This is a genomic window from Pseudomonas sp. PSPC3-2, assembly GCF_049897085.1.
Lineage (GTDB): Bacteria > Pseudomonadota > Gammaproteobacteria > Pseudomonadales > Pseudomonadaceae > Aquipseudomonas > Aquipseudomonas paraveronii.
Window position 1 is genome coordinate 56356 of the sequence record NZ_JAFCVO010000015.1, and the last position, 57671, is coordinate 114026.

50 protein-coding genes and 1 pseudogene (1 of these 51 running past the window's edge) are annotated in these 57671 nt (G+C 61.1%); 35 read left to right on the forward strand and 16 right to left on the reverse strand.

The window, feature by feature from the left end:
* Positions 1–66: 66 nt before the first annotated feature.
* Positions 67–456, reverse strand: coding sequence for a DUF2946 domain-containing protein (locus ACP7CJ_RS22320; RefSeq protein WP_426102030.1), 390 nt, complete (start codon positions 454–456; stop codon positions 67–69).
* Positions 457–549: 93 nt separating this feature from the next.
* On the opposite strand from ACP7CJ_RS22320, the gene ACP7CJ_RS22325 reads away from it, so the two are divergent.
* Positions 550–987 carry a DUF3995 domain-containing protein gene (locus ACP7CJ_RS22325; protein WP_276197794.1) on the forward strand — a complete coding sequence of 146 codons (438 nt, stop codon included), beginning with the start codon at positions 550–552 and terminating at the stop codon, positions 985–987.
* Positions 988–1059: 72 nt separating this feature from the next.
* On the opposite strand, the pseudogene ACP7CJ_RS22330 reads toward ACP7CJ_RS22325, so the two are convergent.
* Positions 1060–3988: pseudogene (locus ACP7CJ_RS22330) on the reverse strand (RHS repeat-associated core domain-containing protein); the annotation flags it as partial.
* A 407-nt stretch (positions 3989–4395) separates the two neighbouring features.
* Between ACP7CJ_RS22330 and ACP7CJ_RS22335 the strand changes: the two are divergent.
* The 3 genes from ACP7CJ_RS22335 to ACP7CJ_RS22345 all read left to right on the forward strand — a co-directional run bounded on the left by ACP7CJ_RS22335 (position 4396) and on the right by ACP7CJ_RS22345 (position 5554).
* Positions 4396–4725 (forward strand): hypothetical protein, encoded by a 330-nt coding sequence (locus tag ACP7CJ_RS22335; protein ID WP_124362714.1) that lies wholly within the window; start codon positions 4396–4398, stop codon positions 4723–4725.
* Between the two features lie 96 nt (positions 4726–4821).
* Complete coding sequence (locus ACP7CJ_RS22340; RefSeq protein WP_276197795.1) at positions 4822–5268, forward strand: GNAT family N-acetyltransferase; 447 nt, start codon at positions 4822–4824, stop codon at positions 5266–5268.
* Position 5269: 1 nt separating this feature from the next.
* On the forward strand, positions 5270–5554 hold the full coding sequence (locus ACP7CJ_RS22345) for a hypothetical protein (protein WP_426102032.1): 285 nt from the start codon (positions 5270–5272) through the stop codon (positions 5552–5554).
* Between the two features lie 555 nt (positions 5555–6109).
* On the opposite strand, the gene ACP7CJ_RS22350 is transcribed toward ACP7CJ_RS22345, so the two are convergent.
* Positions 6110–6472: an NUDIX hydrolase gene (locus tag ACP7CJ_RS22350; protein WP_426102034.1), complete on the reverse strand. Its 363-nt coding sequence runs from the start codon at positions 6470–6472 to the stop codon at positions 6110–6112.
* Between the two features lie 127 nt (positions 6473–6599).
* On the opposite strand from ACP7CJ_RS22350, the gene ACP7CJ_RS22355 reads away from it, so the two are divergent.
* The 3 genes from ACP7CJ_RS22355 to glsB all read left to right on the forward strand — a co-directional run bounded on the left by ACP7CJ_RS22355 (position 6600) and on the right by glsB (position 9372).
* Positions 6600–7580 (forward strand): Gfo/Idh/MocA family protein, encoded by a 981-nt coding sequence (locus tag ACP7CJ_RS22355; protein ID WP_426102036.1) that lies wholly within the window; start codon positions 6600–6602, stop codon positions 7578–7580.
* Between the two features lie 90 nt (positions 7581–7670).
* Positions 7671–8312: a ribonuclease T2 gene (locus ACP7CJ_RS22360; protein WP_276197799.1), complete on the forward strand. Its 642-nt coding sequence runs from the start codon at positions 7671–7673 to the stop codon at positions 8310–8312.
* 151 nt (positions 8313–8463) lie between these two features.
* Positions 8464–9372 (forward strand): glutaminase B, encoded by a 909-nt coding sequence (glsB, locus tag ACP7CJ_RS22365; RefSeq protein ID WP_276197800.1) that lies wholly within the window; start codon positions 8464–8466, stop codon positions 9370–9372.
* A gap of 272 nt (positions 9373–9644) precedes the next feature.
* On the opposite strand, the gene ACP7CJ_RS22370 is transcribed toward glsB, so the two are convergent.
* A complete protein-coding gene (locus ACP7CJ_RS22370) occupies positions 9645–10889 on the reverse strand; it encodes a saccharopine dehydrogenase family protein (protein WP_247402344.1) in 1245 nt (414 codons plus the stop codon).
* Between the two features lie 28 nt (positions 10890–10917).
* Entirely contained in the window at positions 10918–12015 is a 1098-nt protein-coding gene (locus ACP7CJ_RS22375) for a carboxynorspermidine decarboxylase (RefSeq protein ID WP_276197801.1), read from the reverse strand.
* Between the two features lie 356 nt (positions 12016–12371).
* Here ACP7CJ_RS22375 and ACP7CJ_RS22380 point away from each other — a divergent pair, with 356 nt between their 5' ends.
* The 9 genes from ACP7CJ_RS22380 (at position 12372) to yfcF (ending at position 22575) form a co-directional block, all read left to right on the forward strand.
* A complete protein-coding gene (locus ACP7CJ_RS22380) occupies positions 12372–13391 on the forward strand; it encodes a LacI family DNA-binding transcriptional regulator (protein ID WP_247402349.1) in 1020 nt (339 codons plus the stop codon).
* The gene (locus tag ACP7CJ_RS22385; RefSeq protein ID WP_276197803.1) at positions 13375–14379 is read left to right on the forward strand and encodes an ABC transporter substrate-binding protein; all 1005 of its coding nucleotides are present in this window, start codon (positions 13375–13377) and stop codon (positions 14377–14379) included. Before ACP7CJ_RS22380 ends, ACP7CJ_RS22385 begins: the two co-directional genes overlap by 17 nt.
* Complete coding sequence (locus tag ACP7CJ_RS22390) at positions 14380–15198, forward strand: ABC transporter permease (protein WP_276197804.1); 819 nt, start codon at positions 14380–14382, stop codon at positions 15196–15198.
* On the forward strand, positions 15195–15989 hold the full coding sequence (locus ACP7CJ_RS22395; RefSeq protein WP_276197805.1) for an ABC transporter permease: 795 nt from the start codon (positions 15195–15197) through the stop codon (positions 15987–15989). The genes ACP7CJ_RS22390 and ACP7CJ_RS22395 overlap by 4 nt, the downstream gene beginning before the upstream one ends.
* Positions 15986–17017: an ABC transporter ATP-binding protein gene (locus ACP7CJ_RS22400; protein WP_276197806.1), complete on the forward strand. Its 1032-nt coding sequence runs from the start codon at positions 15986–15988 to the stop codon at positions 17015–17017. The genes ACP7CJ_RS22395 and ACP7CJ_RS22400 overlap by 4 nt, the downstream gene beginning before the upstream one ends.
* A gap of 10 nt (positions 17018–17027) precedes the next feature.
* On the forward strand, positions 17028–17861 hold the full coding sequence (locus ACP7CJ_RS22405; protein WP_276197807.1) for a phosphodiesterase: 834 nt from the start codon (positions 17028–17030) through the stop codon (positions 17859–17861).
* A 141-nt stretch (positions 17862–18002) separates the two neighbouring features.
* Entirely contained in the window at positions 18003–19322 is a 1320-nt protein-coding gene (locus ACP7CJ_RS22410) for an OprD family porin (protein ID WP_276197808.1), read from the forward strand.
* Between the two features lie 200 nt (positions 19323–19522).
* On the forward strand, positions 19523–21811 hold the full coding sequence (gene metE, locus ACP7CJ_RS22415; RefSeq protein ID WP_426102038.1) for a 5-methyltetrahydropteroyltriglutamate--homocysteine S-methyltransferase: 2289 nt from the start codon (positions 19523–19525) through the stop codon (positions 21809–21811).
* 131 nt (positions 21812–21942) lie between these two features.
* Complete coding sequence (gene yfcF, locus ACP7CJ_RS22420; RefSeq protein WP_276197810.1) at positions 21943–22575, forward strand: glutathione transferase; 633 nt, start codon at positions 21943–21945, stop codon at positions 22573–22575.
* On the opposite strand, the gene ACP7CJ_RS22425 is transcribed toward yfcF, so the two are convergent.
* The gene (locus ACP7CJ_RS22425) at positions 22550–22816 is read right to left on the reverse strand and encodes a hypothetical protein (RefSeq protein WP_426102040.1); all 267 of its coding nucleotides are present in this window, start codon (positions 22814–22816) and stop codon (positions 22550–22552) included. The two genes, yfcF and ACP7CJ_RS22425, sit on opposite strands and share 26 nt — an antisense overlap.
* Before the next feature lie 132 nt (positions 22817–22948).
* On the opposite strand from ACP7CJ_RS22425, the gene ACP7CJ_RS22430 reads away from it, so the two are divergent.
* Together ACP7CJ_RS22430 and ACP7CJ_RS22435 are read left to right on the forward strand one after the other, a co-directional pair.
* On the forward strand, positions 22949–23593 hold the full coding sequence (locus ACP7CJ_RS22430) for an ATPase (RefSeq protein ID WP_276197811.1): 645 nt from the start codon (positions 22949–22951) through the stop codon (positions 23591–23593).
* A gap of 34 nt (positions 23594–23627) precedes the next feature.
* Positions 23628–23969 (forward strand): hypothetical protein, encoded by a 342-nt coding sequence (locus ACP7CJ_RS22435; protein WP_276197812.1) that lies wholly within the window; start codon positions 23628–23630, stop codon positions 23967–23969.
* Positions 23970–24008: 39 nt separating this feature from the next.
* Here the strand turns inward: ACP7CJ_RS22435 and ACP7CJ_RS22440 are convergent, their stop codons facing one another.
* Entirely contained in the window at positions 24009–24755 is a 747-nt protein-coding gene (locus ACP7CJ_RS22440; RefSeq protein ID WP_426102042.1) for a creatininase family protein, read from the reverse strand.
* A gap of 30 nt (positions 24756–24785) precedes the next feature.
* The gene (locus ACP7CJ_RS22445) at positions 24786–25499 is read right to left on the reverse strand and encodes a murein L,D-transpeptidase catalytic domain family protein (RefSeq protein ID WP_276197814.1); all 714 of its coding nucleotides are present in this window, start codon (positions 25497–25499) and stop codon (positions 24786–24788) included.
* A gap of 39 nt (positions 25500–25538) precedes the next feature.
* Between ACP7CJ_RS22445 and ACP7CJ_RS22450 the strand changes: the two genes are divergently transcribed.
* The 3 genes from ACP7CJ_RS22450 to ACP7CJ_RS22460 all read left to right on the forward strand — a co-directional run bounded on the left by ACP7CJ_RS22450 (position 25539) and on the right by ACP7CJ_RS22460 (position 28661).
* Complete coding sequence (locus tag ACP7CJ_RS22450) at positions 25539–27125, forward strand: L,D-transpeptidase family protein (protein ID WP_426102044.1); 1587 nt, start codon at positions 25539–25541, stop codon at positions 27123–27125.
* A 25-nt stretch (positions 27126–27150) separates the two neighbouring features.
* Positions 27151–27954, forward strand: coding sequence for a diaminopimelate epimerase (dapF, locus tag ACP7CJ_RS22455; protein WP_276197816.1), 804 nt, complete (start codon positions 27151–27153; stop codon positions 27952–27954).
* Positions 27955–28157: 203 nt separating this feature from the next.
* Positions 28158–28661 carry an AAA family ATPase gene (locus ACP7CJ_RS22460; protein ID WP_426102046.1) on the forward strand — a complete coding sequence of 168 codons (504 nt, stop codon included), beginning with the start codon at positions 28158–28160 and terminating at the stop codon, positions 28659–28661.
* A gap of 44 nt (positions 28662–28705) precedes the next feature.
* Here ACP7CJ_RS22460 and ACP7CJ_RS22465 read toward each other — a convergent pair whose 3' ends face one another.
* Positions 28706–29200 carry a DUF1543 domain-containing protein gene (locus ACP7CJ_RS22465; protein WP_276197818.1) on the reverse strand — a complete coding sequence of 165 codons (495 nt, stop codon included), beginning with the start codon at positions 29198–29200 and terminating at the stop codon, positions 28706–28708.
* Between the two features lie 106 nt (positions 29201–29306).
* Here ACP7CJ_RS22465 and ACP7CJ_RS22470 point away from each other — a divergent pair, with 106 nt between their 5' ends.
* Complete coding sequence (locus tag ACP7CJ_RS22470; RefSeq protein ID WP_426102048.1) at positions 29307–30128, forward strand: aldo/keto reductase; 822 nt, start codon at positions 29307–29309, stop codon at positions 30126–30128.
* 44 nt (positions 30129–30172) lie between these two features.
* Here ACP7CJ_RS22470 and ACP7CJ_RS22475 read toward each other — a convergent pair whose 3' ends face one another.
* From ACP7CJ_RS22475 to ACP7CJ_RS22495, 5 genes are all read right to left on the reverse strand, one after another.
* Positions 30173–30502, reverse strand: a complete 330-nt coding sequence (locus ACP7CJ_RS22475) for a DUF6388 family protein (protein WP_276197820.1) — start codon at positions 30500–30502, stop codon at positions 30173–30175.
* Positions 30503–30523: 21 nt separating this feature from the next.
* Positions 30524–30790 carry a hypothetical protein gene (locus tag ACP7CJ_RS22480; RefSeq protein ID WP_276197821.1) on the reverse strand — a complete coding sequence of 89 codons (267 nt, stop codon included), beginning with the start codon at positions 30788–30790 and terminating at the stop codon, positions 30524–30526.
* Between the two features lie 333 nt (positions 30791–31123).
* Entirely contained in the window at positions 31124–31978 is an 855-nt protein-coding gene (locus ACP7CJ_RS22485) for a metal-dependent hydrolase (RefSeq protein WP_276197822.1), read from the reverse strand.
* 14 nt (positions 31979–31992) lie between these two features.
* Positions 31993–32883: an SDR family NAD(P)-dependent oxidoreductase gene (locus ACP7CJ_RS22490; RefSeq protein ID WP_426102050.1), complete on the reverse strand. Its 891-nt coding sequence runs from the start codon at positions 32881–32883 to the stop codon at positions 31993–31995.
* Positions 32880–34418, reverse strand: a complete 1539-nt coding sequence (locus tag ACP7CJ_RS22495) for a flavin-containing monooxygenase (RefSeq protein WP_426102052.1) — start codon at positions 34416–34418, stop codon at positions 32880–32882. Before ACP7CJ_RS22495 ends, ACP7CJ_RS22490 begins: the two co-directional genes overlap by 4 nt.
* A gap of 266 nt (positions 34419–34684) precedes the next feature.
* On the opposite strand from ACP7CJ_RS22495, the gene ACP7CJ_RS22500 reads away from it, so the two are divergent.
* From ACP7CJ_RS22500 to ACP7CJ_RS22550, 11 genes are all read left to right on the forward strand, one after another.
* Positions 34685–35683 (forward strand): alpha/beta fold hydrolase, encoded by a 999-nt coding sequence (locus ACP7CJ_RS22500; protein WP_426102054.1) that lies wholly within the window; start codon positions 34685–34687, stop codon positions 35681–35683.
* Between the two features lie 294 nt (positions 35684–35977).
* On the forward strand, positions 35978–37258 hold the full coding sequence (locus ACP7CJ_RS22505) for an alkane 1-monooxygenase (RefSeq protein WP_276197826.1): 1281 nt from the start codon (positions 35978–35980) through the stop codon (positions 37256–37258).
* A gap of 134 nt (positions 37259–37392) precedes the next feature.
* Positions 37393–37887, forward strand: coding sequence for an alkane oxidation protein activator PraA (gene praA / locus ACP7CJ_RS22510; protein WP_426102056.1), 495 nt, complete (start codon positions 37393–37395; stop codon positions 37885–37887).
* 134 nt (positions 37888–38021) lie between these two features.
* Positions 38022–38516: an alkane oxidation protein activator PraB gene (gene praB / locus ACP7CJ_RS22515; RefSeq protein WP_276197828.1), complete on the forward strand. Its 495-nt coding sequence runs from the start codon at positions 38022–38024 to the stop codon at positions 38514–38516.
* Between the two features lie 130 nt (positions 38517–38646).
* Entirely contained in the window at positions 38647–39153 is a 507-nt protein-coding gene (locus tag ACP7CJ_RS22520; protein WP_276197829.1) for a protein activator, read from the forward strand.
* A gap of 69 nt (positions 39154–39222) precedes the next feature.
* On the forward strand, positions 39223–40677 hold the full coding sequence (locus tag ACP7CJ_RS22525; protein ID WP_276197830.1) for an outer membrane protein transport protein: 1455 nt from the start codon (positions 39223–39225) through the stop codon (positions 40675–40677).
* Between the two features lie 280 nt (positions 40678–40957).
* Positions 40958–43483, forward strand: coding sequence for an acyl-CoA dehydrogenase (locus ACP7CJ_RS22530; protein ID WP_426102058.1), 2526 nt, complete (start codon positions 40958–40960; stop codon positions 43481–43483).
* Between the two features lie 71 nt (positions 43484–43554).
* A complete protein-coding gene (locus tag ACP7CJ_RS22535) occupies positions 43555–44898 on the forward strand; it encodes a 3-oxoacyl-ACP reductase (RefSeq protein ID WP_276197832.1) in 1344 nt (447 codons plus the stop codon).
* Positions 44899–44901: 3 nt separating this feature from the next.
* Entirely contained in the window at positions 44902–45792 is an 891-nt protein-coding gene (locus tag ACP7CJ_RS22540) for a MaoC/PaaZ C-terminal domain-containing protein (RefSeq protein ID WP_276197833.1), read from the forward strand.
* Positions 45789–47087, forward strand: coding sequence for an acetyl-CoA C-acetyltransferase (locus ACP7CJ_RS22545; RefSeq protein ID WP_276197834.1), 1299 nt, complete (start codon positions 45789–45791; stop codon positions 47085–47087). The genes ACP7CJ_RS22540 and ACP7CJ_RS22545 overlap by 4 nt, the downstream gene beginning before the upstream one ends.
* Positions 47088–47118: 31 nt before the next feature.
* Entirely contained in the window at positions 47119–48822 is a 1704-nt protein-coding gene (locus ACP7CJ_RS22550; RefSeq protein WP_276197835.1) for an AMP-binding protein, read from the forward strand.
* A gap of 54 nt (positions 48823–48876) precedes the next feature.
* On the opposite strand, the gene ACP7CJ_RS22555 is transcribed toward ACP7CJ_RS22550, so the two are convergent.
* The gene (locus ACP7CJ_RS22555; protein ID WP_276197836.1) at positions 48877–49992 is read right to left on the reverse strand and encodes a Gfo/Idh/MocA family protein; all 1116 of its coding nucleotides are present in this window, start codon (positions 49990–49992) and stop codon (positions 48877–48879) included.
* Between the two features lie 310 nt (positions 49993–50302).
* Between ACP7CJ_RS22555 and ACP7CJ_RS22560 the strand changes: the two genes are divergently transcribed.
* Positions 50303–51343, forward strand: coding sequence for a WD40/YVTN/BNR-like repeat-containing protein (locus tag ACP7CJ_RS22560; protein ID WP_276197935.1), 1041 nt, complete (start codon positions 50303–50305; stop codon positions 51341–51343).
* Between the two features lie 15 nt (positions 51344–51358).
* The gene (locus tag ACP7CJ_RS22565; RefSeq protein ID WP_276197837.1) at positions 51359–53734 is read left to right on the forward strand and encodes an efflux RND transporter permease subunit; all 2376 of its coding nucleotides are present in this window, start codon (positions 51359–51361) and stop codon (positions 53732–53734) included.
* Between the two features lie 49 nt (positions 53735–53783).
* Here the strand turns inward: ACP7CJ_RS22565 and ACP7CJ_RS22570 are convergent, their stop codons facing one another.
* Positions 53784–57671: the 3' portion of a hypothetical protein gene (locus tag ACP7CJ_RS22570; RefSeq protein ID WP_426102060.1), read on the reverse strand. 1020 nt of this gene lie beyond the right edge of the window; the window shows 3888 of its 4908 coding nt (coding positions 1021–4908); its start codon lies off the right edge, out of view; the stop codon is at positions 53784–53786.

Sequence of the window (57671 nt, forward strand, 5' to 3'; positions counted from 1 at the left end):
AACAACGCACAGTCGCCCGTATTTCCTTACGGAAACGGCGTCAGTGCAGATCAGAAAACGCGAGGATCAGGCGAGGGCGGGCGGTGCCCGTGGGTGGGCCGTGGGCCAGGTGAAGCGAGCAGGGATATCGGCGGCCAGTACGATAGCCGGCGGCGGTGCATGGGGTTGCGGCAACACCGCGACGTTGAGGCTGGAGCTCAGCGCCGGGCCCATGCCGCCGGTGGAGCAAAGGGGGCAACCAAACGCCTTGGACAGCGTCGGCAGGTTTTCATCGGTGGAGTTGGACGGTTTGGGCGCCTGGGTGCGCGGGTCGACGGTACAGAACTGCCCACCGATGCCGTTGAGCTGCATGCCCACCATCTGCCCATGACCGATGCTGCACGCGAACACATTGAACAGGACACAGCAGTAGAGCATCCAGGCAATGAGCGAACGGTCGGCACGGGCGATTTTCATGGGGCGGGACTTTACCATCAGCCGCCGGCGAAATGCCTGCAAAAAATCTCAGGGGGACTATCCTAGATCGCACAAATTCTGGGAGAAGCCGCCATGAGCTTTATCGTCGCACGATGGATCGTCGGTATTTTCACCTTTGTCAGCATGGTGCATTTGTATTGGGCCGCCGGCGGCAAACTCGGCAGCCTCGCCGCCATCCCCCAACTCCCCGGCGAATTCGCCAGCGGACCCCGCCCGGCGTTCAAGCCCTCGGCGTTGGGCACCTTTCTGGTGGCGCTGGGCCTGGTGGCAATTGCCTTGCTCGTTTGCCTGCGAGCCGGGCTGTATTTTTCGGCGGTGTCCCATGGCGCATTGCAATGGGGCATCAGCGCGATTGCCGTGATCATGTTTGCCCGGGCGATCGGCGATTCGGAGCTGGTGGGCTTTTTCAAAAAGGTAGGTGGTTCGCGGTTTGCGCGGTGGGATACGTATTTTTATTCGCCGTTGTGCATGGTACTGGGGGCAGGGTTGTTGGTGGTGGCATGGAGTTGATCGGCTGATCACGCAGCGAGCCGTCACACCCGTTTTGTAGTTTGTTTGCGCTTTGCGCCCCTTCACTTGCGTGGCAGGCGCTCAGCCCCGACGGACCCCACCCTGTGGGGTTGGGCGCATAGCGATAGCCGTTGAGCCCGACCACCCCTTTCAGCGGATCGGGCGTCAGGTAGCGACCACTCTGCGGATTGTAGTAGCGGTGGCGGTGGTAGTGCAGCCCGCTTTCCGGGTCAAAGTATTGACCTTGGAAACGCAGCGGGTTTTCGATTTTTTCGATGTCGAATCGGGTGATCTGGCCGTAGGCGCGGTAGTGCGCGGACCACACGATTTCGCCGTCGGGCGCGGTCAGCTCCTGCGCGGCGCCTAGATGATCCAGTTGGTAGTGGAAAGGCTTGGTGTGGTGTGGGCCGAAGCCTTCCAGCAGGGCCAGTGGGCGGAAACTGTCGGGTTCGTAGACGTAGCTGCGATGCAGTTGTGCGTGGTGTTCGGCGATCAGTTTGTCGCCTTGCCAGAAAAACTCGCGGGTCGTGCCGGCAACGGTTTTGCTGATGCGCCGACCAAACGGGTCGTAGCGGTAGTGGGCGGTTTGGCCGTTGGGTCGGGTGAGGCCGATCAGGCGGTGCTGACAGTCGTAGCGGTATTCGGTGATCAGTGGGTGGTCCTTGCCGTGCCGTTCGCGGACGAGGTTGCCAAAGGTGTCGTAGTCGTAGTTGTGGTCATCCTGGAGCGTCAGACGGTCGCCAGCCGGAGTGTAGGCGAAGCGTTCCTGCGCGGCCTGGGAGTGATCGGCGCGGGCCAGGCGGTTTAGCGTGTCGTAGTGGTAGCGATGTTCGCCTTTGCGCGTGTCGAGCAAACGGCTGAGGTTGCCGGCTTGGTCGTAACCGTATTGGCGGCGGTAGCGAGTGCCTTGGACATCGCAGATGCCATGGTTGAACAGGCGTTCATGGTCATCGTACTGGTAGCTGCTGAGCAGTTTGCCTTGGGCGCGCTGGTGCTCTCGGCCGGCGTCGAACAGGTGTGAAGTCAGCAGCGCGCCATTGAGTTCGACGGTCGCCAGGTGGCCGCCCTTGTCATGGTTGAACACTAACTGGTTGTTGTCCGGTAAGCACAGGTGTTTAAGCCGGCCGCAAGCGTCGTAGCCATAGCGGAGTGTGCCCCAGCCCTGATGTTCGGCGATCAGGCGGTTTTGCTGGTCGTAGGCGAAAGTGAGGGGCCGGTGGTCGTCATTGACGCTGAGAAGGTTGCCTTGGCGGTCGTAGGTATATTCAACGATGCTGCCGTCGGGCAGGATTTTCCTTATCAACCGACCGGCGTGGTCTCGCCGGTAACGGGTGACCAGCAGACTGCCGTCGGCGCCATGTTCGGTTTTTTCCAGCAGGTGACCGTTGAGGTCGTAGGCGTAGGCGGTGCGTCGGCCGTCAAAGCCGATTTCCTGCTGGAGTAGGCCGTTGGGGTGGTAGTCGAACCGATAGACGTCGCCGATTTCGTTCTCGATTTCGGTGAGCAGCAATCGAACGTGGTCATAGCGGTAGTTGACCTGGGTGCCGTCCGCATTCAAGCGGCGGCTGATCAGGGGCAGACCGTCGATGTAGTCGTAGCGAGTGACGTGCCCCAGTTCATCGCGTTCGGCGGTGATTTTTCCGTAGGGGTTGTAGCTGTATTCCCGCGTGCCACCGTCGGGCATGATCACACACGCTAACCGTCCGACACTGTCCCACTGGTACTGGGTCAGCGCCCCATGCTTGTCCTCTTGCGCCACCCGCCGACCGAGATCGTCATAGCGATAGCGCTTCCCGCCGCCGTCCGGCCACTGCTCCTCAAGCAGTTGCCCACGCTCATTCCACGCCCGCCGCAGGCAACTGTGGTCAGGAAACCAAACCCCGATCAACTGCCCACATTTGTTGTAGCTATAGTCGGTCACGTTGCCATCGGGGTCGGTCTTACGAATGACATTGCCTTGGTCATTATGCTCGTAGTTCCAAACGGCCTGGCCACGGCGTACTACGCGTAAAAATCCATTGGCATACTCGTAGGACGTTGGCTCATCCTCCCCTGGAAAAAACGCCACCAAGCGTCCGGCGTTGTCGTATTGATACGCCGTCACCGCGCCGAGTGGGTCTTGCTCGACCGTCAGCCGACCCATGTCGTCGTAGGATTTGAAATGCTTGGCGCCATCCGCATCAACACGCTGCACCAGTTGTGCCTGTGGGGCATGAACATACATTTCCTGGCGCCCATCGGCGTTGTGAAGGGTAACGCTGCCGTCGTCGCCCCAGACATACCGCGTGTCCATCTGCAAAAAACCGGCCCAATGCCGGACACATCGCGCGGCCTTGCCAGCCCCTTCCCACGCCCAAAAGAAACGCGCGCCGCCGGCCAACTGGCATTCAAGAATGACGTGCTGCTCGTCGTATCGATAAACCTCGCTTTCCCCGGCCGCATTGGTTGCTGAAGTCAGTCGTCCAATGTCGTCATAGGTGTAGGAAACCACGGTCTGCTCGGTCACCCAGACGCCGTCCGCACGCCCCTTGGCCCGCTCAACCTGGTAATCGACCGCCACCATGCGGCCGTGCTCATAACGCCAAAACAGCGAGCGACCGACACCGGTATCCAATCGCTCAATGCGCCCCAACGCATCGCGGAAAACACGCAGCCGGTTGTCGTAGGCGTCGCTGATTGCGGTCAGCACACCGTCGTAGAAGTGGTAGAAACGTGATGCCTGGGACAGCACCAGCTCATCGGGCCAAGCCCCCAGGTAGAGCGAAGCGTCGGCCAGGCGATTGCTGATTGTCGGTCGCGCCTCAGTCGGCAAGGGCAGGACAGTCGATCGGTTCTCATGGTCAATCCATACTGCAGAATCGTCCGTCAGCGTCAGCCGATGTGCCAGCGAGTGACCCCAGCCAAACCCCAATCCACAGTCTACGTCCACCGCACGGGTGTGGTACCACCGCGTCCACTCAAACGGCAAAATCCCGTCCAGTGCAGCATCGGACAGTCTCAGGGAGTCGAGTGCGTGGGCATACCTGGCGTTAACCTGCTGGGGGGACTCGGCCGGGCGTTGATCGATGCTGTTCAGCTCAGGGTTGATAAAGGCAATGTGGGAGGCGTTAGTCATCCGTGACGTCTCGGCAAAGGGAAAGGCGTCGGAGTTTGCTGCGGAAAAAAGGCGCTGGACGAACGGCTGGAAAAATCAGAACGGGCTGACACGGCCTGGGGAAAAAACGTATGAAACGACTTGAAAGGGCACTCCAAAAAGTCGATCCGACCGATTGTGATATCGATATAGCAACCGCCATTTCCGACGAAGGCACCCACTCATGCAGTGCGATAAGGCAATTTAGTGGCCCCTTTGTAACAAAATCCTCGCCAGAATCGCTTTTATTTTCAGGTGGTTAGGTGAGGACGCAAATGCGCACTGTTGGAATCATGCTGATCGCCTGTTCCCTGGCCGGCGGCGCAGCTGCCGCGCAGGCACGGGAGCTGCGCGAGGGTGACAAGTACATGTGCAGTTGGGGCGCGGGCACGGCTGCCAGGGCTCAGGAACTCAAGCTCTCGGGCGTCTCACTGTATGCCGCGCGGCAGAAGATCCAGACCATCAAGTTCAATAAATCATGGATGCGCATGATGGCCATGGGCATCACCGAACAGACCTATGACAGCCGTTCACGGCTCAAGCCCGAGGCAATTCGCCAGAGTTTTTATCAGGATTGCGTGCGCTACAAAGTGGCGCGTAAATAAGGAGCTTCTTGCTGTTCGGCTGCGCGCTTTACAAATCCACGACAATCTCTGTGTTTCAATTTGCATACAATTGCGCCCTGCATTTAGGAGGCAGGTATGCAAATACATATTCGCGTCGCGACGCAGGATGATGTCGATACGCTTTTCGCCATTCGCACTTTGGTGGTGCAGAACTACCTCAGCCGAGAACAGATGGCCGATCTCGGCATCACACCTCAGGTGTTGGCCGACCGCATCCAAGAAGCGGATTGCGCATGGATCGCCCAAGTGGGCGGCCAGCCCGTTGCCTTTTCCATGGTTGACCTGGCCGAGGGCGAAGTGTTTGCGATGTTCGTGTTGCAGACACACGAGAACCTCGGCCTTGGGCGAAAATTGATGGCAGTCGCTGAGGCTGCGCTCTTTGAACTGCACGACACGCTGTTCCTGATCACCGACGGGCGCGATGAAGTCCGGGCCAATGGGTTTTACCGACGTTTGGGCTGGTCGGTGGTGGCCACTGCGGAAGGTGACGACGTTCGCTACGAAAAGAGTAGGAAACGCTAAGGTGACGAACCCTTCAGAGCCCCGGTCGCCCGACAGCTTGCGCTACTTCGCGGTTGCGGTGCTGTGTATTGCGGTGTTGTTGGGGAGCTATTTCGTGCACTTCAATACCGAAGTCGACCGCCAGCGTGAAGAGGCCACCGAGCACCTGGCCCTCTGCAGGCAAGTGGAACGCGTGGCCAGTGCGGAGTCGTCAAACAGGATTGAACTTGGCGAGACGTGCAACCAGTTGAGAGGACAGTCGATGAAAAATCTTATACAGCGATCGATTGATAACCCTTCTTTATAAAGGGAGATAGTGCTCGCAAGTCACTCCGGTAGTTGCACCAAAAAGTGGCGTTTATATACCCGTCCACCTTAATAAATGTGTGGTTATTGAATGACTTACAGCGACTTCAGTCCGACGAAAGGATTAAAACCATCTTGTTACAGGTTTAGGCAATCGGTATTATAGCGGCGCGTTCACCTCCCACGGTTTATGCATTTTTAAATCCCAAGTTTCCATCAGCTACTTGGGATTTTTTTTGCCTGGGATTTCTCGTCGGCATCAAACTTTAATCTCGGCAAACTCCGCGCGAATCCGTCTATTGTGTTTGGCCTGGTACCGGAATTGGTCGCAGCCCCTTCATGGAGTCGAATGTTTCAAAATGCCACGAAGACAGTGCTCAAAGAAGCCCAATATCCTGTTGGGTAGAGTTAAAGGTAAATGTGAGCCGTTGGCCAATCATCAACGCGCATGTTCACGGGGCGAGCGGTGGCGCACAGCCGCTGGCACGTTCGTCAAATCCTTTGTCGAACGGCAGTCAGCGAATGGTCTGGTCAAGCGAGCGGGCAGAGTGCGGAACTACAGGCGCCGCAGAAAGGATTTGACGATGTGCCGCGTGGTGTCGGTGGTGTCCAGCTCGTCCAGGGCACCGTAGGCGTGCCACCGGCAAGCGGTGATCTCGTTGCATGGCCGCGCTTGCGCGATGTTCACGACCGACGCCTCGAACACATGGTGCAGCGTGTCGCGCGCCTTCAATTCCTGCAGGTACAGCAGCCCGTCGACGTTCAACCCGGTTTCTTCTTCCAACTCCCTCTCGGCGGCGCCCACCGGGCGCTCGTCGCGTTCGACCTTGCCGCCCGGCAGCGCCCATTTCGATCTGGCCTTGCGCACGAAGAGGATGTGCCCCTCGTGTTCGCAAATCACCGTTGCGCGTATTTTCATCGTCTGTGCCCCCGCAGAGAGATATTTGTCATAAAAGTGTAATGCAAATGTCATGCTGGGTGGTGGTAGCGCACCTGCGTGATGATGTGGATACTGGTCGATTGACGACAACGCACGAGGCAAACAGATGAAAACCGTACGTTGGGGCATGATCGGTTGTGGCAGTGTCACTGAGTTAAAGAGTGGACCTGCTTTCTACAAAGCGCCAGGTTCGGCTCTGGTGGCAGTGATGGGGCGCCGCGAAGAGGTAGTGCGCGATTATGCGGCACGCCACGGCATTGCCCGTTTCTATACCGACGCTCAGGCACTGATTAACGACCCTGAAGTGGACGCGGTGTACATCGCCACACCGCCCGACAGCCACCTTGAATACAGCCTGATGGTGGCCGCTGCCGGCAAGCACTGTTGCGTCGAGAAACCCATGGCACTGAATGCCGAGCAGGGCGCATTGATGCAGCGCACCTTCGAACGTGCTGGTTTGCACTTGTTTGTGTCCTACTACCGCCGCTCGCTGCCGCGTTTCCAGCAAGTGCGCGACTGGCTGCGCGACGGGCGTATCGGCCAACTGCGGCACCTGACCTGGTCCCTGTGCAAGCCGCCGGCCGACGACGACACCAGCGCCGCCAATTGGCGCACCGACCCGGCCATTGCCGGTGGCGGCTATTTTGCCGACCTGGCCAGCCACGGTTTTGATCTGTTCCAGTACCTGGCCGGGGACATTGTCGAGGTTGCCGGGTTTACCGCGCGACAGGCCGGGCAGTATACGGCGGAAGACGCGGTGACCGCCTGCTGGACCTTCAGCTCCGGCGCGCTGGGCATGGGTTGCTGGAACTTTGTCGCGGACCGCCGTGAAGATCGCGTCGAGCTGATCGGCACGCAGGGTCGTATCACGTTTGCGGTGTTCGACGACCAACCCTTGCGGCTTGAAGGGAAAGTCGACGAAGTGCTGGAGGTGCCTTGCCACACGCATATCCAGTGGCACCATGTGTTGGGCATGAATGCGCATATTCGCGGCGACGCCGAGCATCCTGCGCTGGCGATCGAGGCGTTGAAGACCGATCGGATTCTGGACAAGGTGCTGCAACGCAATCCCTACCATCCTGAGTAGTTTTCTTTGGCGACGTGTTGCATTCACGACTTTCGCCGGGCGTTGGCCTGCGCTAACAATGCGGGCTTATTTTTTTCAAGGAACAGACGGATGAAATACAAGGCAGCCTGGCTGGCCGTGGGGTGGGTACTGGCAAGTGTGGCGACGCAGGCGGCGCCACGGGAGCAGCGGCCGACGGGGGACTTTGATTTTTATGTGCTGTCGCTGTCCTGGTCGCCGACGTTCTGCCTGGCGCACCCGAACAACGAGCAATGCAGCGGCAAAGGCTACGGGTTTGTATTGCATGGGCTATGGCCGCAATACGCGCAGGGTGGCTGGCCCGCGTCGTGCGATGCGCAGTCGCGGCTGTCGGCAGATGAGCTGGCCAAAGGCGCGTTGGTGTTCCCGACGCAGGCATTGCTCAAGCATGAATGGTCCAAACATGGCACCTGTAGCGGTCTGGGCGCCTCGCGCTACCTGGAAGCCACTGATGCGGCCTTGGCCACGGTGCAGATCCCGCAGCAATTGCAGCCGTTCAACGTGCCAGGCTACCTGGAGGCGCGGGAGATTGAGGCGCTGTTTCGCGAGAGTAACCCGGCCATGGGCAACCATGGCGTGGCGGTGATCTGCAAGGGCAAGGTGTTGTCCGAAGTGCGGGTGTGCCTGAGCAAGGAACTGCATTTTGCCGGCTGCCCCAAGAGTGTGAAAACCCAGTGCCGGGGCGGGGATATCCGGATTCCGGTTCAGCGCTGATCAAGCGGTTGCAGCGAGTGCAATGCAATGTCCGCAGTGGCAGCGGTTGACGCCGCCCCCCGTCATCGCCGCCAGTGGGACTACCGCGCACATTGAAGTATCCTGCGCGCCCCGCTTACCACTGATTCAAAGAACGATGACAGGACAAGACATGCAGGCGCTGTTGGAGTCGATTCTCGACGAAGTTCGTCCACTGATCGGTCTCGGCAACGTTGCCGACTACATCCCCGCGCTGGCCGACGTACCCGCTGATCAACTGGGGATCGCTGTGTACGGCAATGACGGCACGGCCTACTGCGCCGGGGATGCCGATACCCTGTTCTCGGTGCAGAGCATTTCCAAGGTATTCAGCCTGGTGCAAGCCATCGATCACGGCGGCGAAACCATCTGGGAGCGCCTGGGCCACGAGCCCTCGGGCCAGCCGTTCAACTCGCTGGTGCAGCTAGAGTTCGAGCGTGGCCGCCCACGCAACCCCTTTATCAATGCCGGCGCGCTGGTGATCTGCGATATCAACCAGTCACGCTTTGCCGTGCCGATTCTGTCGATGCGCGACTTTGTGCGGCGCCTGTCGGGCAACCCGCAGATCCTGGTCAACAGCGTCGTCGCCGAGTCGGAAGCGCAACACGGCGCACGCAATGCGGCCATGGCCTACCTGATGAAGTCGTTCGGCAACTTCCATAACGACGTCGACGCGGTGCTGCACAGTTACTTCAATTACTGTGCGCTACAAATGAGTTGCCTGGATTTGTCCAAGGCGTTCAGCTTCCTGGCCAACGAGGGGGTAAGTGCCCACAGCGGCGAGCAGATACTGACCGCGCGCCAGACCAAACAGGTCAACTCGATCATGGCCACTAGCGGGCTGTATGACGAAGCGGGAAATTTCGCCTATCGCGTGGGCTTGCCGGGCAAGAGCGGGGTCGGCGGCGGCATTGTCGCGGTGGTGCCGGGGCAGTTCACGGTGTGCGTGTGGTCGCCGGAGTTGAACGCGGCGGGGAACTCGCTGGCGGGGATCAAGGCGTTGGAGTTGTTGAGTGAGCGGATTGGCTGGTCGGTGTTTTGAGATCGTTCCCGTGTATGCAGGAACGATTTTAAGACGCATCACGCGGCTGGGAGCGACACCCTGAAACCGTCGTGGAGCATCACGGACCCAAATGTGGGAGGGGGCTTGCTCCCGATTGCAGTGTGTCAGCCAGCCTATTCGGTACTGACATAGCGCAATCGGGAACAAGCTCCCTCCCACATTTGGATCTGCAGTGGTTTGGAGAGTCCCATACAGCTAAACAAAAAATGCGCCCCTGAGGGCGCATTTTTTTGTTCAGTCAGCCATCGCCGTCAGGCAATCGCATCCCAAGCCCGATCACCGTGCTCGTCTTTGATCCGAGTCGGCAAGCCCATCACGTCCAGCGCCTTGAGGAACGGCTCAGCCGGCAGCTCCTCAACGTTGGCCATGTGTTTCACATCCCACTCGCCACGTGCAACCAGCAGCGCAGCGGCGACGGGTGGCACGCCTGCGGTGTAGGAAATGCCCTGGCTTTCAGTTTCCGCAAAGGCTGCTTCATGGCACGCCACGTTGTAGATGAACATCTCGCGTGGCTGGCCATCCTTGGTGCCTTTGACCAGGTCGCCGATGCAGGTCTTGCCGGTGTAGCCGGGGGCGAGCGAAGACGGGTCGGGCAGCACGGCCTTGACCACTTTCAACGGCACCACTTGCAGGCCTTCGGCGGTGGTGACCGGCTTTTCGGAGAGCAGGCCGAGGCTGTTCAGCACGGTGAACACGTTGATGTAGTGTTCGCCGAAGCTCATCCAGAAGCGCACGTTGGGCACGTCGAGGTTTTTCGACAGCGAGTGGACTTCATCGTGGCCGGTCAGGTACAGGTTCTGCGAACCGACCACCGGCAAGTCGTCGGTGCGTTTGACTTCGAACATGGTGTTGCTGGTCCACTGGCTGTTCTGCCAGCTCCACACCTGTCCGGTGAATTCGCGGAAGTTGATTTCCGGGTCGAAATTGGTGGCGAAGTATTTGCCATGGGAGCCGGCATTGACGTCGAGAATGTCGATCGAATCAATGCGGTCGAAATGCTCTTGCTGCGCCAGCGCGGCATACGCGTTGACGACACCCGGGTCGAAGCCCACGCCAAGAATGGCGGTGATGTTCTTCTGTTTGCACTCTTCCAGGTGGTTCCATTCGTAGTTGCCGTACCACGGCGGGGTCTCGCAGACCTTGCCCGGCTCTTCGTGGATGGCGGTGTCGAGGTAAGCCACGCCGGTATCGATGCAGGCACGCAGCACCGACATGTTGAGGAACGCGGAGCCAACGTTGATGACGATCTGCGATTGTGTCTCGCGGATCAGGGCCTTGGTCGCTTCCACGTCCAGGGCGTTCAGCGCAAAGGCTTGGATGTCGGCGGGTACTTTGAGGCTACCCTTGGCCTTGACGCTGTCGATGATGGCCTGGCATTTGGAGATGTTGCGCGACGCGATAGCAATACGACCGAGTTCGTCGTTGTGCTGCGCGCACTTGTGGGCCACCACCTTGGCGACACCTCCTGCACCAATGATAAGAACGTTCTTTTTCAATTGCTTTATCTCTCCTTTATCCGCCAGCTTACGAAAGGCTGGACAGGTAGTCGTCGTAACCAAATTCACGAACCACTTCGACTGTACCGTCGAGTTGTTTCACTACGATGGACGGCATTTTCAGGCCGTTGAACCAGTTTTTCTTGACCATGGTGTAGCCCGCGGTGTCGATGAACGACAGCCGATCGCCGATGGCCAACGGACGATCAAATTGATACTCGCCGAAAATGTCCCCGGCCAGGCAGGATTTGCCGCATACCATGTAGGTGTGTTCACCCGCGCTCGGCGCCAGCTTGGCGTTGAGGCGGTAGATCAGCAGGTCCAGCAGGTGGGCTTCGATGGAACTGTCGACCACGGCCAGGTGTTTGCCGTTGTAGAGGGTGTCGAGCACGGTGACTTCCAGCGAGGCGCTGTTGGTGATCGCGGCTTCGCCGGGTTCCAGGTACACCTGCACGTCGTACTTCTGCGAGAAGGCTTTCAAGCGTGCGCAGAACGCGTCCAGCGCATAGCCTTCGCCGGTGAAGTGGATGCCGCCGCCGAGGCTGACCCAATTGACCTTGTGCAGCAGCGCACCGAAGCGCTCTTCGATGGTACACAGCATCTCGTCGAACAGGCTGAAGTCGTCGTTTTCGCAGTTGTTGTGGAACATGAAGCCGGAGATCTGCTCGATCACGCCTTCGATTTTCACCGGGTCCCATTCGCCCAGACGGCTGAACGGGCGCGCCGGGTCGGCCAGCAGGTAGTCGGAGCTGCTCACCTGCGGGTTGACGCGCAGGCCGCGGGTCTTGCCCTCGGAACGCTCGGCAAAGCGCTGCAGTTGGCTGATGGAGTTGAAGATGATCTTGTCGCAGTTATCCAGCATCTCTTCGATTTCGTCGTCGGCCCAGGCCACGCTGTAGGCGTGCGCCTCGCCTTCGAATTTCTGGCGACCGAGCTTCAATTCATACAGCGACGACGACGTGGTGCCGTCCATGTATTGCTGCATCAAGTCAAACACCGACCAGGTGGCAAAGCACTTGAGCGCCAGCAACGCCTTGGCGCCGGACTGTTCGCGCACGTAGGCAATCTTCTGCATGTTGACCAGAAGTTTCTGTTTATCGATGAGGTAGTACGGCGTTTTGATCATTTTTGAGAGCCTACGGCGGTGCCTGCCAAAAAAGGACACGCATTGTGCCCGCACTTGGCGCAGATCGGAAGGTTAGCGGGCGGATTTTGCGCGTCGGGTTTCCAAGCATAGTCCCGGAATATGACTATTCCAACGGCATACACCGGCCCAATGTGGGTGGGGGCTTGCTCCCGATGGCGGTGGATCAGCTGGCCTATCGGGTGTCTGACACAACGCTATCGGGGGCAAGCCCCCTCCCACATTGGGATCGCGGTGTATCCAGGGTACTGACACCAAACCGTCATCTGCCCACCACGTTCCTGCCACATTGCGCCGTTACTGTCGTCGCCAATGAGATCGATCTCAAGCGAGTGACAATGACTGATTTGAAAGACGTTGCACGGCTGGCCGGGGTATCCCGCGCGACCGCTGCCCGCACCTTTGCCTCTCCCGACCAGGTGCGCCCGGCGACACGTGAACAGGTGTTCGCCGCTGCCCGCGAGCTGGGTTTTCGGCCTAACTTGCTCGGCCGCCAGTTGCGGCTGCAAACCACCAACCTGATCGGCGTGGTGGTGCCCAATTTGCTCAACCCCGTCTTCGCCGAGCAATTGCAGGCCATGGAGCGTGCGGCCCGTTTGCGCGGCTACAGCCTGTTGCTGGCAACCACCGACTACAGCAGCGAGCGCGAAAGCATTGTGGTGGAAGAGTTGCTGCGCCAGCGCGTCGACGGCCTGGTGCTGACGGTAACGGATGCCGAAAGCAACAGCGTGTTGCACAGCCTGTCCAGCGAGCAGACGCCGTTTGTGCTGGCCTACCACCAACCCAGCAACCCCGACTACAGCGCCGTGTCTGTCGACAACCGCGCCGGTATGGCCCTGGCTACGCGCTATTTGCTGGAAGCGGGGCACCGGCGCATCAGCATGGTCGCCGGCCCCGCGTTGCAGTCCGACCGCGCACGTCTGCGTTACGCCGGTTATTGCGATGGGATGAAAGAACATGGCCTCCAAGCTCGCCCGGTGATCGAAATGCCGGCCCACACGCAGGCTGAATTCGCCGCCATCGCACCGTTTCTCAAAGGCCCGGATGCGCCGACCGCGCTGGTGTGCTCCAACGACTTCCTGGCGATCAGCCTGATCGCCGAGCTGCGCCGCAACGCCTGGAACGTACCCGAGCAACTGTCAGTGATGGGCTTCGATGGCATCGCCCTCGGCACCCAGATGCACCCGACGTTGTGCAGCGTGGTGCAGCCCATCGCGTTGCTCGCCAGCACCGTGATTGACCAGTTGCTGGCGCAGATCGCCGGCAACGTCCCGATTTCCCATTGCCTGCCTTGCCATATCCGGCCGGGTGAAAGCACTCAACCCCATGAGGAGACCCTCGATGCGCGTATTCAGTAAAACCCTGGCAGCCGTGCTGCTGTGCGGTATGGCCAGCCTAGCCCAGGCCGCCGACACGGCGATTTGCTACAACTGCCCGCCGGACTGGGCCGATTGGGGCACCCAGCTCAAGGCCATCGCTTCCAGCACCGGCGTGCAGGTGCCGCTGGACAACAAGAACTCCGGCCAGTCCCTGGCGCAGTTGGTGGCGGAGAAAGCCGCTCCGGTAGCCGACGTGGTGTATTACGGCGTGACCTTCGGCCTGCAGGCGCAAAAGGCCGGCGTGGTCGATGGCTACAAACCCAAGGGTTGGGAGCAGATTCCCGTCGGTTTGAAAGACCCGTCCGGCCAATGGTTCGCCATCCACTCCGGCACCCTGGGCATTATGGTCAATGTCGATGCCCTGGGTGGCTTGCCGGTGCCGCAAAGCTGGGCCGACCTGCTCAAGCCTGAATACAAAGGCATGGTCGGCTACCTGGACCCGTCCAGCGCGTTTGTCGGCTACGTGTCGGCGGTGGCGATCAACCGCGCCCTGGGCGGCGACCTGGACAACTTTGCCCCGGCCATCAACTACTTCCAGGCACTGGCGAAAAACGCCCCGATCGTGCCCAAGCAAACCGCCTATGCACGGGTGTTGTCCGGTGAGTTGCCAATCCTGGTGGACTACGACTTCAACGCCTACCGCGCACGCTACAAAGACAACGCCAACGTCGCGTTCGTGATTCCCAAGGAAGGCAGCATCAGCGTGCCCTACGTGATGAGCCTGGTGGCCAACGCGCCGCACCGCGCCAATGGCGAAAAAGTCCTCGATTTCGTCCTGTCCGATGCAGGCCAGGCGCTATGGGCGAAGGCATACCTGCGCCCGATACGCCCGGTGCAGATGCCGGCCGAGGTCGCCGCGCAGTTCCTGCCCGACAGCGATTACGCCCGCGCCGGTGTGGTGGACTACCAGAAAATGGCCGCCGTGCAGGAAGCCTTTGCCGCTCGTTACCTGAACGAGGTCAAGTAAGTGGCCGCATCGGCAAGACACGCCGCCTGGGCCCTGGCCCCGGCCTTTGCGGTGCTGCTCGCGTTCTGGCTGTTGCCGCTGGCGCACTTGATGGTGCTCGGCGCCGAGAGCCGCGACAGCAACGGCAGCGGTTACTGGCAGGTACTCAGCAGCGCGCAGTATCTAGGCAGCCTGGCGCAAACCTGTGCGCTGGCGATGTTCGTCACGCTTGTGGCGTTACTGATCGGCGGCATCAGCGCTGTATTCCTGGCGCGCCAGCATTTCTTCGGGCGCTCGGCGCTGGTTGCGTTGCTGACGTTTCCGTTGGCATTCCCGGGTGTTGTGGTGGGCTTTCTGGTGATCCTGTTGGCCGGGCGCCAGGGCTTGCTGGCGTCCCTGGGCCTGCAGTTGGTCGGTGAGCGCTGGATCTTCGCTTACTCGCTGGCCGGGTTGTTTGTCGGCTATCTGTACTTCTCGATCCCACGGGTGATCCTCACGGTGATGGCCGCGTGCGAAAGCCTTGACCGCAGCCTGGAAGAAGCCGCGCACTCGCTGGGAGCAGGGCATTGGCGCGTGGTGTGCGATGTGATCGTGCCGGGCCTGGCACCGGCGTTGGCGTCCTGCGGGGCGATTTGCTTTGCCACGTCCATGGGCGCCTTCGGTACGGCGTTCACCTTGGGCACGCGGCTGAACGTGACCCCGGTGGCCATCTACAACGTGTTCACCAACTACGCCAACTTTGCCGTCGCCGCGGCGCTCTCTGTGGTGTTGGGCGCGCTGACCTGGGTGGTGTTGCTGCTCACCCGGCGCTGGGTGAAAAACGCGGGGACCGTCCTGTGAAGCGCTCATCGCTGTTCGTGATGCAACTGCTGTTTACCCTGTTGGTGTGCGCCTTCATGTTGGTGCCGGTGTTGATGTCGTTGCTGGCCGGGCTCACGCGCAATTTCTTTGTGGGCCTGTCCAGTGGCTTGACCTTCGATTGGTTGATCCAGGTCTGGCAGGCCTATTCGCCGACGGTGTGGTTGTCGCTGCAACTGGCCCTGGCCTGCGCGGTGTGCGTCTGCGTGATCGGCGTGCCGGCGGCCTACGCGCTGGTGTGCATGAACAATCGCTTCAGTCGCGCTTTCGAGGAACTGATGGTGCTGCCGGTGGCGATGCCGGGGCTGGCCAGCGCGCTGGCCTTACTGTTGACCTACGGCCAGTTCGGCGCGTTTCGCAGCAGTTGGCTGTTCATTTTGGTCGGCCATGTGCTGTTCACCTTGCCGTTTTTGGTGCGCCCGGTGATGGCGGTGATGCAGCGCCAGCACTTGCCGGTATTGGAGGAAGCGGCGGCCAGCCTGGGCGCAGGTCCCATCAAGCGCTTTTTCAGCGTGGTGGTGCCCAATTGCCGGGCGGGCATTCTCGCGGGTGTGCTGATGGTGGTCACCTTGTCGCTGGGTGAATTCAACCTGACCTGGATGCTGCATACGCCCATGACCAAGACCCTGCCCGTGGGCCTGGCCGACAGCTACGCCTCGGCGCGCCTGGAAATCGCCAGCGCCTACACCCTTATCTTTTTGCTGATGATCGTGCCGCTGCTGATTGCGTTGCAGGCCATCAGTGCTCGTTTGTCCCGTGGAGAGCGTCGATGACCGCTATCACTATCCGCCTGCAAGGTTGCCGCAAGGCGTTCGCCGACGGCACCGTGGCCGTGCATGACTTGGACCTGACCGTCGAAGGCGGCGAAACCCTCGCCATTCTCGGCCCGTCCGGTTGCGGCAAAACCACCACGTTACGCCTGATCGCCGGCCTGGAACGCCCGGATGTGGGCCAGGTGTTCTTCGGCGACCAGGCTGTCACGCGTCTGCCCATCGAGCGCCGTGATGTGGGCATGGTGTTCCAGAACTATGCGCTGTTTCCCAACCTGGATGTGGCCGGGAATATCGTCTATGGCCTGAAGATTCGCGGCATGTCGCCAGCGGAGCGCAACAAGCGCTGTGAGGAACTGCTGGAGCTGGTGGGTTTGCAACACCATGGCAAGCGCAGCATCCACGAGCTCTCGGGTGGCCAACGCCAGCGCGTGGCCTTGGCCCGTGCGCTGGCGCCGCGCCCCAAGGTGCTGTTGCTGGACGAACCCCTGGCCGCCCTCGATGCGCAATTGCGTGAGCGCCTGCGCAGTGAGTTGAATCAACTGCTGCGCGGCCTCGGTATCACCTCGGTGTTTGTCACCCACGACCAGGGTGAAGCCATGGCCCTGGGTGATCGCATCCTGGTGATGGAGCACGGCCGCGTCGCGCAACTGGCCAGCCCACGGGACATCTACCAGAAACCCGCCAACGCCTTCGTCGCAGGCTTTGTCGGCAACCTGAATGCCTTCCACGTCATTGAGCCGTCACCCCATGGTTTGAAAGTCTGCGGCGGCGAGTTGCCGTGGCATACAGCGCAGTTGCCCGGCACCGTGTACTGCCGCCCCGAACACTTGCGGGTGATGGAGCACGAAGGGCATCTGCACGGCCATCTGCTGGCGCAGTTTTTCCAAGGTGCGCAAAGCCGCCTGCTGGTGGATGTGGGCGGCCCGCAACCGTTGTTGGTCGACAGCAACGACCACCAGCTATACGCCGTCGGCGCGCCGATTGCCTTGGCCATTGCGCCGCACATGTTGTTCACCCTGAATGCGTGAGAGTTGCCTTTTGAACCGTCCGTTTCTTGTTGCGCAGATCAGCGATCTGCACCTTAAAGCTGGTCAGCGCCTGACTTATGGCGTGGTCGACACGTTGGGTGCGCTGCGCCGCGCCGTCGACCATCTGAACGCCAGGCACCCACGGCCCGATATCGTGGTGATCAGCGGCGACCTGGTCGACTTCGGCCGTGCCGATGAATACGCCGTGCTGCACCCTGAACTGGCGCGCCTGCACATGCCTTGCTACCTGGTGCCCGGCAACCATGACGCGCGCGGGCCGTTGCTGGACGCGTTCGGCGATCACACCTACTTGCCGAGTTCGCCGGCGGGCCCGTTGGATTGGGTCGTCGACGCACACCCGCTGCGCTTGATCGGCCTCGACTCCACCATCCCCGGTGGTCATGGCGGCCAACTGCTGGGCAGCCAGTTGCAGTGGCTCGACGACCAGTTGGCACTCCGTCCGCAAGCGCCGACCGTGCTGATCCTGCATCACCCGCCGTTTATCAGCGGCATCGGCCATATGGACCGCGAACGCTTTATCAATGCCGCCGCCCTGGAAACCGTCGTGGCGCGCCACCCGCAAGTGGAACGGCTGCTGTGCGGGCATTTGCACCGGTCGATGCAGCGGCGTTTCGGCGGCAGTTTGAGCTGTGTATGCCCTGGCACGTCCCATCAGATCGTGCTGGATCTGCAAGACGCCGCGCCAGCGCATTTCAACCTGGAACCGGCGGGTTACTTGTTGCATCGCTGGGATGCGCAACAGGGGTTGGTCAGCCACAACGGCGTGTTCGGGGACTACCCGGGGCCGTATCCGTTTTATGACGCTCATGGATTGATTGACTGAGGTTTTACGGAGGTTCACTTCACCCAACCAAGTAACTGAACGTTAGTTAACGCAACGGCCAACTCCAGTGTGGCCGCGTGCTTCCTGCTGTCTATTTTTTTTAGCGCCCGGAACTTGGATTCCGCGCCGGAGTTCGTCCTGATGAAAGCTACTTTGAATGTATTAAGCCTATTGACCGGCAGCCTGGGCATCGCCCTGAGCCCCCTGGCTTCGGCCGACTTTTTGAGCGACAGCAAAGCCAACTTGAGTATGCGCAACTTCTACTTCAACAACGACAACCGCGACGGCACCGCCGCGCCGTCGAAGACTGAAGAGTGGGGCCAGGCGTTCATGCTCAATTACCAGTCGGGCTTTACCGACGGCACCGTCGGCTTTGGCCTGGACGCAGTCGGCATGCTCGGCATGACCCTCGACAGCGGTGCCGGCCGCCATGTCGGCAGTTCGATGATCCCCAGCGATGACGGCAAAGCCGTCGACAATTGGGCCCGTGGCGGCGCCACGGCCAAGGCGCGTTTCGCCAAGACCGAAGCGCGCTACGGCTACCTGCGCCCGAACCTGCCGATCCTGGTGAGCAACGATGGCCGCCTGTTGCCGCAATCGTTCGAAGGCGGGCAGCTCACCAGCAAAGACATCGACAACCTGACCCTGATCGGCGGCCAGCTTCAACACACCACCGGGCGCGGCTCCAGCGACCGCAGCGGCCTGGCAGCGGCGGGCGGCACCCAGGAAAGCAATAAATTCACCTACGCCGGTGCCGACTACCAGCTGACCAAGGACCTGATGGTCCAGTACTACTACGCCAACCTCGAAGACTATTACCAACAACACTTTGCCGGCTTGATTCATGTATTGCCGCTGGGCGACTACGGTTCGTTGAAAACCGACCTGCGTTACTTCAAGACCACCTCCGACGGTAAAAACAGCAGCGCCGCCGGACGCGCCGAAGGCTACAAGTTCAGCGGCTATACCAAAAATAGCAGCGGTGAAATCGACAACAACACCTGGAGTGCGGCCTTCATCTACTCCCTGGGGCCCCACGCGATTACCGCCGGTTACCAGCAAGTGTCCGATGACAGCAACTTTGCCCAGCTCAACCAGGGCGGCCTGGTGAACAAAGGGGAGGGGGGCTCCAGCCTGTACCTCTACACCGACCGGACGGTGCAAACCTTTATCCAGGCCGGCGAGCGCACGGCTTTTGCGCAGTACGCCTATGACTTCGCGGCGTTGGGCGTGCCGGGCTTGAAGGCGTCGATGATGTATTTGAAAGGCGACCATATCCTCACCGCCAGCGGGAATAACGCCAGCGAGTGGGAACGGGATATCTCGTTGGATTATGTGGTACAGAGCGGCACCTTCAAGGACGTCGGGTTTGGCTGGCGTAACGGTGTGTCGCGCAGTGAGGTGGCGCGGGACCAGGACCAGAATCGGGTGTTTGTGAGTTATTCGATTCCGTTGATGTAACAAGCCGAACGGATCGAATTCCTCCTGTAGAAGCGAGCGTGCTCGCTCCTACAGGGGTCAGGTGTTCAGGCGCCGCGAGCGCGTCATGCCTCTATTAACATGAGTGAATCTTGTGATCATCAGGAATAAAATGAGTTTGTCTCACTATGCGAGTCTGCCGACAATGGCCGCCATCACTATCGGTATTGGAGTTGTAAGTCATGGCAGTCGCTCATTCCCTCGGATTTCCACGCATTGGACGCGATCGTGAACTGAAAAAAGCGCAGGAAGCGTTTTGGAAGGGCGAACTCGACGAAGCCGGCCTGCACGCCGTTGGCCGTGACTTGCGCAAGGCGCATTGGGCGCTGCAAAAACAGGCCGGCATCGACCTGTTGCCCGTCGGTGATTTTGCCTGGTACGACCAGGTACTCACCCATTCGCTGATGTTCGGGGTGATCCCTGAGCGCTTCCGCCCGGCTGATGGCAAAGCTACCTTGCAGACCTTGTTCGGCATGGCGCGGGGCGTCAGTGACCCTTGCTGCGGCGGGGCGCACGCTCAGGAAATGACCAAATGGTTCGACACCAACTACCACTACCTGGTGCCTGAATTCAGCGTCGACCAGCACTTTCACCTCGGTTGGGACCAGCTCTTCGACGAGGTCAAGGAGGCGCGTGACCTGGGCCACACCGTCAAGCCCGTGGTGATCGGCCCGCTGACGTACCTGTGGCTGGGCAAGGCCAAGGGCGGCGATTTCGACAAGCTCGACCTGCTCGAACGCCTGCTGCCGCTGTACGGCCAGATCTTCCAGCGCCTGGCGGACCTGGGCGTGGAGTGGGTGCAGATCGACGAACCGATTCTCGTACTCGACCTGCCGCAGGCGTGGAAAAACGCCTTCGAACGCGCTTACAACCTGATCCAGCGCGACCCGCTGAAAAAGCTGGTCGCGACTTACTTCGGTGGCCTTGAAGAAAACCTCGGCCTGGCCGCCAACCTGCCGGTGGATGGCCTGCACATTGACCTGGTGCGCGCACCGGAGCAGTACCCAATCATTCTTGACCGCCTGCCGGCCTACAAAGTCTTGTCCCTGGGCGTGGTCAACGGCCGTAACGTCTGGCGTTGCGATCTGGAACACGCCCTCGGCACCCTGCAGCACGCCCATGAGAAGCTGGGCGATCGGCTGTGGGTGGCGCCGTCCTGCTCGTTGCTGCACAGCCCGGTCGACCTGGGCCGTGAAGACCAGCTCGATAGCGAGTTGAAAAGCTGGCTGGCGTTCGCGGTCCAGAAGTGCGCCGAAGTGGCCGTGCTGGCCCAGGCCGTCAACCAGCCCGAAGCGCCAAACGTGCTCGCCGCCCTGGCTGAAAGCCGTGCCGTGCAGGCGGCCCGTGCGGCATCGCCACGCATTCACAAACCGGCAGTGCAAGCCCGCGTGGCGGCGATCACCGCCCAGGACAGCCAGCGCCAGTCGCTGTTTGCGCAGCGTATTGAGACACAACGTGCCGGCCTCAAGCTGCCGCCATTCCCGACCACCACCATCGGTTCGTTCCCACAAACCTCGTCGATCCGCCTCGCGCGCCAGTCCTACAAACAAGGCAAGTTGAGTGAAGCCGAATACGTCGAGGCGATGCACAGCGAGATTCGTCACGCCGTTGAAGTGCAGGAAAACCTCGGCCTGGACGTGCTGGTGCATGGTGAAGCCGAGCGCAATGACATGGTCGAATACTTTGCCGAGCAATTGGACGGCTACGCGTTCACCCGCTTTGGCTGGGTGCAGAGCTACGGTTCACGCTGTGTGAAACCAGCGGTGATTTTCGGCGACCTGAGCCGCCCGCAGGCGATGACTGTGGATTGGATACGCTACGCCCAAGGCCTGACCCGCAAGGTGATGAAGGGCATGTTGACCGGCCCGGTGACCATGCTGATGTGGTCCTTCCCGCGTGAAGACGTGAGCCGCGAAATTCAGGCGCGTCAACTCGCCCTGGCAATCCGTGACGAAGTGGTCGACCTGGAAGCCGCCGGCATCCAGATCGTACAGATCGATGAAGCTGCGTTCCGTGAAGGCTTGCCGTTGCGCCAGGCGCAATGGCAGCACTATCTGGACTGGGCCACCGAAGCATTCCGCCTGTGCGCTTGCGGCGTGCGTGACGAAACCCAGATCCATACGCACATGTGCTACAGCGAGTTCAACGATGTGATCGAGTCCATCGCGGCGATGGATGCCGACGTGATCACCCTCGAAACCTCGCGCTCGGACATGGAGTTGCTGGACGCGTTCGAAGCCTTTGCTTACCCGAACGACATCGGCCCGGGCGTCTACGACATCCACTCGCCACGGGTGCCGGACGCGTCGGAAATGGCCAACCTGCTGCGCAAGGCCGCCAAGCGGATTCCGGCAGAGCGTTTGTGGGTGAACCCGGACTGCGGCTTGAAAACGCGTGGCTGGCCGGAGACTGAAGCGGCGTTGATCCATATGGTGACGGCAGCGCGTCAACTGCGCGCGGAGCTGGCCTAACACGGTCTGGACATGTGGAGAGGGGCTTGCTCCCTTCCACTATTCCGTCGAGGAATGCCCGTATAAAAACTGCGCATTGTCTTTATCGCCGCCGATCTCGTAGCGTGGGCTTTCACTCAAGGAGATCCATCATGAACCAAGCCGCGCTGCGCCTTTACGTTGATTCGCTGTTCGCCAGCCCCTATGCGATGTCGGTTTTCGTCACCCTGCGCGAAAAAGGTCTGGCGTTCGATACCGTGGTCCTTGACTTGGACGCCGCGCAACACCAGACGCACGACTTTGCCCAGCTGTCCGTGACCCAGCGTGTGCCGACGTTGGTGGACGGGGACTTCGCCCTGTCAGAGTCCTCGGCGATCAGCGAATACCTGGACGAGGCCTACCCCGAAACGGCGGTGTACCCGGCCGATCCAAAGCAGCGGGCGAGGGCGCGGCAGGTCCAGGCGTGGTTGCGCAGCGATTTGCTGCCGATTCGTCAGGAGCGTTCGACGTTGGTGGTGTTTTATGGGCAGCAGATGCCGCCGTTGTCGCCGCTGGCCGAGGCCGCCGCACACCGCCTGGTCAGTGCGGCGCAGGTGCTGTTGGCGGGTAATCCGGCGTACTTGTTCGGCGAGTGGTCGATTGCCGATTTGGACCTGGCGGTGATGCTTAACCGCCTGATCCTCAACGGCGACAGCGTACCGGCCGAGTTGGTGGACTACGCGCAACGCCAATGGCAGCGGCCATCGGTGCAGGAATGGGTCAATCTGCCAAGGCCCGCGCTTTAGGCCATTCCTGCGCTACGCGCCGGTCCAGCTCTTCCCAATCGGCCATGCCCAGCACGCGAGTGGTGTTCAACCCCCGCAGGTAGCCCAGCAATTGCTGGGCGCTGGCTTGGGCCTCGTCCGAGTCGGCCGTCGGGTCTTGCAAGACACGTTCATAGTCGACCAGGTAATCGGCGACCCGCTCGCGGTACTCCGGCAATACGGCTTCGCGGATGCGGTCGAAGGTTTTCTGGTGGGGTTTCATCGCGTGGTCCTTATAGATTTTATGTAAGCACTATTGGTTCAGATAATAGTCATCATCGAGAATTGCAAGTTCTGTTTTTTCAGGAAAAGCGGAAAATCGCCCTATCGAGACGCAGTTCAAGGAAATCGCGCGATGAGGACGTTTATTCAACTGGCTTTAATGACCCTGATGATGAGCACTGCGGTCATGATCAACCCGGCAATCGCCGATGAACTGCGTACAGGCCATTTGCTGTCACTCGGCGGTAGCGTAGACTCGCTGCGGCACGAGCAGTCAGTGGGGGTGCTGTACAGCGAAAACACGGTCGACAACCTCAGCTACCTTGAACGCTACCACGACACGGCCTTGAATGGCGCCAGGGATGCCCTCGATGGGCGCATCCGCGAGGCGTTCGTCAACAGCTCCGACCCGGAGTTGGCCATCGACTGGTTGATGAGTTCGTTGCAAGGCACGTTTTTGTCGGTGACCGTTTACGACACGCTGGATGCGCTTGTGCAGGCTCACCCCGATGTGGTGGTGATGCTCGACACCCATAACCAACTGTTGACCCCGCGTAACGATCAGGTCGAAGCGCATTTTATCGCGCGCTTCTATGACGCGAACCTGCAGTACATCGCCAAGGCCGAAGGCTCGGTGCATAAGCAAGTGCCATCGGTGTGGGCCCGTGACAAGGCCGCCCCGGAGATTGCCGCGCAGATCGAGCAGCAGCGTGATGTCCAGCTCGATGCCTTGAAACAATTTGATGTGTCGCTCAAGGCGTTAGTCCGAGCGGGTTGATGTGAACTTTTCCTTTTATACAGTCAGGATTTTTATGCGCTCTTTTTTCGCCCCGGCCCTGGCCTTTGCTTCCTTGTTAATGGCCGGTTGTGTGTCTTCTCCGAATGCTCCGACATTGACCCTGCAAACCGCCAAAACCCCCGAAGGTTATGTGCAATGCGTGTTGCCCAAGCTTGAAAAACACAACATCACCTCAACCGTGACGCAGAACTCGCGCCACGCCAAGGTAGTGTTGACCAGCAAGATTGCCGCCGATGATGTGCTGGAGGCCTACAAGTCCCAGGACGGCACCAAGGTGTTCCTGTATGAGCGCAAGCCGCTTGCGTCGACCATCACGCCGTCGCGCCTGGAGTTGACGGCGCAAGAGTGCAAGTAACCGCAGGCTACCGATAAACCCTGTAGGCGGGGCTATGGTTTAAGGTGTTGCTTCGTGACTGAAGCTGTCGACAACCTTGATCAGCCCTTGAGCCGCCAACGCCACCAACTCACCGCCTTTCTCCACGGTCGCCAGGGCCGGGTCCGAGCCCATGCGCCCGTCGGGGAACCGCGCGCGGAAGTCCAGCGCTTCACGGATCGGCCCGGTGTTGGCGATCTGCGGTGAATAATCGGCGGAGTTGATCGACTCCGGATAAGCCCACTGTGTCACGGCGATCTCCGACGGCGTGGCATGGCTGCCGTGGCCGACCGGGAACTGTCGGTGAGCCAGCTCGTTGACGCCTTCCAGGTCCCACCAGTTCACCAGTTTCAGCGCAAACCCGGCCGGTTGGCGGGCGAAGCTGGCTTCGGCGTATAGCTCGGAAAACGCCGCTTCAATCGTAGCGATGTTGCCGCCATGGCCGTTGAGAAACAGGATCTTGTCGAAACCGTGCCCGGCCAGTGAACGGACCCAATCGCCAATTGCAGCAATAAAGGTGGATGGGCGCAGCGAAATGGTGCCGGGAAAGCCCAGGTGGTGCTGGGCCATGCCGATATTGAAGGTAGGGCCGATCAGGATGTCAGCGTGCTGTTGCGCTTCGTGGGCGATGATTTCCGGGCACATCCAGTCGGTGCCCAGCAGGCCGGTGGGGCCATGTTGTTCATTGGAACCGATGGGGATCACCACCGTGCGGCTGCGCTCCAGAAACTGGCCGATCTCGATCCAGGTGGACTTATGTAGAAGCATGCGAGGTTCTCTCTTATCGGTGGGGTCAGGCTAACCGCCACGGATTGTACGACTACTCGCCACCTGTTGGGGTTTGCAGTTGAGGTAGGCCGAAGACTTCAACCAGCGCTGGTCCGGGTACCACGAGAACATGAACTGCCCATCCTTGAGTTTATCCACCACCTGGCGCGCCACCTGCGGGCGTACCGCCGGGCAACCCTGGCTGCGGCCGATACGGCCTTCGCGCTTGCTCCACAACGGGCTGACATAGTCGGCGGCGTGAATCACCAGGGCCCGGTCACGCGCCTGATCATTGAAGCCTGGCTCCAGACCGTCCATGCGCAGTGAGTAGCCATGAGTGCCCAGGTAACTTTCCCGGGTACGGAACAGGCCCAGGCTGGACTGGTGGCTGCCTTCACGATTGGAGAACTGGGTGGCGAAGTTTTCCCCGGACTTGGCCCCGTGGGCCACCAGGTCGCGCAGCACCAGGGTCTTTTTGCGCAAATCGAAAATCCATAGCCGACGAGCGGTCGAAGGCTGAGAATAGTCAATCACGGCCAGGCGCTCGGATCGATCCTCGCCATTATTGACCGCGCATTGCACGGCGTTCAGCGCGCTTTTCAGTACAGCGGGATTGAGTTCTGGAGCCGAGCGCGCCAGGCTGCTATACAAAGAAACAGGGTTGCCGTCGGCGGCGAGCACAACGGTGCTCAGCGTAGCCACGGTCAAGGTCATCAGGCCGAGGCGGCACATAAAAGTCAGCATCTACAGTACATCCCCCCACTGTGGATTGGAGCAAAGCTATTGTTCAAAAAACACGCATGTTACTTGAGCATTTGCTTGCTCGTTGCACCGCTGGTCGCAACAGCCGACGAAGTGCTTATGGACGCGTTGCCAGTGATTCCGGCGAGCCCGGTGCAACAGGCCCTTGCGCAGTTGCCCAGCGTCTGCCCCGGCCTTGCCCCGCGTATCGACGCGGCGACATTGGCGCGCCTGCAGGCGTTCTATCAGCAGCAGGGCGATGTGCCGCTGTGGGCCGCCGCCGAACGCCGCCAGGCACTGCAAGCGCAGTTGCTGATGCTGGCCGACGACGGCCTGGACCCCGCCCACTATAGCCTGCCCATCGCGGATGCCGCGGCCAACGTGCTGTGCAGCGATATCGGCACCAGCGAGCAGTACCTGCACGCCCTGCAGGATTTGCATTACGGGCGCCTGCAGCAATCGCGCTTCGAACCGCTGTGGCATTCCCAGCCGCCCAGCCGCGACCCGGATACCGATCTGCTCGCCTTCGCCAGCACGGGCCTGCATGACATGGCGCAAGCCTTCGACCAGGCCCGCCCCACTGCGGATTTATACCGCAGCCTGCGTAACGTCTACTCCACGCTGCGCCAGCAGCCGTTGCCCCATTGGGACGCGGTCGCCAGCGGGCCGCTGTTGCGCCCCGGCATGGAAGACCCGCGCGTGCCGGAACTGGCGCGGCGTCTCTACCGTGGCGGCTACCTCGCCAGCGAACCCAAGGGCAACGGCAAGCAGTACCGAGACGAGCTGGTGCAGGCGGTCAAGGCCTTCCAGATCAGCCACTCGCTGCAATCCGACGGCGTGATCGGCGCCGGCACCGTGGCCGAACTGAATATCAGCCCGTTGATGCGCCGCGAACAGTTGCGTATCAACCTGGAGCGCTTCCGCTGGCTGAGCCAGGACCTGGAGCCCGAAGGCGTGCTGGTCAACGTCGCCGCCGCGCAACTGAGCGTCTATCAGAGTGGCATCCCGGTGTGGCAAACCCGCCTGCAGGTCGGCCGCGCCGAACGCCAGACGCCGCTGCTCAAATCGCGCATCACCCGGTTGACCCTCAACCCGACCTGGACCATCCCGCCCACCATCATGCGCGAGGACAAGCTCCCGGCTATCCGCCTCAACCCCGAATACCTGCGCCAGCAAAACCTCCAAGTGCTCGACCCCGAGGGCCGCCCGCTGGCCCCCGAACACATCGACTGGGCCCGCCCCGGCAACATCCTGCTGCGCCAGGAAGCCGGTCCGCGCAATCCGCTGGGCAAGATCGTCATGCGGTTCCCCAACCCGTACTCGGTGTACCTGCACGACACCCCCAGCCAGCCGCTGTTCACCAAAGGCCCGCGCGCGTTCAGCTCGGGTTGCGTGCGGGTTGAACAACCCTTGCTGCTGCGCGACCTGCTGGTGACCCCGGCAGAACGCACTCGCACCGATGAATTGCTGGCCACCGGCGTGACCCATGAATTCCGCCTGGCCACGCCGGTGCCGGTGTTGCTCGGCTACTGGACCGTGGAAGTGGATCGCCAGGGTGGGTTGGTGTATGCGCCGGATATTTATGGGCGCGACCTGGTGTTGATGAAGGCGATGGGGAGCGTGCTCTGATTTGTCACAGTCCACAGCACACCCCATGACGCTGTCTTTCGTGAAGATGCACGCGCATGGCGACGATTTCATCATCATCGATCGCCGTGGTCTGGATGATCCGATCACCGCGCAGGTCGCTCGCCGCCTCGGTAATCGTCACACCGGCATCGGCTTCAACCAGTTGGCGGTGGTACTCGATTGTGCAGACGCCGCCGCGCGGATCAAATTCTGGAACCCCAATGGCACGCCGCTGCAAACCTGCGGCAGCGCCACGCGCGGTGTGGCCGACCGGCTGATGCACGAAGCCGGCACCGATTCCATCGTGCTGCGTACTGACCGAGGTTTACTGACGTGTGTGCGTGAGTCGGGGCGGCGGGTGTCGGTGAATATGGGCGCGCCATCGCTGGGCTGGGAAACAGTGCCGCTGGCCGAGTCGATGGACACCCTGTGGTTGCCACTCGAAGGCAACCCGGCGGCGTGCAGCATGGGCAACCCCCATTGCACCGTCTTTGTCGCGGACCTGGCCGCCGTCGACGTGGAAACCCTGGGTCCGGCACTGGAAGCTCACGCGCTGTTTCCCGCCAGGACCAATGTGCATTTTGTCCAGGTTGTTGATCGCGGGCATATTCGCTTGCGTATCTGGGAGCGCGGGGGCGGGGTGCCGCTGGGGTCCGGCTCGTGCTGCTGTGGTGCCGTGGTGAATGGAGTTCGACGCGGCCTGCTTGACGATAGCGTTGAGGTGCAATGTGACGGCGGCACGGTCACCGTGCAGTGGGACGGGCAGGGCGGCGTGGTGTTGACCGGGAGCGTGGAACCGATCATGCACGGCATCGCCATGCGTCTATAGGATAAAGTTGGGCCTTGCGATGAATCCTCAGGTAACCCCTATCATAGGGCGGTTGCGACACTCTGCTGTGTTTGTGCTGGCGGGCGCGGTGGGGCTGTGCCGGGCCCTGTGCATGAGGGGCACTTTATCCTATGGGGGCGCGTCAGTAGGCGTCGGCAGAATACTCTGAACCTGGCCTCTCTGACTTATCGAAGGATCGACCCATGCTTATCGTCTTCAGTGGCCTGCCTGGCTGCGGAAAAACCACGATCGCCAGCGAACTTGCGCGCCAGAGCGGTGGCGTTTACCTGCGAATAGACGTGATTGAGCAGGCACTGCGCGATGCTCGGGCATTCGCGGGCGACGTGGGCGCTAGCGGCTATGGCGTGGCGAATGCGCTGGCGTTGAGTAATGTGCGCTTGGGTCATACGGTGATTGCCGACTGCGTGAACCCGGTCAGACACAGCCGGCAGGCCTGGACGGACGTGGCCGCCCAAGCGGGAGTGGCATTGCTCAACATTCAGGTGATTTGTTCTGATCGGCACAAACACCAATCCCGCGTGGAAGCCCGCGTTGGCGATATCGGCGGGCTGGTTCCGCCTAGCTGGCAATCCGTGTTAGCGCATGAGTTCGAGCCGTGGGATGAGGCGACTTTCACGGTCGACACAGCCTTCCTGAGCCCAGCCCAGGCCGTCGAGATCATTTTGAACAACATCACTGCACTTTAGAGCATGCTCCCCATCCTATGAAATGAGCTATCCAGCCATGGCGCTTACGCCAGCACAATGTAGTCGTTTTGTTGGATCACCGGCCGGTGCTGGCCTTGAACGAGGTGAAGGTAACGGCCGTCCACCAGGTCGATGGGCAGGCAGTCGTCGATATCCAGCACGCCGTCGGTGTGGGCCTGTGACCAGTGGCTCAGCATTTGTTGCTTGCCTTTGCGCGTCGCTTCCTTCTTGTCGCGGGCAACCACTAGCAGGTAGTGGTGCGCTTCGCCAAAGCGGTTGGCTTCATAGCCGCCCAGGTTGATGAAGTACAGGTGGTGCGCGCCGGCCTGGGGCGCCAAGTGGCTGAGCTCGACTTTCCAGCCGTCGATGCCATCGACCGCCATCCACGAATCGATGTGCACGCCCTTGGGGCTGCCAAACCAGGCGTCGCGCAACTGTGGGTAGGTGGCGTCCAGCGTATCCGCCACGGCGAATACCACGTCATGGACTTCGATCCTGGCCCGTGGGTGCTTGCCCCCGAGCATTACGACAAACAGCATTGCAGGCCCTTCCCGGCGATTTGGCAAAGGGTAACCATACTTCGATTGAACCCTTTTGTCCGGTGAATGCCACACTGTTAACCCGCGAACGCATCAGGAGGTTGTCATGCGAACCATCGATCTGGCCGGTGTTCCGGTCCCTGTCATCGGCCAGGGCACCTGGCGCATGGGCGAAGACCCGGACCAGCGCCGCGCCGAAGTCGCGGCGTTGCAGTGTGGCATCGAGGAGGGCATGAGCCTGATCGATACCGCTGAAATGTACGGCGAAGGCGGCGCCGAAAGCGTGGTCGGCGAGGCCATTCGCGGCAAGCGCGAGCAGGTGTTCCTGGTGAGCAAGGTCTACCCCCACAACGCCAGTCGCACGGGCGTGCCCCGTGCGTGCGACGCCAGCCTGCAACGGCTGGGCACCGATTACATCGACCTGTACCTGCTGCACTGGCGCGGTCAGTACCCGCTGGAAGAAACCGTCGAAGCGTTCGAGCGTTTGCGCGAGGCCGGCAAGATCGGCCGCTGGGGTGTATCCAATTTCGACGTGGCAGACCTGCAGGAGCTCGCTTCACCGGCCTGCGCGACCAACCAGGTGCTCTACAACATTCAAGAACGCGGCATAGAGTTCGACTTGCTGCCGTGGTGGCAACAACATCACTTGCCGTTGATGGCTTACTGTCCGATCGCGCAAGGCGGCGAGTTGCTGTCCAGCCCCACCCTCAAGCAGATCGCCCACCGGCATCAGGCGACGGCCGCGCAGGTCGCGCTGGCCTGGGTGTTGCGCCAGGACGGGGTGATTGCCATCCCCAAGGCTGTTACGCCGGAGCATGTGCGGCTTAACGCTGCGGCCGCTCAATTGGTGCTGGACGAGCACGATCTCGACGCCATCGAGCGGGTGTTCGGGGCGCCCAAGCGCAAGCATCCGTTGGCGATGGTGTGACGTGATAAAACCCGCGTGGCACTGCGGGTTCATGGCACGCGGTGTCAGCCGCTTACGCCATGCAACTCGCAGTAGGCGTCCCAGCTCATCCCCGCCATCTGCGCCACTTCCTTATGCACTTCAAGGCGTTGCGCTTCGAATGCCTGGGCGGATTCGGCCGTCAGCTTGAGGGTCAGCTCCCAGGCAAACAGCCCCTGGCGCTCGGCTTCGGCTTCGAACGCTTCATGCAGGCGTTCGGCGCGGTATTGCGCCAGGGTTTCGCCTTTGGCCTGGGCGGCCAGTGGGTTCAGGGTGTCCAGTTGGGTGAGTACATCCGGGTGCTCAAGCAGGAATCTGTCCAGCGCGCGTTGATGGGTATCGCCGGGTTGGGACAAGGGTTTACTCCTAGAAAAATGTCAGGCACCCGTGCCGGTGTCCTGGCGAGCCTGTCTACGCCGAGCGCGTTTGTGCAGGCGGCGGTTTATCCTGGTTCGAATGGGGTCAAGGACGAAGAGCAACAGGTACGCCGTCAGCACCAGCGTCAGGTCCATCCAGGTTTCGCTGATGGGCCCTGAAAACACTTCCACGAGCGCCTTGATCAGATAGAGCAGGGCAATCCCACATAACCACAGTACGGCGTTAAACATCAGTGGGTGAATAGTATTCGACCGCTTGTGTTGCATCTCGAACCTACCTCCTTGCGGCTTGCGACTTCAGCCTGTTCCCTGGTTGGAGCATCAGGGAATTCTGAAAAGTTGCTGATTTTACATCTTGAAGCTGGCTTAGGGATTGATTCTTGTCAGAAAGTTCCATTGCTCAATAGCGAACACGTCAGTGATCGTGCTGAGTAACCTGCAAACGCGGGTGTGCGAGCGCAAAACTGGCCAAGGCGGCCAGACGCTCGGTGAAGTGCAATTTGAACAGTGTTCGCGCCATCTTGAGCACCCTCGGTGATAGGGCGACCGTGGTGCTGCAAGTGGCGCTGCGGGGCGATCAGTTGCCAGGTTTTGTACGCACTAAGCCTCGGCTTGGGCTGACCGGTATTCGCGCTGGGTCTGCTCGATCTCTTCGACCAAGCCATCGATCCTCGCCAGGCGCGCACGGTTGTCGTGGTCCCACGGATGAAAGCCCGGTTTGAAGTAGTGCAGCCACGGCCGAAACATCCGCGGGAACACGCCCTTGGGCCCATACAAAAACTTCAGCATGCGCCAGAACCCTTGGAGGTGCCCGCCGGCCTGGCGGTCGGCAATCAACAGGCGCACGTGGAAATCAAACACCACCAGCCAGAAGAGCAGCGTCGTGGTCAGCATGGTCCCGGTGCGCAGCAGGTAGCGCAGGGGCCCCGGCTTGATCACGCGGTTCCACACATCGAACGCCACCGCCTTGTGCTCGGTTTCTTCGAGGGCGTGCCAGTACCACATCTGCTGGTAGCCCTTGAGCGAATCGCCGAAGCGCGAGGGGTCGCTCAGCAGGATTTCCGCGAGCATCGCGGTGTAATGTTCAAGGGCGATGGTCACCGCCAGGTTGAACGACGGCGGCAGGTGTTTTTTCTGCAGGTCGAGGAAGAATTTCAGGCGCCGATCCAGGCGATGTGCTGGTAGGCCTGCGGCGTGCAGCAAATCGTTGTAGGCCACGTGTTCGCGGCTGTGCATGGCCTCCTGGCCGATAAAACCCTGGATCTCTCGCGTCAGCGCCGGGTCATCGATGCGTTGGCGGTAGTGGCGCACGCTGTCCATGAAAAACAGCTCGCCCTGGGGAAACAGCAGCGACAGTGCATTGAAAAAATGCGTAATGAACGGGCCTTGTTCGTGCCAGTTCTTGATGCGTTCGGCCGGCAAGGCAAAACGGATATCGCGACGGATCGGCAGCATGGGCTTGCTCCTGTTCAGAGACGGGGTTCGTCGTTGGTTTCAAGCACCTGCTTGCGTTGCTTGGGGGCCATACGCTTGCTGGCGAACACCACCAGCGCTTGATAGGCCGCCGGCAGGCAGCGGGCGAGTAGGTCGAGGAAATACGCATCGCGGCCGATGAGTACGCGCCGTTTATTCTTGCGCACGCCCTGCAGGATCACCTTGGCGGCCTGGTCGGCGTCGGTGATGAACAGCTTTTCGAAATCGGCGCGGGCCTGCTGTTCGCTGTGGATCAGAAAGCCCGTCATGTTGGCGTCGATGCGGCTGCTGCGACAGATATCGGTACGGATACCGCCGGGGTGTACGCAGGTGGCCGAGACGCCGCAACGTTGCAGGTCCAATTCCTGGCGCAGGGCTTCGGTAAACCCGCGCACCGCAAACTTGGTGGCGTTGTAGCCGCTCATGCCGGGTTGGGCAAACAGTCCGAACACGCTGGAGGTGTTGATCACATGGCCCGCGCCGCTGGCTTTGAGATACGGCAGGAAGGCCTTGGTCCCATGCACCACGCCCCAGAAGTTGATGCCGACGATCCATTCCAGGTCGCTGTAGTCCACGCCTTCGACCGTGCTCGACAGCGCCACCCCGGCGTTGTTGAAGATCAGGTTGACCTGGCCGTGATCGGCGACGCAGCGCGCGGCCCAGGCCTCCATGGCTTGGCGGTCGGACACATCCAGCACTTGGGTGGTCACGAGCACCGGTGACAGTGTCGACGTCTTGATCAACGCCAAGGTCTGTTCCAGGCCTTGGCTGTTCTTGTCCGCCAGCGCCAGGTGGCAACCTTCGCGCGCCAGGGCCAAGGCCAACGCACGGCCCATGCCGGATGCCGCGCCAGTGATCGCCGCCACGCGGCCGTTGAAGGACTTCATGACAGGCTCCCTTCTGCGGTGGAATGTGGCGCAGCCGTTGCGCGGGGAGCCGCGTCAATCGGCGCCATGCTGGCGACATAATCCTTGAGCGCAAAATGCCGGGTGATTTGTTTGAAGCGCCAGGTCGAGCCCGGCCACAGGGTGGTGTTCTTGCCGGTGCGGGGGTCGAGGTACCAGCTCCGGCAGCCGCCGGTGTTCCAGATGGTGCGCGTGAGTGTGTCCTGCAGTTGGCGGTTGTAGGCCTGTTCCACCGCGGGTTTGACGTCTACCGTGGCGATGCGGTGGCGCTGCATCTGTTGCAGCGCGTCGAGGATGTAAGTGACCTGGGCTTCGATCATCAGGATCATCGAGTTGTGCCCCAGGCCGGTGTTGGGGCCGATGATCAGGAACAGGTTCGGGTAGCCCGGCACCGTGGTGCCTTTGTAGGCGTGGGCGCCGTCGTGCCAGGCGTCCATCAGGTCGACCCCGTGATGCCCGATGATGCAGTCGCGGGGCAGCGGGTCGGTGGCCTGGAAGCCGGTGCCGAAGATCAGGCAATCGGCTGGGTGCTTGAGGCCGTCGGCGGTGATCACGCCATCGGCTTCGATGCGCAGCACGCTGTCGGTCACCACCTGCACATTGCTGCGCGACAACGCCGGGTAATAGTCGTTGGAGATCAGCACGCGCTTGCAGCCGAGTGTGTAGTCCGGCGTCAGCGTCTTGCGCAGGGAAGGGTCGGCGACGTGTTTGTGCAAGTGGCGCAGGGCGACTTTCTGCACCATTTTCATTAGCCGTGGGTGCCGGGCAAAGCCCACCACGCGGCCTTCCAACGCCCAATAAAAGGCGCCGCGCACCAGCCGTTGGGTGAAGGGCAGGTGCTTGAACGCCCAGCGCTCAACACGCGAAATCGGCCGGTCGGGCTTGGGCATGATCCACGGCGGGGTGCGCTGGAATAGGTCGAGATGCGCCACCTGCGGCGCGATCTGCGGCACGAACTGAATGGCGCTGGCGCCGGTGCCGATCACCGCCACACGCTTGCCTTTCAATGAATAGTCGTGGTCCCACTGCTGGGAGTGAAAGCGCGGGCCCTTGAAGCTGTCCAGCCCCGGGATATCCGGCAGCGCCGGGCGCGACAACCCGCCCATCCCCGACACCAGCACCCGCGCACTGACCTGGCGCCCCCCGCTGAAGCTCAGTTGCCAGCGTTGTTGCTGCTCATCAAACACCGCCCGTTGCAGGCCCATGCCGAAACGCAGATACGGCGCCAGCGCGAAACGTCGGGCGCATTGCTCCAGATAGGCGCGGATCTCCGCTTGCGGGGCGAATTGGCGTGTCCAGTCCGGGTTGGGCGCAAACGAAAACGAATAGACATGGGACTGCACATCGCAGGCGCACCCAGGGTAGTGGTTGTCGCGCCAGGTGCCGCCGAGTGTCTCGGCCTGCTCGGCGATAAAGAAGTCAGTAAACCCGGCTTCCTTGAGCTTGATCGCCATGCATAGGCCGGCAAAGCCTGAACCGATGATGGCGATGTCGATGGAATCACTGTGGGCATTCATAGGCTGTCCTGCGTGGGCATCGGATGTGCTCCTGTTTTTGTTTTGTCTTTTAGATAGAACACCATTGCAAAGAAAAATTGAATTACTTATTTTAAAAAAGATTTTAAATAATCTACCTGAAAATTTCGCCTACGCTAGTCCCTGGCTCCTCATGTGCGACGTGTCCGACGGTATGCACGAAGTTTAGGTCCAGGGTGTGGACGATGGCTGAGGCCCTGATCAATCCCGGTCGGGCGGTCGGCAGCAGGGAAGCAGAGGACCGAGCTATGGCTGTTGAATGGGTTATCGCTGCGGGTGTGCTGGTCGCAGCGAGCGTTTTGTTAGGGGGCTTCAGTGCCTGGATGACACGGCGCATTGAAGCGGCCGTTCCAGGCAACGGGCGCTTCGTCGAGGTCGATGGCGAGCGCTTTCATTATTACGACGAGGGCAAAGGCCCGGCGCTGGTGATGATTCACGGGCTGATGGGCAGCAGTCGCAACCTGACCTACGCCTTGTCCGGCCAGTTACGCCAGCATTTTCGCGTCATCAGCGTCGACCGACCGGGGTCGGGCTATTCCACCCGGCATCCGGGTACGGCGGCAGACCTGCCGGCCCAGGCCCGGCAAATCGCTGCCTTTATTCAGACGCTGGGCCTTGAAAAACCGCTGGTGCTGGGGCATTCCCTCGGCGGTGCGATTGCCCTGGCACTGGCCCTTGACCATCCCCACGCGGTCTCGGGGTTGATTTTGGTGGCACCGTTGACCCATCCCCAGCGCCTATTGCCGCTGGTGTTCCTGTCATTGGCGGTGCGCCCGGCGGGGTTGCGTCGCTGGCTGTCCCATACCCTGACCCTGCCTATCGGCCTGTTGACCAAAGGCTCGGTGGTCAAAGGCGTGTTCGCCCCCGATCCCGCTCCAGCGGACTTCGCCACCCGCGGCGGTGGGCTGCTCGGCATGCGCCCGGCCAACTTCTACGCGGCCTCCACCGAGATCAACCAGGTCAACGATCACCTGCCGGGCATGGTCAAGCGCTACCCGCAACTGACCCTGCCCATTGGCCTGATATACGGCGCAAAGGACAAGGTGCTGGACTTTCAAAAGCACGGCCAGGCCCTGGCGAGCCTGGTGCCTGGCGTCAAGCTGCAGTTGGTGGAGGGGCGCGGCCATATGCTGCCGATCACCGCCACGGAGCGCGTGGTGGCGGTGGTGGAACAGGTGGCTAAACGTGCCCGGCCGGTGCAAAACGCCACGGTGTTGCATCCTCCGTTCGCCCTGGCGAGCAAATAGTTGTGCCCTCCGACCTGCGGTTGAACGGCGTCAATGCCTGTCCTAGACACTTGACCCTGCGGCTGAAAAAGAGACTGCTCGGTCACGTCAATAAGGCCTTGAAAAACTAGTTGACGACCTAACGATTCCGCGTTATTTATTTAAAAAAATATTTCAATGTTTGTTTTGAAATGATTTTTGAAATGCCTAAGAGCGAATAACAATGAAAAAAACGTCTTTTATCGCATGGTTGATTTCCCGGAGCCTTGAGCGCTCCTCGAACCTGTTTTGCACCTGCCTTGTCTGGAGGTTGCCATGAGTCGCACCCTGGCAACCCCGCAGGTCTGGGCCGACGGCAAGCGCCACCTGTGGTGGCTCGGCATCCTGCCCCTGGCAACGCCTTTGCTCTCCGGCACGCTGGCGATCACCACCGGTATGCAACACCTGTGGTGGGTCGGCGTATTGGTCATCTTCGGCCTCATCCCACTGATCGATGGCCTGCTGGGCGAAGACGTCAGTAACCCGCCCGAGTCCGCCGTCAGCCACCTCGAATCCCAACGCTACTACCGCTGGATCGTCTACACCGGCGTGCTGTTCGTCATCGCTTCGGTGGTGATCACCGGCTGGCTGGCTGCCGGCGGCATCGACTGGATCATCAACGGCGGTTTGCTCCAGGCCACCGCCGCACTGGAACCTTCGAACTGGCTGGCAAAAACGGCCGCCTACATCACCTCGCGCACCCAGTTGCACGGTCAGATCGGCGCGTTCACGTACCTGGGCATGGCCATGTCGACGGGCGCCGCGACCGGCATCGCGATCAACACCGCCCACGAGCTGGGGCACAAACCCAAGCCGCTGGAAGTGTTCCTGGCCAAAGTCACCCTGGCGCCGACGTTCTATGGGCACTTCTACACCGAACATAACCGCGGCCATCATGTCCGTGTCGCCACCCCGGAAGATCCGGCCAGCTCGCGTCTTGGCGAGAGTTTCTGGGCTTTCCTGCCGCGCTCGGTGTGGTGCAGCGCACGCTCGGCGTGGAACCTGGAGCGCGAACGCCTGAGCAAACTCGGCCTGCCGGCCTGGCATTGGAAAAACGCCGTGCTCAGCGCCTGGATGTACAGCGTGGTGTTGTGGGGCGCGATGATTGCCTGGTTGGGTGCGGCGGTGATTCCGTTCCTGATCATCCAGGGCATCTACGGCTTTTCGTTGCTGGAAGTGGTGAACTACGTCGAACACTACGGCCTTAAACGCCAAAAGTTGCCCAATGGTCGTTATGAGCGTTGCTCACCGCGGCACTCATGGAACAGTAATCGAATTGTCACCAATATCTTTCTGTTCCAGTTGCAACGGCATTCCGATCACCACGCCAACCCGACACGCAGTTATCAATCGTTGCGTCACTTTGATGAATCGCCGCAACTTCCCTACGGTTACGCAAGCATGATTGTCTGGGCTTATGTGCCGTACTTGTGGCGACGACGCATGGACCATCGAGTCCTCAGGCATTATGCCGGGGATATAACCCTGACTAATCTTCAACCCGCAAAACGTTTGCAGTATCTGGCGCAGTACGGCGGTAAAAGCAAAACGTTCTGATATGAATTGAAACGTTAAATAGCACGCTCGGGATCTTCGTGTGGCGCCGTTTTCTATCACCTGGAATTTTTCGATTTCATTGCAAGAAAGTTGTTTGACCCAACAAAAATAAAAGCAAGGGAAGGACGTACACCATGCAAACACCTGCCAAGTTCACCACCCATATCGTATTGGCCGCGTTGAGCCTGATTGTCTATCACCAGGCCCAGGCCGCGCGCATCGAACCTGCCGGCAGTGCGTTTACTGCCCAAGGCCCCATCAGCTTTTCCAAAGGCAAGCTGATCAGTGCCGACTGCACCATCAAAGTCGCCGGCAAGGTGGCGGCCGATGGCTCGTCCGTCAATGTCGACAAGGTCGAATTCGACGGCGGCCTCAAGTGCAGCCGGGTCGAAGCGATCAACCTGCCGTGGATATTAGTGGCCAAAGACACCCAAAGCGGCTCGATGTCGAAGATCAGCGTGGACGTCCACGCCTTCGGCCTGGGCGGCAAGTGTGGCCCGTCCACGGCCGACGGCACCTGGGATAACGCCACCGGCAAGTTGGAAGCCGCCAATGTGCCGATTGGCGAAGACTGCAAGATCAAGGCGGTGTCGATCAAGATGCCGGCCAACTTCAAAGTTGTCGAATAAACACATCCAACTGTTGTAGCGGGAATTGAATTGAAATTTGGCTGGAAAGGGAAGTTCTGCAGTTTCTCCGTGACCTCTCGATCATGGCCATTACCCCTGGCGAAATGATTCGCCATAACATGTGAGGAAAAATAATGAAAAGTTTGAAAACTCTCGTGTCGTTGACTGCGCTGACTGTGTGTATGGGGGCTGCCTCCATGGCAAATGCTTATAGCATCAGCCCAGTGAGTACCAGCTTTACCGCGCCCGGCACGATTTCGGTGAAGTCGCCATCTTCCTACCAGGCCACTGTTAACTGTGGGGCAACTTTCACTGGCAATGTCGACGCCACTGGCGTTGCGAAAATCACAGGTGTTGCGATCACCGGCGGCGGCCTTTGCGGTCTGCCAAAAATCACCGGCCTGCCTTGGACTCTGACGGCCACCGCTCCGGCGGCGGGCTCTGTCGCCAACGTGGGTTACACCATCGCCGGTTCGATTCTGTACCCCGCCTCCAACTGCGGCCCTTCCACCATTGCGGTGGGTTACAGCGGCGGTGTGCTGACCGCTAGCAACCAAGCACTGGCCGGCAGTTGCACCGTGGTAAGCCTGAGTGTTACCCCATCGCCAGCATTGACCATTGTTCCTTGATGGCGGCTTGAGAACGAAGGGCTGATCACCCGTTGAAAGACAGGCGCCTCAGGTGAGGCGTCTGTTTACTCAAGGCAGGCTGAGCTGCATGGGAATTTTGGATAGTCTTCCAACTGCTGGGACTTAGACAATGCACAACTTCACCACTCGAGTTTCTTTGACTGCGTTGCTGATTGGCCTGGCGTGTACATCCAGCATGGCCAGCGCGGCAACTTTTGCCCCGGCGGGTGCATCATTTACCGCTACCGGCTCAATTGCGACGGCGGTCAAGTTGTTGGTATTTACACCCGTCCCCTGCAACCTCGCACTGACGGGCCAAGTTGCCGCTGACGGCTCCAGCGCCAGTATTACCGGTGCCACTTTTACGCCCGCCAATGGCACTAACGTCCTCTGCACCCTGTCCGGGCCACTGAACTTGCCCTGGACGCTTGTACCGACAAATGCCAACACCGCCACGCTTTCCGGTTTCAGTGAAAAGGCGGCTTACGACAATTGCGACACCCCCAGTGTGCTGACGACACAGTGGAGCGCTGCCAACAACACCTTCAGCATCGCCAGCCCTTTTATGGTGAATGCCAATTGCAGGATCACCACTTTCAGCTTCAAGCCGTCGCCGGCGCTGACGATCAATCCTTGACCGGGCGACCCAACTGGCAAGACGAACCGGCCGGCGCCGGTTCAGTGAAATAACAATAAGGAGTGCCGTATGAATAATAAAAAACAACAGATGCGGGTTTTGCTGGGGTTGGCGTTAATCGGAGGGGTGATAGTTGCCGCCCCGGTGCAGGCCGGGGGCTTCTCCACACCGACGTATGGCGCGCCAGGCTGGGGCAGGGCGTTTGCCGGTGGCTCGCTATTTAAGAACGATCCAAGTTCTGCCTATAACAACCCGGCGGCCATGGCGTTTGTTGACCAGAATGTCGCGCAGATGACGGTTGATTACGCGCGCATCAAGATCAAATACAAAGGCACTGCTTCCGACTATGCGGGTAATCCGATTTCCAGTACCCCGTTGGACGCAAATGGTTTCCCCGATTCCACGGCCACCACCGTCAATAACAACGACGGCGGCGAAGGTGGGTTTACGGCCTGGTTGCCGACCGGTTTCATGGTAATGCCCCTGGGTGATCGGTTTGCTTTCGGCTTGAGCCAAGTCGTGCCGCAAGGCATGCGTTCCACTTGGGATGAAGACTCCAAGCTGCGTGACTTCGCTGTTGATACCAAGATTGAAACCATAGGCCTGACGGGCTCCCTGTCGTTCAAAGTCAACGACCAGTTCGCTATCGGTGGCGGCCTGATCGTGCAACACAGCAAGGGCTTTGTCAGCCAGAACATCGACTTGTTGTCCGCCGCGGCCGTTTCCAACTCGGTGCTTGGCGGCATCAATTTCCCATCGGATGTCGGTACTGCGTTGATGCGCGTCAAGGTCGATAACGTTTCGGTCGGCTGGTTTACCGGTGTCGTATGGAAGCCGACGGATCAAGATACGCTGGGCTTGAACTACCACGCCAAAATCAAGAACAAGATGACCGGCAAATACAACATTTATGCCGATAAGTTCTCCTACAACCTGATGACCCAACCGAGCCCATTTGGCGGCAGCGGCACGCTGGTCAATACGGCATACCCTGGGTTGGAACTGCAACCTGACGGTGCCCATGCCAGTACTCAGTTGGACATCCCAGCCACTGCTGGCTTGGACTGGGTGCACCAGTTCAACGATCGCTTCACGATGGGGGCGAGCGTGACCTGGACCGAATGGTCGTCGTTCAAGGACCTGACGCTGAAGTCCGGTGACATGACCATTGTGTCGATTCCCTATAACTACAAAAACAGTTGGATGTACTCCCTCGGGGGTGACTACCGTGTCACTGACGAGCTGACATTGCGTGCGGGGGTAGCGCTTGACCAGACGCCGACTCGCAACTCAACCCGTGACCCACGGATCCCGGACGGTGATCGTACATTCCTGTCGCTGGGGGCCGGGTACGAGGTCAAGCAGGTTAAAGGTTTGAGTGTTGATGTTGCCTATTCCCACCAGTTCGTGCAGGAGGTCAATCTGAAAACCAAGAATGTCGATCGCCTGGGGGGCGCAAGCCTTGATGGCAAGGCGGAGTCGTCCGGTGATGTGGTCAGCCTGTCCGCGACGTACAAGTTCTGACGCAGTTGAGGGACTAAGGAGAGGGCACCTGGCGCATCCGGGTGCCCGCATCCTGAGTTTCTGTTCATCACTGGGCGCACGCAAGCGGGGCCGATTTTTTCACCTGCCGACCGTGGCGGCTGAGTCATTCAGCCGCTGATTGTTTCGTCTAAGCATTAAATAAAAATTTCAAAACTAAATTTTAATTTAGCTTTCCAAGTTTCTAGTGTGGCCCTACGCCGCAGTTCATATCGATCTGCACAAGCGTTTGCCACACCCTGAATCGAGTAGAGGTATCCCCATGATGATCTGGTTATTGGTGGGTTTCGCAGCCGCGATTGCCCTGGCGTATCGACAAGCCGCCGCTATCCACTGGCTGGGCGCCGGCCTGGCCTGGCTGGCGGCCGGCTACCTGTTCAACGTGGTCGCCGTTTTCGGCACCACCGTCGTGGCGCTGTTGGTGGTGTTGCCCGCGTTGTTGATGACAGTCAAACCGCTGCGTCGCAGCCTGTTGACCAACAAGGCTCTGAGCCTGTTTCGTACAATTATGCCGGCGATGTCCGACACTGAGCGCGCGGCCATTGAGTCTGGCACCGTGTGGTGGGACGCCGAGCTGTTCAGCGGCAAACCCGACTGGCAACGCTTGCTGCAAGCCGCGCCGGCCAGCCTCAGCGTCGAGGAACAAGCGTTCCTCGACAATGAAGTCGAAACCCTGTGCGACATCGCCAACGACTGGGAAACCACCCAGGTCTGGCAAGACATGTCCCCCGAAGGCTGGCAGTACACCAAGGACGCCGGTTTCCTCGGCATGATCATTCCCAAGCAGTACGGCGGCAAAGGCTTCTCCCACTACGCGCATTCGCAAGTGGTGATGAAGCTGTCGACACGCTGCTCGGCGGCAGCGATTTCGGTGATGGTGCCCAACTCCCTGGGCCCGGCGGAACTGCTGCTGCATTACGGCACCGATGCCCAGCGCAATTACTACCTGCCGCGCCTGGCGCGTGGCGAAGACATCCCGTGTTTCGCGCTGACCAGCCCGTATGCCGGTTCCGACGCCGGGGCGATTCCAGACCTGGGCATCGTCTGCAAAGGTCTGCACGAAGGCGAGGAAGTGCTGGGTTTCAAGGTGACCTGGGACAAGCGCTACATCACCCTTGGGCCGATTGCCACGGTGCTCGGCCTGGCGTTTCGCGCCGAAGACCCGGATGGCTTGCTCGGGCAGCCCGGCTCGCTGGGGATCACCTGTGCGCTGATCCCGACGTCCCATCCCGGCGTCAACAGCGGTCGCCGTCACTGGCCGCTCAACGCGGTGTTTCAGAACGGTCCCACCACCGGCAAGGATGTGTTCATTCCCCTGGAGTGGGTGATCGGTGGCCGCGAACAAGTCGGCAACGGCTGGCGCATGTTGATGGAATGCCTGGCGGCCGGCCGGGCGATTTCCCTGCCATCGGCCAACGTCGGCCTGGGCAAGGTCGCGGTACGCGGCACCAGTGCCTATGCGGCGATGCGCAAACAGTTCGGCCTGCCCATCGGCAAGTTCGAGGGCGTGCAGGCGCCGTTGGCGCGCATGGCCGGGCATTTGTATGCCTGCGATGCGGTGCGCAAGGTGTCGGTGGCGTCCCTGGATGCGGGGGAAAAACCCTCGGTGATTTCCGCCATCGCCAAGTACCACGTCACCGAACGTGCGCGGATGATCGTCAACGACGGCATGGATATCGTCGCGGGCAAGGGCATCTGTATGGGCCCGAATAACTTCCTGGCCCGTGCTTATCAACAAAGCCCGATTGCGATCACGGTGGAAGGCGCGAACATCATGACGCGCTGCCTGATCATCTTTGGCCAGGGCCTGATTCGTTGCCATCCCTATGTGTTCCGCGAGATGGAGGCCGCGCGTAACCCCGACCGGCGCAAGGCGCTGGAGGCGTTCGACCGTGCGATGTTCGGCCATGTGAGCTTTGTCCTGGCCAACACCACACGCGCAGCGGTGCATGCGTTGACCGGCGGGCGCTTGATTGGCGCCCCGGTCAAGACCGACCCGGCGTTGGCGTCCTACTATCGCCAGGCCAATCGGCTGTCGGTGGTGCTGGCGTTGATCTCGGATGTTTCCATGGGCGTGCTCGGCGGTGCGCTCAAGCGCAAGGAAAGTATCACCGGGCGTCTGGGCGATATTCTGTCGCAGTTGTACATCCTGTCCTGCGTGCTCAAGCGCTTTGAAGATGACGGCCGGCCGCAGGCGGATTTGCCGCTGGTGCATTGGTCGGCCCAGGATGCGTTGCTGCGCGCCCATGAAGCCCTCGCCGAAACACTCGATAACTATCCGTCGAAAGCCGCGGCAGCGCTGGTGCGCGGCTTGAGTTTTCCGTTTGGCATCCCGTTGCGCAAACCCTCGGATCGGCTGCTGGCTCAGGTGGCGGATGTGGTGCAGACCCCCGGCGAAACCCGTGAGCGCTTGCTGGCCAATTCCTACATCCCACGTCCGGAAATCGACAAGCTGGCCTACGGCGAATTGGCTTTCCGCCTGGTGCCGCAGGTGGAGCTGATCGATGCGCGGCTCAAGCCTGCGGTCAAGCAGGGCTTGCTTGAACCGATGCCGATCGCCGCCACGGCCTTTGCCGCCTGGCGCGTCAAGGCGCGGGCGCTGGACTTGATCAGCAGCGATGAAGACGCCTTGCTCGCGCGCTATGTGGAATATGCCGACCATGCCATCCAGGTCGACGACTTCCCGCAGGACTTCGGCCTGCTGGAGGCGTTGCAGCAACGTAAGCACGTGTTGGAACCGTCCACCAAGCGTCGTACCAGCCAGGGCGAGAATGCTTCGGTCAATTGAGTGGCACTGAATGAACGCGCCCAGATGGCTCGGGCGCTCATGCCGATACCGTATTGAGAGTGGATGTTTATATGAGTGACAGCTACCTTTCGTTCGTCAATTCCCCCTGGGGCCGACGCCTGGCCCAGGCCATCGGCCTGCCGCAACCGTTGCCGCTGCAACGCCATCGCAGTGGCCAGCAAGGCCTGGCCAACCCGGTGATCGTCGCTGGGGCAGGGCGCCTGACTGCGCAAGTGCAACAGATTTTCAGCGCCACCGACACGGTCGCCGCCACGGCGGCGACCCTCAAGGCGCCGTCCACGGTCAAGGTGCAGGGGGCGGTGTTCGATGCCACCGGCGTAGTCGACCTGCAGCAGCTCGATGAGCTCTACGTATTTTTCCACGCCAACGCTAAGCGCCTCGCCCAGCATGGCCGCGTGGTGGTGCTCGGCACCGCCCCGGAACACTGCAAGGATTTGCCCCAGGCCATCGCCCAGCGCGCCCTTGAAGGCTTGGTGCGTTCGTTGGCCAAGGAACTGCGCCGGGCGATCACCGTGCAATTGATCTACGTCGCGCCGGGGGCCGAAGACGCCTTGGACAGCAGTCTGCGCTTCTTTCTGTCGCGCCGTTCGGCCTATGTGTCGGGGCAGGTGGTGCGCCTGGAAAAGCCGGTGGACGGCCCGGTGGCGGTCAACTGGGACAAGCCCTTCGCCGGTCGACGCGCCCTGGTCACCGGCGCTTCCCGTGGTATCGGCTTGGCGATTGCCCAGGTGTTGGCGCGGGACGGCGCGCATGTCGTGTGCGTGGACGTGCCTCAGGCGCAGAACGCGCTGCAGCAGGCCGCCGCCAGTGTTGCTGGCTCCGCGCTGGCGCTGGACATCACCGCAGCGGAGGCGGTGTCGCTGTTGCAGGCGCATGTCAGCCAATATGGCGCCTTCGACGTGGTGGTACATAACGCCGGGATCACCCGCGACAAGACCATCGCCAAGATGACCGAAGTGGCCTGGCGCAGTGTGTTGGCGGTCAACCTGGAAGCGCCGTTGCAACTGAGTAACGCGCTGCTGGAAGGCCAGGGCTTGAACCCCGGTGGGCGGATCGTGTGTGTGTCGTCGATTTCCGGCATCGCCGGCAACCTTGGGCAAAGCAACTACGCCACGTCCAAGGCCGGGGTTATCGGCCTGGTCCATGGCCTGGCACCGCTAGCGGCGGCGCAACAGGTCACGGTGAATGCGGTGGCGCCCGGGTTTATCGAAACCCAGATGACCGCAAAGATCCCGCTGTTGATCCGCGAAGCGGGGCGGCGCATGAATTCGCTGTCCCAGGGCGGCCAGCCGACCGACGTGGCCGAAACCATCGCCTGGCTGGCTCACCCGGCGTCCGGCGGCGTCAACGGCCAAGTCGTGCGCGTGTGCGGCCAAAGCCTGCTGGGAGCTTGAATCATGGACTACTTGACGCAGATCATCGACCCGCCGCCGTCGCGCATCGAGTTGCTGCTGGACAGCGTGCGCGCCTTGCGCAAACCCAAGCTCGACGGCGCGCCTGAGTTGCCCAAGGCGCGCCTGGTACGTTCGGCGGTGGCGTTGTCGGCCGCCGACATCGCCACCTATGGCCGCGCCTGTGGTTTCCGGCGTGAGCAGGGCGTGCCGCTGTCCTATCCCCATGTGCTGGCGTTCCCGTTGCACCTGATGTTGCTGACCCGGCCGAGCTTCCCATACCCGGCCAGCGGCATGGTCCACCTGGCCAACCGTATTCGTCAGCAGCAGCGCTTGCACGAAGGCCAGGCCCTGCGCCTGGAAGTGTTTTGCGAGCGCTGGGTCGCCCACCCCAAAGGGCAGGCCTTGAGCATCGCGACCCGCGCCTACAGTGCCGGCACCCTGGTGTGGGAAAGCGACAGCCTGTACCTGCGCCGGGAGATTAAAAATCCCTTGGGGGAGCCTTGGAATGACGGACTGCCGTTACAGCAAGAGGGCCTGCTGCGCACCCAGCGCTGGGTGCTGCCAGCCGATTTGGGGCGGCGTTTTGCCGCTGTTTCGGGGGATTTCAACCCGATCCACACCTCGTTGATCGGCGCGAAACTGTTTGGCTTTCGCCGCGCCATCGCCCATGGCATGTGGACCCTGGGCCGCGCGTTGGCCGCCCAGCAGCCACCCGGTGGCCTGGACCAGGCCGAAGCCCATTGCGACTTCAAGCTGCCGATCTTCCTGCCCGGCCAGGTTGCCCTGTGGAATCGCCCGGTAACCGGCCCGCGCCGTGAATTTGAAGTGCGCAATGTTGCCGGGGATAGACCCCATATGCGCGGGTTGTTCATCTGGAATGAGAGCCTTAAATGAGTGACTACAGCTTCAACCCGGCCCCGACTCGCCGTGTGGCGATCATCGGCGGCAACCGTATTCCGTTTGCCCGTTCCAACACGGTGTATGCCCACGACAGCAATCAGGATTTGCTGGTGGCGGCGCTGCAAGGCCTGGTCGACCGCTACAACCTGCACGGCCAGCGCCTGGGCGAGTTTGCCGCTGGCGCGGTGATCAAGCACGCGCGGGATTTCAACCTGGCGCGTGAGTCGCTGTTATCGACCACGCTGTCCGCGCAAACCCCGGCCTACGACCTGCAACAAGCCTGCGGCACCGGCCTGGAAGCGGCCTTGCTGGTGGCGAATAAAATCGCCCTCGGCCAGATCGAGGTGGGCATCGCCGGCGGCGCCGACACCACGTCCGACGCTCCCATCGGCATCAATGAAGCACTGCGTCACACCTTGCTCGCGGCCAATCGCGCCAAGGCCCTGGGCGACAAGGTCAAGGCGCTGCTGAAGGTGCGTCCGTCGATGTTCTTCAAGCCGCTGCTGCCGCGCAATGGCGAGCCGCGCACCGGCCTGTCCATGGGCGAGCACTGCGAAGAAATGGCCAAGCGCTGGCAGATCAAGCGCCTGGCCCAGGATGAATTGACCCTCACCAGCCACCAACGCCTGGACGCGGCCTACCGGCGCGGCTTCTTCGACGACCTGATCAGCCCCCATCGCGGCCTGGCGCGGGATAACAACCTGCGCGCCGACACCGGCCTGGAAAAACTCGCCGGCCTGGCCCCGGCTTACGATCGGCAACATGGCACGCTCACGGCGGGCAATTCCACGCCCCTGACCGATGGCGCCTCGGTGGTGTTGCTCGCCAGCGAGGCGTGGGCCGCCGAACACGGCTGGCCGGTATTGGCCTACCTGCGCACTGGCGAGACGGCGGCGGTGAATTTTGTCGACGGCAGCGAAGGCCTGCTGATGGCCCCGGCCTACGCCGTGCCACGCATGCTCAAGCGCGAAGGCCTGGGCTTGGCCGACTTCGATTTCTTCGAGATTCACGAAGCGTTCGCCGCCCAGGTGCTCTGCACACTCAAGGCCTGGGAAGACGCCGACTACTGCCGCGAACGGCTGGGGCTGGACGCACCGCTGGGCGTCATCGACCGCGCGAAGATGAACGTCAACGGTGGCTCCCTGGGCTGCGGTCATCCTTTCGCCGCCACTGGCGGCCGGCAATTAGCGGCGTTGGCCAAGGCCATTCACGAGCGCGGCGGCGGTCGCGGCCTGATTTCGATCTGTGCGGCGGGCGGGCTGGGCATTACCGCCATCGTCGAAAAGTAGCGCTATCAAAAACAACAACAAGGAGACTGCCATGAACGCTATCAGCCTGGAACACACTGAACGGGTGTGGTTGAACGCTTACTTGCCCGGCGTCCCGGCGGACATCGATGCCGCTATCGAGGACTACCCGTCGCTGCGCGAGGTGTTCCTGGAGCACCTGGAAAAATTCCGCGAGCGGGTCGCCTACGTCAGCATCGGCACTGAAATGACCTACGCCGACTGGCAGGTGCAAGGCGTCGCGTTTGCCGCCTGGCTGCAGGGCCAGGGCGTGAAGACGGGCGACCGCGTGGCGCTGATGATGCCCAACTGCTTGCAGTACCCGATCTGCCTGCTGGGCACGATCCTGGCCGGTGCGGTGGTGGTCAACGTCAACCCGCTGTACACCGCCCATGAGCTCAAGCATTTGCTCAAGGACAGCGGCGCCGAGACCGTGGTGATTTTCGAAAACTTCGCCCACACCCTGGAAAAAGTCATCCCCGGCAGCAGCGTCAAGCGCGTGGTGGTGGCGGCCATCGGCGACTTGCTCGGCACCTTCAAGGGCGCGGCGATGAACTTCATCCTGCGCCGCGTGCAGAAGCAGGTGCCCAAGTTCAGCCTGCGCGGGTCGGTGCGGTTCAATCAGGCGCTGAAACAAGGACAGGCACTGAACCATTTTCCGGTGGACATGCACCTCGACGACCTGGCCTTCCTGCAATACACCGGCGGCACCACGGGTGACGCCAAGGGCGTGATGCTCAGCCACCGCAATATCATCGCCAACCTGCTGCAGGCCAAGGCCTGGGTCGGCAACCAATTGGACCAGGATCAGCAGGAAACCAACGTCACCTTGCTGCCGCTGTATCACATCTTTTCCCTGACGGTGAACTGCCTGATGTTCATGTGCCTGGGCGGGCGCAACATCCTGATCGCCAACCCGCGGGACGTGAAACGCGTGCAGATGATCCTGCGTAAGGAGCGCTTCAACGGGATTGCCGGGGTCAACACGCTGTTTAACGGCCTGCTGGAGAACCAGGAGTTTTGTGCGCGGGACTTCTCCGCCCTGCGCATGGTGATCGCCGGCGGCATGGCCACGCACACGGCAGTGGCCAAGCGCTGGAAGGCAGTCACTGGGCTGCCGATCATCGAAGGCTACGGGCTGACCGAATGCTCGCCGGTGGTGAGCATCAGCCCCATCGATATTTCACGCATGCGCGAGATGGAATTCACCGGCAGCATCGGCGTGCCCTTGCCATCGACCTGGGTGCGTTTTATGCGTGAAGACGGCCAGTTGGCCGAGCTTGGCGAGCAGGGCGAACTGCAAGTGCGCGGCCCGCAGGTGATGCAGGGCTACTGGAAGCGGCCCAAGGAAACCGCCGAGGTGCTGGATGCCGAGGGCTGGCTGTCGACCGGTGATATCGGGGTGATGGATGTGCGCGGCTATATCCGCCTGGTCGACCGTAAGAAGGACCTGATCCTGGTCTCGGGCTTCAACGTGTACCCCAATGAAATCGAAGACGTGGTGGCATTGCACCCCGGCGTCGGTGAAGTGGCGGCGATCGGCGTGGAAGATGGCGTGACCGGCGAGCGGGTGAAGATCATCGTGGTGCGCAAGGACCCGAACCTGACCCAGGCACAGATCCTGGCCCATTGCCGGGAATACCTGACGGGGTACAAGGTACCGAGGTACGTGGAGTTTCGCAGCACCGAATTGCCGAAGACCACAGTGGGCAAGGTGCTGCGCCGCGCGCTACGCTAATTTGAATCTGTAGGTGATCTAAATGTGGGAGGGTGCAAGCCCCCTCCCACATTTTCAGACTGCGTTGATGTTGACCCAGCGTTGTTCCCGAGCCGCCACCCGAATCGCCGTCGCCAGCCGCTCGACCGCCCACGCCGCTTCAAAGTCGCTGCCGTCCGCACCTTGGCCGGCCACGGCCATGATCAACTCCTGCACTTCCAGCGTTTTCAATTCGTTGTAGCCCAGTTGGTGGCCGGCGGCCGGGCTGAATGCCGCGTAGCCGGGCAGGGCGGGGCCGGCCAGCAAGCGTTGGAAACCGTCCTGGCCCTTGCGGCACAGGCGCAGTTCATTCAAACGCTCCTGATCGAAGGCCAACGTGCCTTGAGTCCCGCTGATCTCAAAACCCAGGTGGTTCTTGTAGCCGTGCTTGAGCCAACTGCTGCTCACCGTGCCGCGCGCGCCGTTGGCGAAGCGCAACAGGGCGTGCACCTGGTCATCCACGGCGATGGATTTGAGTGTGTCGCCGCCTTTGACGGCTGGGCGCAGGGCATGCACGGTCTGCGTATCGGCACACACGCTGACCACATCGCCCACCAGATAGCGTGCCATCGACAGCAAGTGACTGCCCAGGTCCGCCAGGGCGCCTCCGGCGTGTTCCACTTCACAGCGCCACGACCAGGGTGAGGCCGGGTCGGCCATGAAGTCTTCGCTGAACTCGCCCTGGAAACTGATGATTTCGCCCAGTTCACCATTGGCGATGATCTGCTTTGCCCACCCGATCATCGGGTTGTGCTGGTAGTTGTAGCCGACTCGCGTCACCACACCCGCCGCACTGGCCGCACGGCGCATCGCGTCGGCCTGCTCCAGGCTGACGGCCAGGGGTTTTTCGCAGTACACCGCCTTGCCGGCAGCGATCGCGGCCATGGCCATGGGGTAGTGCAAATGGTTCGGCGTGGTGATCGCCACCACATCGACCGTGGGGTCGTTGACCAGTGCGTGCCAGTCGCCATGGGCCTGGGCAAACCCCCAGGCGTTGGCGCAGCGCTGGGCGCGTTCGGTGTCGGCATCGGCCAGGGCGGCCAGTTTGAGGCTGACCGGCAGTTCAAATACCGTGCGGGCGTTATTGAACGCCAAGGCATGGGCACGGCCCATGAAGCCAGTGCCGATCAGGCCGATTCCGAGTTCGCGCATCGCCGTGGTCCTTTGGATTATTGTTTTCAGGGAGGCTATTAATGGAATATAAATTCAAATAATTCAAGATGTGGAAAAAATAATTCATTCCTGCGCCCGCATCATTGCGGTTGATGTGGTTACATTCAGCGCATGGCCAAAAGCCGCCAGTTAACAAAAGATAACGTAGCGTCGATTGTCAGACGATTCGAAACCCCGATAGGATGGCCCCTGCTTCCTCTAGGCGCTCTAGATTGCAGGTTTCAGAGCCCGGGAAGGTAAGACGACCTAACAATAATAAATGGGAGAAAGGTCTATGAGTGAGCCTGTCATGGGTTGGGTTGTTTGCCGCCCACGCGCCGCACGCAGGGTTGCGTTGCTGGCCACAGCGCTCTCGCTGTTTGCAGGTGCCGCGTTGCCGGCACTCGTGCTGGCAGCCAGCGATACCCCCTTACAGCCGGTGTTGGCGATTGAATCCCCCAAGGCTGCCAAAGGCCTGATGATCGACGTAGTCCACGCAGGCTCGCGTCTGGTGGCGGTCGGTGATCGCGGGCATATCCTCTATTCCGATGACCAGGGCAGCACCTGGACCCAAGCCAAAGTCCCCACCCGCCAGTTGCTCACGGCGGTGTTTTTTGTCGATGACCAGCAAGGTTGGGCCGTCGGCCACGATGCGCAGATCCTGGCCAGCACCGACGGCGGCGCCACCTGGACCCAGCAATACCAGGACCTCAAGCGCGAAGCACCGTTGCTCGACGTGTGGTTCAACGACGCCCACCACGGCCTCGCCGTCGGCGCCTACGGGGCGCTGATCGAAACCACCGACGGCGGTAAAACCTGGGAGGACGTCAGCGACCGCCTCGACAACGAAGACCAGTTCCACCTCAACGCCATCGCCTCTATCAAGGACGCCGGCCTGTTTATCGTCGGCGAGCAGGGCAGCATGTTCCGCTCCAGCGACGACGGCCAGACCTGGGAAAAACTCGAAGGCCCCTACAAGGGCTCGCTGTTCGGCGTGATCGCCACCGCCCAACCGCACACCCTGTTGGCCTACGGCTTGCGCGGCAACCTCTACCGCTCCACGGATTTCGGCAGCACCTGGGAGCAGGTCGAACTGAAGGCGGCGCGCGGCGCCCTGGAGTTCGGCTTGTCCGGGGCGACCTTGCTCGCTGACGGCGCGCTGGTGGTGGTTGGCAACGGCGGCAGCGTGGTGGTCAGCCATGACGACGGCCAGACCTTCAGCGTGTTCAATCGCCCGGACCGTATTTCACTCTCGGCGGTGACGGCGGCGGGCAATGGCAACTTGGTTCTGGTCGGGCAGGGTGGTGTTCGTGTTGCTACGCCAACCGGCGCCGAACCCACAAAACAATAAGAAGGCGGGGAAAGAATGAGCAGTCATCACAACGATAAAGCGACCTTTCTTGAGCGCCTGATCTTCAACAACCGCCCGGCAGTGATCGTCATCTGCCTGCTGGTGAGCATTTTCCTGTTCTGGCAGGCGACGTTGATTCGCCCATCCACCAGCTTTGAAAAGATGATCCCGCTCAAGCACCCCTTCATCGAGAAGATGATGGAGCACCGCAACGACCTGGCCAACCTGGGCAACACGGTACGTATTTCGGTGGAGGCCAAGGACGGTGACATCTTCACCAAGGACTACATGGAGACCCTGCGGCAGATCAACGACGAGGTGTTCTACATCTCCGGCGTCGACCGTTCGGGCCTCAAGTCGCTGTGGAGCCCCAGCGTGCGCTGGACCGAAGTGACCGAAGAAGGTTTTGCCGGCGGTGAAGTGATCCCGCAGAGCTACAACGGTTCGCCGCAAAGCCTCGATCAGTTGCGCAACAACGTGCTCAAGTCCGGCCAGGTCGGGCGGCTGGTGTCCAACGACTTCAAGTCGAGCATCGTCGACATCCCGCTGCTGGAGTCCTACCCGGACCCGCAGGACCAGGGCAAGTTGCTGGCGCTGGACTACCGGAAGTTCTCCCATGAATTGGAGGACAAGATCCGCACCAAATTCGAAGCGCAGAACCCCAACGTCAAGATCCACATCGTCGGTTTCGCCAAGAAGGTCGGCGACCTGATCGACGGGCTGGTGATGGTCGTGCTGTTCTTCGGCATTGCCTTCGTCATCACCCTGGTTCTATTGCTGTGGTTCACCAACTGCTTGCGCAGCACCGTCGCGGTGTTGAGCACCACGTTGGTGGCCGTGGTCTGGCAACTGGGTTTGATGCACTTCTTCGGCTTTGGGCTCGACCCGTATTCGATGCTGGTGCCGTTCCTGATCTTTGCCATCGGTATTTCCCACGGTGTGCAGAAGATCAACGGTATTGCCCTGCAATCGAGCGACGCGGACAACGCGCTGACGGCCGCACGGCGTACCTTCCGCCAACTGTTCCTGCCGGGGATGATCGCGATTCTGGCGGATGCGGTGGGTTTCATTACGCTGTTGATCATCGACATCGGCGTGATCCGGGAACTGGCCATCGGCGCGTCCATCGGCGTGGCGGTGATCGTGTTTACCAACCTGATCCTGCTGCCGGTGGCGATTTCCTATGCCGGTATCAGCAAGCGCGCCATCGCCAGGAGCAAGAAAGACGCGAATCGCGAACACCCGTTCTGGCGCCTGCTGTCGAATTTCGCCAGCCCGAAAGTCGCGCCGATTTCCGTCGCCCTGGCGCTGGTCGCGTTTGGCGGCGGCCTCTGGTACAGCCAGAACCTCAAGATCGGCGACTTGGATCAAGGCGCGCCAGAGCTGCGCCCGGATTCGCGCTACAACAAGGACAACAACTTCATCATCAGCAATTACTCCACCAGTTCCGACGTGCTGGTGGTGATGGTCAAGACCAAGGCCGAAGGCTGTTCGCGCTATGAAGCCATGGCGCCCATCGACCAGTTGATGTGGAAGATGCAGAACACCGAGGGTGTGCAGTCGGCGATCTCACTGGTGACCGTGTCCAAGCAGATGATCAAGGGCATGAACGAGGGCAACCTGAAATGGGAAACCCTGTCGCGCAACCCGGACGTGTTGAACAACTCCATCGCCCGCGCCGATGGCCTGTACAACAACAACTGTTCGCTGGCGCCGGTGCTGGTGTTCCTCAACGACCACAAGGCCGAAACCCTCGACCGCGCCGTGCATGCGGTGCAGGATTTCGCCAAGGAAAACAACAAGGACGGCCTGGAATTTATCCTGGCCGCCGGTAACGCCGGGATCGAGGCGGCCACCAACGAGGTGATCAAGGCGTCGGAGCTGACCATCCTGGCCCTGGTGTACCTGTGCGTGGCGACCATGTGCATGATCACCTTCCGCTCCTGGGCGGCGACCCTGTGCATCGTGCTGCCGCTGGTACTGACGTCGGTGCTGGGCAACGCGCTGATGGCGTTCATGGGCATTGGCGTGAAGGTCGCGACCTTGCCGGTGGTCGCCCTGGGCGTGGGGATCGGCGTGGACTACGGCATTTACATCTACAGCCGTCTGGAAAGTTTCCTGCGCGCCGGTTTGCCGCTGCAAGAGGCGTACTACCAGACGCTCAAATCCACGGGTAAAGCCGTGCTGTTTACCGGGTTGTGCCTGGCGATTGGCGTGTGTACCTGGATCTTCTCGGCGATCAAGTTCCAGGCCGACATGGGCCTGATGCTGACCTTCATGCTGCTGTGGAACATGTTTGGTGCGCTGTGGCTGCTGCCGGCGCTGGCAAGGTTCCTGATCAAACCGGAGAAATTGGCCGGGCAGAAAGGCAATTCGCTATTCGCCCATTGAGTGCGTTGGTGGGGGCGGTTTCGCCCTCACCGTCAATGTCACACCGCGCTCACTGGCTTGCGCGCGGTGCTGGCGCGATCGCCAGGAACAACTGGTCCACGGGCGGCGTGATCAACACGTAAACAATCCGCCTGATCGGCTCGGCGCCCGGCTCCTCAGGGCTACGCAAGCTGGCCTGGACGTGTTGCTTGAGCAAATCCTTCTGCGTGTATTTACGCTGCTCCGCCAGTTTCAGGTGGGCGCGGGTATAGCGCGCGGGCGGGGCGTCGGCGCTGGCGTAATGGAAGTGCGCATACCACAGCACCACCGGCGGTTTTTTCGCTTTGTCGTACACCGCGTACTCGGTGAAGAAGTCGCCACTGAGGGTCGGCCGTTGCGGGTCGGCCAGGCTGGTCAGGTTGATATCGATCTGCTGGTGCTGCCACAGATACTCGAGGCCCTCCTGGGTCGGCCATTGACGCTTGTAGCCCTCGCTGCACACCCGTTGCGCCAGCCGAGCCATGTCGCGGGCCTGGGCCTGGTATTCATCGATCAGGTCCTGGGCCGAGGGTTTATCGAGGTGGTCGCGTTTGATTTCATCGGCGAGTGCGCAGAGCTTGTTCGCGTGCCCGGTGAGCAGCTCGTCCCAGTCGCCAGGGTTGACCTGTTGGCGGGTGAGGGGCGAATCAAGTTTTTGCTGGTCGCAGGTTATGACGCGTTCAATGCCACTGCGTTGCTCGATCAGCGTCTGGGCCAGGCCTTTGAGCGTCGCCAGCGTGCGGCCTCGCGGGGCTGGCATGGGGGCTTGGGCGGGCTGCTCGGCGGTCGTCGCCCAGCCGTCTGCGTGCGGGTTGAATGAGGCAACGGCTTCACCGGTCAGCGTATCGGTGAGGGTGAAGTGCTCCTCGGTGTGCTGCGCATCGGCCGGTTTGAGTTCGCCGATCAAATAGTCTTTTTTACGGGTTTTGAACACGCGTTTTGTCGGCGCCTTGGGCCGCAGGGTTTTCGACAGCGGTAGCACCACCTCCAGCTCTTCCTGCTTGCGCACCACCGCTTCCAGCTCGCTTTGCGCCAGCGCCTGGGCGTATTCGAGGCCCGCCAGCAGGCGCTCGGCCTGCGGACGCAGGCGGCTCGGGTTGAGCGCCTTGAGTGCGCGGATCGCCTCTTCATAACGGCGGTACTTTTTCAGCACGGTCTCGTACACATCCCGTTGTTCGGCAAGGGTGTACTCGGTGCTGCTGCGCACCTCGACGTGAGACAGCAGCACTTCGCTCAGGTCGGTTTGCTCAAGGCGCTTGACGTATAGCTCTTCCTGCGGCGGCAGGCGCACGTCGGTCATCTCAACGCTGCTGGCCGCCAGGTAATCCAGGGCGTTGAGCCGCAGGTTGTCGGGGAAAAAATGCTGCGGGTACACGATCTGTGCCAGCAGTTCTTGGCGTATCGTGCGCCCCGCCAGTGAATCGCTTTCCAGCTGTTCCAGGGTGGTCTCCATGGCGCTGGAGACCTCGGCCATGTGCTGGCGAATGTTCGCGGATTCGATGGCGTTGCGCACATATTCGTCGTAGACGGTCGAGTCGCCGAGCAAGTTATTCACGAACATCCGACGCGCCATCGATGCCATGGGTTCGCCTGCGCCGGAAAAGCGCACAGCGTTCAACCGCGCCACGAGCATCTCTTGGATAAACAGTTGTTGATCCCAAATCGTCTTGAGGATTTTCGCGCGGTCATGCACATGCATACCGGCGCCGCCGACCTTTTCCAGCTCCACGCCCAACTGGACCATTTCCAGGCGCGGGGTCAGTGATTGCGCGAACAGCATTTCCAGGTTCTCCAGCAGCACCTGAAACTCGGTCCGTAGTGTCTGGTGCTTGAGTGCTTCCTTCAGATGCCGTGCTTGGAGGGCGGGTCTTTGCTGGTCTGTCGCTTTTTGCAGCAGGTTCCACACCAACTGCGCGGTTTTGCGTTGCGTGCGCAAGGCTTCCAGGGCCGGTGATATCTGCGTCGCGGATGCCTGGAACGGCGCCATCAGGTGCTGCATGTCTTCGCCGAGTGCCTGCACGCGTGCGAGTACCTCGGCTTTCCTGCGCTGGTTTTCCTCGCGCAAGGCCGCCAATCGCTTGGGCCCGCCGCCTAGCAGTTTGAAGCCACGGTCCAGCGACCAATGGCCGTTGCCGTCAGTTCTTAGCTGAATGCCGGGATGCTCGGTTTTTTCTGGATGAATGATGAACACGTCACCAAAGCCCGGGACAATGCTGACCCTGAATAACAGCCCCGCCACCGAGGCATGCCACCGGCCGTTGATGCGGTACAAACCTTGGTGAGGCCCGATGCTGATCGGGGCGGGAGCGGGGACGGGCCACGGCACGTTGACGGCGCGCAGTTTCTCCAGCAGCGCGGCGCAGGCCGTGTCGCCGGCCAACGAATGGTCGAAGTCCAACAGAGTACGGCCACCGCCGGGTGGTTCGGAGGGCAGGCCGATGCTGCCGTGTTTCACCACCGCTGGATGGCTGATGGGCTGGCCGGGTGGCGGGCGTCTGAAGGGCGCGCGAGTCAGGGCCTGTTCTTCGAGCGGCGGGGTGTCGGTGTGCGCGGTAAGTGCGCCTTGATGCACCAGCAGCATGCCGATATTGAGCAGTAGATCGACCCACGCCAGCTCCTTTGCCCTAGGGTCATGGCTTTCCAGCGCGGGCAGGTCCTGGGTGAGGCTTTGCGTCGCCTGGATCAGCCAGCCAATCGACGCCAACGGCCCGCGCACGGCCATCAACAAGGTGTTGAAGCCCAGCTGCATGCCTTCCAGGATCAACGCCCAGCGGCTCTGTGTAGTCGACGTCGACTCGCGCTCGGCCTGGTCCAGCAACTGGCGGGTTTCGCAGCCAAACAGATACTCCATCAGGCTGCCCTGGTGGAGTGCTTGCAGGATTTCGTCGCTGCTCGGGTCGCCGGCTTTCGCCAATGCTGCGGGTTTGGGCACCTCGGGCAGCCGGTCGAACTCCGAGCCTATACCGATACGCACGGCGTGCGGCTGGGTAAAACCCCCGTTGCTGTAGATCGCCCTGGCCGGGGCAGCCAACCAGGTCAGCACGCTCTGCTGTAGCGCGCCGGGTTGCACAATGGCCGCCAGCAGATGCGCGCGGCTGGCGAACTCGAGCAGCGCTTCGCGATAGGCCGGACGGTACAGCAGGTGCGGCCCCCGTTGGGTGTCGAGTGGTTCGATGATGAACATGTTGTGCACCACGTCCGCCGTGGCAGCGGGAGTGCGCAGAAAGGCCAGGGTGCGGATGACAATCTCGTCGCCATCGACCCGGCGCGCCAGCGGGTTGGGGGCGATCAGCGCACGCACACAGCGCACGCCGCGCGTGGTCAGGCCCGCTTCGCCTTTGATCGCGTGCTCCAGCGCTTGAATTTTCAGGTGAACGGGCCGCTGTTGCGCGAACAGCCGCTGGCGTTTGCGCGCCGCGTCGGTGTCGCTCATCAGTTCCTGGCGCAGGTAGGCGGGGTAGTTCTGACCAATGTCGACACGTTCGACCAGTTGCCGGATGTAGTCAGGCGTTAACCACGCTTCGAGCGCACGGCCGGTGCGATGGCTGAGCGTCATGCGGCCTTTGGGGCTTGCCGACAGGTTCTTCAGCACCAGATCCACCAGGCTCATGGTGACCGGCTCAATGTAACCGCCCTCGAGGCTGCCCACCGCGACATGAAAGGTCAGGGTCAAATCGTCTGCCCGGTAACCGGCAGCGCGTGCCGCGTCGTTGCAGGTGCGTTGACCACCCAGGGCGACGGAGCGGTCCAGGCACAGCTGATGGTTCAAGTGTTCGGTGGCGTAGCTGCGCAGGGTTTCCAGGCCATCGAAGTCTGAGTCACTGAGGGTCTGGCGCTTGATCCCGGCCTGTTCAAGCAGGCATTCGCGGTAGGCCAGGCGGTCGGCGGCGCTGGCGCGTTGCAGCCAGTCGGGAAGGCT

Coding starts and splice junctions, on each gene's coding strand:
- ACP7CJ_RS22500 (WP_426102054.1), top strand. CDS start 34,685: ATGGCTGTTGAATGGGTTATCGCTGCGGGTGTGCTGGTCGCAGCGAGC.
- ACP7CJ_RS22385 (WP_276197803.1), top strand. CDS start 13,375: ATGCGCGTATTCAGTAAAACCCTGGCAGCCGTGCTGCTGTGCGGTATG.
- ACP7CJ_RS22530 (WP_426102058.1), top strand. CDS start 40,958: ATGATGATCTGGTTATTGGTGGGTTTCGCAGCCGCGATTGCCCTGGCG.
- ACP7CJ_RS22520 (WP_276197829.1), top strand. CDS start 38,647: ATGCACAACTTCACCACTCGAGTTTCTTTGACTGCGTTGCTGATTGGC.
- ACP7CJ_RS22470 (WP_426102048.1), top strand. CDS start 29,307: ATGCGAACCATCGATCTGGCCGGTGTTCCGGTCCCTGTCATCGGCCAG.
- ACP7CJ_RS22480 (WP_276197821.1), bottom strand. CDS start 30,790: ATGCAACACAAGCGGTCGAATACTATTCACCCACTGATGTTTAACGCC.
- ACP7CJ_RS22340 (WP_276197795.1), top strand. CDS start 4,822: ATGCAAATACATATTCGCGTCGCGACGCAGGATGATGTCGATACGCTT.
- ACP7CJ_RS22560 (WP_276197935.1), top strand. CDS start 50,303: ATGGGTTGGGTTGTTTGCCGCCCACGCGCCGCACGCAGGGTTGCGTTG.
- praA (WP_426102056.1), top strand. CDS start 37,393: ATGCAAACACCTGCCAAGTTCACCACCCATATCGTATTGGCCGCGTTG.
- ACP7CJ_RS22350 (WP_426102034.1), bottom strand. CDS start 6,472: ATGAAAATACGCGCAACGGTGATTTGCGAACACGAGGGGCACATCCTC.
- ACP7CJ_RS22525 (WP_276197830.1), top strand. CDS start 39,223: ATGAATAATAAAAAACAACAGATGCGGGTTTTGCTGGGGTTGGCGTTA.
- ACP7CJ_RS22535 (WP_276197832.1), top strand. CDS start 43,555: ATGAGTGACAGCTACCTTTCGTTCGTCAATTCCCCCTGGGGCCGACGC.
- ACP7CJ_RS22360 (WP_276197799.1), top strand. CDS start 7,671: ATGAAATACAAGGCAGCCTGGCTGGCCGTGGGGTGGGTACTGGCAAGT.
- ACP7CJ_RS22440 (WP_426102042.1), bottom strand. CDS start 24,755: ATGCTTCTACATAAGTCCACCTGGATCGAGATCGGCCAGTTTCTGGAG.
- ACP7CJ_RS22545 (WP_276197834.1), top strand. CDS start 45,789: ATGAGTGACTACAGCTTCAACCCGGCCCCGACTCGCCGTGTGGCGATC.
- ACP7CJ_RS22465 (WP_276197818.1), bottom strand. CDS start 29,200: ATGCTGTTTGTCGTAATGCTCGGGGGCAAGCACCCACGGGCCAGGATC.
- praB (WP_276197828.1), top strand. CDS start 38,022: ATGAAAAGTTTGAAAACTCTCGTGTCGTTGACTGCGCTGACTGTGTGT.
- yfcF (WP_276197810.1), top strand. CDS start 21,943: ATGAACCAAGCCGCGCTGCGCCTTTACGTTGATTCGCTGTTCGCCAGC.
- metE (WP_426102038.1), top strand. CDS start 19,523: ATGGCAGTCGCTCATTCCCTCGGATTTCCACGCATTGGACGCGATCGT.
- ACP7CJ_RS22335 (WP_124362714.1), top strand. CDS start 4,396: ATGCGCACTGTTGGAATCATGCTGATCGCCTGTTCCCTGGCCGGCGGC.
- ACP7CJ_RS22375 (WP_276197801.1), bottom strand. CDS start 12,015: ATGATCAAAACGCCGTACTACCTCATCGATAAACAGAAACTTCTGGTC.
- glsB (WP_276197800.1), top strand. CDS start 8,464: ATGCAGGCGCTGTTGGAGTCGATTCTCGACGAAGTTCGTCCACTGATC.
- ACP7CJ_RS22485 (WP_276197822.1), bottom strand. CDS start 31,978: ATGCTGCCGATCCGTCGCGATATCCGTTTTGCCTTGCCGGCCGAACGC.
- ACP7CJ_RS22430 (WP_276197811.1), top strand. CDS start 22,949: ATGAGGACGTTTATTCAACTGGCTTTAATGACCCTGATGATGAGCACT.
- ACP7CJ_RS22565 (WP_276197837.1), top strand. CDS start 51,359: ATGAGCAGTCATCACAACGATAAAGCGACCTTTCTTGAGCGCCTGATC.
- ACP7CJ_RS22325 (WP_276197794.1), top strand. CDS start 550: ATGAGCTTTATCGTCGCACGATGGATCGTCGGTATTTTCACCTTTGTC.
- ACP7CJ_RS22410 (WP_276197808.1), top strand. CDS start 18,003: ATGAAAGCTACTTTGAATGTATTAAGCCTATTGACCGGCAGCCTGGGC.
- dapF (WP_276197816.1), top strand. CDS start 27,151: ATGACGCTGTCTTTCGTGAAGATGCACGCGCATGGCGACGATTTCATC.
- ACP7CJ_RS22540 (WP_276197833.1), top strand. CDS start 44,902: ATGGACTACTTGACGCAGATCATCGACCCGCCGCCGTCGCGCATCGAG.
- ACP7CJ_RS22400 (WP_276197806.1), top strand. CDS start 15,986: ATGACCGCTATCACTATCCGCCTGCAAGGTTGCCGCAAGGCGTTCGCC.
- ACP7CJ_RS22555 (WP_276197836.1), bottom strand. CDS start 49,992: ATGCGCGAACTCGGAATCGGCCTGATCGGCACTGGCTTCATGGGCCGT.
- ACP7CJ_RS22460 (WP_426102046.1), top strand. CDS start 28,158: ATGCTTATCGTCTTCAGTGGCCTGCCTGGCTGCGGAAAAACCACGATC.
- ACP7CJ_RS22425 (WP_426102040.1), bottom strand. CDS start 22,816: ATGAAACCCCACCAGAAAACCTTCGACCGCATCCGCGAAGCCGTATTG.
- ACP7CJ_RS22445 (WP_276197814.1), bottom strand. CDS start 25,499: ATGCTGACTTTTATGTGCCGCCTCGGCCTGATGACCTTGACCGTGGCT.
- ACP7CJ_RS22435 (WP_276197812.1), top strand. CDS start 23,628: ATGCGCTCTTTTTTCGCCCCGGCCCTGGCCTTTGCTTCCTTGTTAATG.
- ACP7CJ_RS22490 (WP_426102050.1), bottom strand. CDS start 32,883: ATGAAGTCCTTCAACGGCCGCGTGGCGGCGATCACTGGCGCGGCATCC.
- ACP7CJ_RS22505 (WP_276197826.1), top strand. CDS start 35,978: ATGAGTCGCACCCTGGCAACCCCGCAGGTCTGGGCCGACGGCAAGCGC.
- ACP7CJ_RS22380 (WP_247402349.1), top strand. CDS start 12,372: ATGACTGATTTGAAAGACGTTGCACGGCTGGCCGGGGTATCCCGCGCG.
- ACP7CJ_RS22320 (WP_426102030.1), bottom strand. CDS start 456: ATGAAAATCGCCCGTGCCGACCGTTCGCTCATTGCCTGGATGCTCTAC.
- ACP7CJ_RS22355 (WP_426102036.1), top strand. CDS start 6,600: ATGAAAACCGTACGTTGGGGCATGATCGGTTGTGGCAGTGTCACTGAG.
- ACP7CJ_RS22550 (WP_276197835.1), top strand. CDS start 47,119: ATGAACGCTATCAGCCTGGAACACACTGAACGGGTGTGGTTGAACGCT.
- ACP7CJ_RS22495 (WP_426102052.1), bottom strand. CDS start 34,418: ATGAATGCCCACAGTGATTCCATCGACATCGCCATCATCGGTTCAGGC.